This is a genomic window from Mesorhizobium sp. M0185 (assembly GCF_040322175.1).
In the GTDB taxonomy this organism is placed as follows: Bacteria; Pseudomonadota; Alphaproteobacteria; order Rhizobiales; family Rhizobiaceae; genus Mesorhizobium.
Window position 1 is genome coordinate 114,100 of record NZ_JAMYSY010000002.1, and the last position, 55,571, is coordinate 169,670.

A 55,571-nucleotide genomic window follows, 5' to 3' on the forward strand; every position below is an offset into this window, starting at 1 on the left:
TTCGGGGATCAATGACGCTACGAGGTTGTCATGAACCGCGCAGTTGGACGATGTCGACGGCCGGCCATGGACAAGAATGCCCTCATCCATTGCTGGGGTCTGGGTGCTCAAGCGACGGACTGTAAGCAGATCGCCTTCTGCAATAAGCTTGAACCCCTCTTTGAGAAGATCGGTCGACGAGAGACCCTCACCGGACCCAGCAAGCGACACTTCAGCGGAAGCCGCAAGGCATGCCGCGGCCAGAAACGCCTTTGACGGTCGAGCCATTCCCATCATCACCGATCGACCTCACCAAACACGATGTCGAGTGAACCCAACACGGCGGTGACGTCGGCCAACATGTGGCCGCGACACAAAAAGTCCATGGCCTGGAGATGCGCGAAGCCGGGCGCGCGCAGCTTGCAGCGATAGGGCTTGTTGGTGCCGTCGGAGACGAGATAGACGCCGAACTCGCCCTTCGGCGCCTCGACCGCCGCATAGACCTCGCCGGCCGGCACGCGGTAGCCTTCGGTGTAGAGCTTGAAATGATGGATCAGCGCTTCCATCGAGCGCTTCATCGCCGCGCGCTTCGGCGGCACCACCTTGCCGTCAAGGTTGGACACCGGCCCGCTGCCCTCCTTACCGAGCAACAGATCGACGCACTGGCGCATGATTTTCGCCGACTGCCGCATCTCTTCCATGCGCACCAGATAGCGGTCGAAACAGTCACCGTTCTTGCCGATCGGAATGTCGAAATCCATCTCGGCATAGCATTCGTAGGGCTGCGATTTGCGCAGGTCCCACGGCGCGCCCGAGCCGCGCACCATGACGCCGGAAAAACCCCAGGCCCAGGCGTCGGCCAGAGACACCGTCGCGATGTCGACATTGCGCTGCTTGAAGATGCGGTTGCCGGTCAAGAGTGAGTCGAGGTCGTCGACCGATTTCAGGAATGGGTCGATCCACTTGCCGATGTCCTCGATCAGCTTCTGCGGCAGATCCTGATGCACGCCGCCGGGGCGGAAATAGGCCGCGTGCATGCGCGAACCCGAGGCGCGCTCGTAGAACACCATCAGCTTTTCGCGCTCGACGAAGCCCCACAGCGGCGGCGTCAGCGCGCCGACATCCATCGCCTGCGTCGTCACATTGAGGATGTGCGACATGATGCGGCCGATTTCCGAATAGAGCACTCGGATCAACTGGCCGCGCTTTGGCACCTCGATGCCGAGCAGACGCTCGGCGGCAAGCGCAAAGGCATGCTCCTGGTTCATCGGCGCGCAATAATCGAGCCGGTCGAGATAGGGCACGGCCTGCAGATAAGTCTTGGCCTCGATCAGCTTTTCCGTGCCGCGGTGCAACAGCCCGATATGCGGGTCAACGCGATCGACGACTTCGCCGTCAAGCTCCAGCACCAGGCGCAAAACGCCGTGCGCCGCTGGATGTTGCGGGCCAAAATTGATGTTGAAGTTGCGAACGGAGGTTTCAGCCATTTACTGCTTTGCCTTTTCATCCCCCGGAAGCACGTAATCCGTACCTTCCCACGGAGACAGAAAATCGAAATTGCGGAATTCCTGCTTGAGCTCCACTGGCTCGTAGATGACGCGCTTGGCTTCGTCGTCGTAACGCACCTCGACGAAGCCGGTCAGCGGAAAGTCCTTGCGCAGCGGATGGCCTTCAAAGCCGTAATCGGTCAGAATCCGCCGCAGATCGGGATGGCCTGAAAACAGCACGCCATAGAGATCATAGGTCTCGCGCTCGAACCAGTCGGCGCCGGGATAAATCCCGGTGATTGACGGCACCAGCGTCTCTTCGTCGGCCTGGACCTTGATTCGGATGCGGATATTCTGTCTCGGCGACAGCAAATGATAGACGACGTCGAAGCGCTTCGCCCGCGATGGATAATCGGCGCCGCAGACGTCGATGATCGAAATGAACTGGCATTTCGGGTCGTCGCGCAGGAAGGTCACCACCTCGATCAGGTCGCGCGGCTCGACCGAGATGGTGAGTTCGCCATAGGCGAACACCGCCTCGCCGATCCGGCCGATCAGCTTCTCGCCGAGATAGGTCGAGAGGTCATTCAACGCCTGGGTCATGACAACCTCGCCAACCAGCCCAGAACCTTGCGCGAGTCTTCTGGATCTTTTTCACCAAACCAGCCGCTCTCCCTGGCGGCGTCAATAGTCAAAAAAACCTGGCATTCATCATCGTCACCCGGCTCGCCAAAAAACAGCTTTCCGACAAACTGCCGGGTTTCCAGATGCGCAGGGTCGCCATTTAGAGCAACGCATTCCACAAACAGCTTTTCGGTAGTTGCTCCCTGGCCCGACGCGGCAGAGGAAAGCTTGGCCGACATTTCACCAATCAGATTCTTGGTTCGATCGCCAAGCGAACGCAGTCTTACGTCGCCATGATAAAAGATAATTCGTGGGTCGCTTGTCGGCTCGGCTTCCCAATCATTCAATCGGATGTCGATACCGACACCAGCAGCACCAAATTTCGTGTCTGTTGAGAGCGCAGAAGAATAAAACGTCGAACCGGAGTCCGTTTTTACAAATCGCTGTTCAGACGTTCTGAACATCAAATCCAGCCAAGGTTCAGGGTTGCCATAAATGATCCGATCTTCATCCATGGCGATTTACCGCTCGATCGTGCCGGTGCGGCGGATCTTCTTCTGCAGCAGAAGGATGCCGTAAAGCAGCGCTTCAGCGCTCGGCGGGCAGCCGGGCACGTAGATGTCGACCGGCACGATGCGGTCGCAGCCGCGCACCACCGAATAGGAATAATGATAATAGCCGCCGCCATTGGCGCAGGAGCCCATCGAGATGACGTAGCGCGGCTCCGGCATCTGATCGTAGACCTTGCGCAGCGCCGGCGCCATCTTGTTGGTCAGCGTGCCGGCGACGATCATGATGTCGGACTGGCGCGGGGACGCGCGCGGCGCGACACCGAACCTCTCCGAGTCATAGCGCGGCATCGAAGTATGGATCATCTCGACGGCGCAGCAGGCGAGACCGAAGGTCATGAACATCAACGAGCCGCTGCGCGCCCAGGTGATCAGCGCCTCGGTCGAGGTGACGAGAAAGCCCTTGTCGGCGAGCTCGTTGTTGATCTCCAGGAAGAATGGATCGTCGGACCCGACCGTCCTGCCGGTGTTGGGGTCGATGAGGCCCTTGGGCTTCGGCGCGACGAGCGTGCCGGAACTGTCGTTCAATCCCATTCCAGCGCTCCTTTTTTCCATTCATAGGCAAAGCCGATGGTCAGCACCGCCAAAAACACCATCATCGACCAGAAACCGAGCATGCCGATCTGGCTGAACGACACCGCCCACGGAAACAGGAAGGCCACCTCCAGATCGAAGATGATGAACAGGATCGACACCAGGTAGAAGCGGATGTCGAATTTCATGCGGGCGTCGTCGAACGAGTTGAAGCCGCACTCATAGGCCGAAAGCTTTTCCGGATCGGGGTTGCGATAGGCCACCAGGAAGGGTGCGGCGAGCAGCGCCAGTCCGACGACCAGCGCCACGCCGATGAACAGGACGATGGGCAGGTACGAACTCAACAATGCGTTCATTCTGCAGCTTTCCGTTGCGGCCAATCCACTCTGATTACAGCACCGGACCCACTTGCGGAAGCGTGACAGTTTAACCACTGAACCGTTTTAAGGGGGCTCTATGCTGCAACGCGGCGAGGGTTAGCGCAGCGCTTTCGACGAAGCAAGTCAAACCTTGTTCAAATCGCGGTGCTGGACGGCATATCCGGGAAAACTGGTCCGATCCGCTCCTGTTTGATTTCCTTCACTTTTTACTCCACTTTTCTCTCCTGACATGGATGCCGCCAAAACCCTGCTAGCATGGCACGGAATCGCAGGTCATTTTCTCTGTCCAAAATCGTCCGGATGCCGCCTTCATGAAGGAAAAAATCTCGCTTGCCATGGCCCGCCGCATTGCGCTGGCGGCACAGGGATTCAATGACCCGCGCCCCACCGGCACGCCTGACCGCCGGCATCTGGCCCGCGTGCTTGCCCGTACCGGCCTGCTGCAGATCGATTCCGTCAGCGCCGTGGTGCGCGCCCACTATATGCCGCTTTATTCGCGGCTTGGCCCTTACAAGCTGGCGTTGCTCGACAACGCCGCCGTCACGCGCAAGCGCATGGTCTTCGAGTATTGGGCGCATGAAGCCTCGTTCTTGCCGGTCGAGACCTATCCGCTGATGCGCTGGCGCATGCAGCGGGCCGAACGCGGCGACGAAATGTACAGCGGACTGGCCAAATGGGGCCGCGAGCACGCCGCCTATATCGAAGACATCTATCGCGAGGTCGCCGAACGAGGCCCGATCGCGGCGTCGGCTTTCGAAGGCCAGAAGGGTTCGGGCGGCTGGTGGGGCTGGAGCCATGCCAAGCATGCCTTCGAGTGGCTGTTCTGGGCCGGCCGCATCACCACGGCGCATCGCCGCGGCTTCGAGCGGTTCTACGATCTGCCGGAGCGCGTGCTGCCGCCGGCGGTACTCGCGCTACCGGTTCCCTGTCCCGAGGATGCTCACCGCGAATTGCTGCGCATCTCGGCCCGCGCCCACGGCATCGCCACGGCAGGCGACCTGCGCGACTATTTCCGCCTCTCGCCCGCCGACATCAAGGGCCGCATCGAGGAGTTGGTCGAGGCCGGCGACCTGTTGCCGGTGAGCGTCGAAGGCTGGAGCAAAACAGCCTATCTCCACAACGACGCCCGTTTGCCGCGCAGGATCGAGGCGCGCGCCTTGCTCGCGCCGTTCGATCCCGTCGTCTTCGAGCGGTCGCGCACCGAGCGCTTGTTCGACTTCCACTACCGCATCGAGATCTACACGCCGGCCGAAAAGCGCCGGTATGGCTATTATGTGCTGCCATTCCTGCTCGGCGACAGCATCGTCGGGCGCGTCGACCTCAGGGCCGACCGTCCGGCCGGCGTATTGCGCGTCCATGCCGCCTATGCGGAGCCCGGCGCCCCGCCACAAACCGCTGCCGAGCTTTTCGAAGAATTGAAGCAGATGCAGGGCTGGCTCGGCCTGGAACGCATCGAGGTGACCGCTGCCGGCGACCTCGGCCGGCCGCTCGCGGATATCGCCGCGGCATAGACGTGCGTTGACACGACTGCCTCCACAAGCCTAAATCCGTTCCAGACGGTCCCCTGCCCGCAACGGCAGGGGCCAAGAGGGAATGCGGTGCGAAATCTCGATTTCAAATCCGCGGCTGTCCCCGCAACTGTAAGCGACGAGCCTCGGCCGAAAACCACTGGGATATTCCCGGGAAGGCGGCACCCAGGCGATGACCCGCGAGCCAGGAGACCTGCCGTCTAGGACATAAGAATCCGATCGCCTGGCGGGTTTTCCGGGCAAGGAGCCTGATTTGGAACGCGACAGCAGTTTTCCGGCTGAGACAGCGGATTTATTGTCCGGCCATGGTGATTCCCCGGCCGGCGTTACCGTCATCGTCTGCTCGTCCTGCCGTGACGAGACCGGTTCGGACGCTCATCCGCGCGCCGGCGAACTGCTCGCAGAGGACACGCGCCGCGCCGCTTCCAGCGAAAACATCAAAATCCGCACCGTCGAATGCCTCGGCAATTGCAAGCGCCGGCTCAGCGCGGCCATGCTGCGCGACGGCTGCTGGAGCTACGTCTTCGGTGATCTGACCACGACCAGCGGCGCCGATCTCGTCACCGGGGCAAAGCTGTTCGCCACCTCGACGGATGGGCTCATTCCATGGCGCGGCCGTCCCGATTGCCTAAAGCGCGGCCTCGTTGCCCGCATCCCTCCCCTTGACCTTCTGAAGGACTTGATATGACCGCTGCCTCCCTTTCGCGCGTTCCCTGCACCGTGGTCACCGGATTTCTCGGCGCCGGCAAGACGACATTGATCCGCCATTTGCTCGAAAACGCCAAAGGCAAGCGGCTGGCCATCATCGTCAACGAGTTCGGCGACATCGGCATCGACGGCGAGATCCTGAAGGGCTGCGCCATCGACACCTGCCCCGAGGAAAACATCGTCGAGCTGGCCAATGGTTGCATCTGCTGCACCGTCGCCGATGATTTCGTCCCGGCGCTGGACCAGATCCTGTCGCTGACGCCGAGGGTCGACCACATCCTGATCGAGACATCCGGCCTCGCTTTGCCCAAGCCGCTGGTCCAGGCCTTCCAGTGGCCGTCGGTGAAAAGCCGCGTGACGGTGGACGGCGTCATTGCCGTGGTCGACGGACCGGCGCTGGCTGATGGCCGCGTAGCCAACGACATGGACGCCCTGCAGGCGCAGCGCGCGCAGGACGAGACGCTCGACCATGACGATCCGGTCGAGGAAGTGTTCGAAGACCAGCTCGCCTGCGCCGACCTGATCATCCTGTCGAAGAGCGACCTGATGGACGCAGCCGGCGCGGCCCGTGCCAATGCCGTCATCGGCAAGCACGTTGCGCGGGCGGTGAAGATCGTACCGACTTCGCAAGGCAAGGTCGACCCGTCGGTGCTGCTCGGCCTCGGCCTCGCCGTCGAGGACGACATCGAGAACCGCAAGACCCACCACGACGACGAGCTCGACCACGAACATGACGATTTTGACTCGTTCGTCATCGACATCGCGTCCGTGTCCAACCCGGACGAGCTCGCACAACGGGTCGCCACGGCGGCGGAGGAAGAAAACGTGTTGCGCGTCAAGGGTTTCGTCGAAGTCGGCGGCAAGCCGATGCGGCTCCTGCTGCAGGCCGTCGGTCCGCGCGTCAACCACTATTACGACCGCGCCTGGACCGCTGAAGACGACCGCCGCTCGCGCCTAGTCGTCATCGGCCTGAAAGGGCTGAACCGCCCGGCCATCGAGCGTATCCTCGCCGGCTGACCCCAGGTACGAGCCGCGATGCACATCCTCACCACCACATCCGCCTCGCTCGACGATCTCGCCGAGCCTGTCGATCTCAGGCAAACGCCTGCGGATGTCGTGGCGCTGTCCTTCACCGACAGCGACCTGGCCGGGCTGGCGGCGGCGTGGAAGGCAGATGCGCACCGCCTGCCGTCGATGCGGCTCGCCGCCTTGCGCGACCTGCGCCATCCGATGTCCGTCGACCTGTGGATTGACAGTGTCGCCCGCCACGCCAAGGTCATTCTGGTCCGCATCCTCGGCGGCTACGAGTGGTGGCGCTATGGCTGCGACCAGCTCGCCGTTATCGCGCGAAATCGCGGTATCAAGCTGGCGCTGCTGCCGGGCGAGAGCCACGACGAGGATTTGCGGCTGATCGAAGGCTCGACGCTGCCGCGCGAGGAGTTGGACGGCCTGCTTGGCTATTTCCGCGAGGGTGGACCGGCGAATATGACGGCGCTGGTGCAGAGGCTGGCAAGTCTCGCTGGATCGGGTGCGGCGGTAGCCGAACCTGTTAGCGTGCCAAAGGCGGGATTTTACGAGCCGGGACTGGGGGTCGTAGAACGCGGCGTCCCCCTCCCCCTCGAGGGGAGGGTCCGGCCGCTGGCCGGGGGTGGGGTCCTCTCCGAAGCGCGCCTACACAAAACGTCGCGCACTGCCGTGACGACCCCACCCGGCCCTGCGGGCCACCCTCCCCTCGAGGGGGAGGGGGACGTCGTGCCAATTCTCTTCTACCGTTCGATGCTGCTCGCGGCCGATGTCGCGCCCATCGACGCGCTTTTCGAAGCCCTGCGCCACCGCGGCATGGCTCCCGTGCCTATGTTCGTCTCCAGCCTCAAGGACCCGGCGTCGCTCGCCTTTGTCGAAACCGCGCTCGCAACCCTGAAGCCTGCCGCCATCATCACTGCGACGGCTTTCGCCTCGGGTGCCGAGCCCGGTGTCGAAACCCTGTTCGACCGCGCCGGCGTGCCGGTGTTCCAGGTCATCGTCGCGACCACCCGCCGCGACATCTGGCAAACCAATCAGCGCGGCCTGGCGCCCGCCGACCTTGCCATGCATGTCGTCCTGCCCGAGCTCGACGGCCGCATCCTGGCCGGCGCCATTTCATTCAAGGGCGAAAGCGAAACCGACCCGGCGCTGGCCTTCCGCGCCTTCGCCAACCGGCCTGAGCCCGACCGCGTGGCGCAAGTGGCGAACCGTGTCGAGGCCTTCGTGCGCCTGCAGCGGACGCCGCGTGCGGAGCGCAAGCTCGCCATCCTGATCCCCGACTATCCGAGCGCCCCCGGTCGCACCGGCTACGCGGTTGGTCTCGACGTGCCGTCCAGCGTGCTGGCAATGCTGCACGACCTCAGCGAACAGGGCTACGCCGTTGAAAGGATTCCGCAAACGCCGCGCGAGTTGCTGGAGGTGCTGGAGCGTGGAGGTGAAGGGTTGGGGTTTGAGGACTATCTCGGGTACTCGGCGGAATTGCCTGCTGAAGCGATAGCTGCCGTGACGGCCGCATGGGGGAATGCGGCAGATGAGACAAGTTTGTGCGAGGCACCCCCCTCTGTCCTGGCGGAGTTGTGCGGGCGGGCAGAGGGGGGGGTTGAATCGCCTGCCGCCGCAAAATTCGCCTTCCGCGCAGCCACCTTCGGCAACGTCACCGTGGCACTCGCACCTGACCGCGGGCGCTCAGCCGACCGCCGCGCCGACTATCACGACCCGACGCTGCCGCCGCGCCATGCGCTGGTCGCCTTTGGCCTCTGGCTGCGCAAGTCGCTCGGCATCCATGCAATTGTCCATGTCGGCGCCCACGGCACGCTGGAGTGGCTGCCCGGCAAGACCGTGGCGCTCAGCGAAAACTGCTTTCCCGAGATAGTCACCGGTCTCCTGCCCGTAATCTATCCCTTCATCGTCTCCAACCCGGGAGAGGCAGCGCAGGCCAAGCGGCGCATTGCCGCCGTCACGCTCGGCCATCTGCCGCCGCCGCTGACCGGCGCCGGGCTGGACGAAAACCAGCACAGACTTGAACGACTGGTTGACGAATATGCCCAGGCCGACGGGCTCGACCGCCGCCGCCGCGACCGCCTGGCGAAGCTGATCGTCGAGACGGCGGAAAAGACCGGCCTCGCCTCAGAGGCAGGCGTCGCCAGGACCGACGCAGCCGACGAGGCTTTGCGCCGGATCGACGCCTGGCTCTGCGATCTCAAGGATTTCGCCATCAAGGACGGCCTGCACATTTACGGCCGCTCGCCGGAAGGCGAGGCTGATCCGGTACGGCGGCAAAGTGCGGCAGCTGAAAAAACCGCGCTGCTTGCCGCCCTCGACGGCCGCCACGTCGCTGCCGGTCCGGCCGGTGCGCCGGCGCGTGGCCGGAGCGATGTTCTGCCGACCGGCCGCAATTTGTTCACCGCCGACCCACGCACCATGCCGACGCCGACCGCCTATGATCTGGGCAAGGTGGCAGCGGAAGAAGTGGTCCGCAGCTACATGCAATCGCATGGCGACTGGCCGCGCTCGCTGGTCATCGACCTGTGGGGCTCGGCCTCGCTGCGCACCGGCGGTGAGGAGATCGCGCAAGGCCTGGCGCTGATGGGCTGCCGGCCGCAATGGGATTCCGCCACCGGCCGCATCACCGGCATAGACGTGCTGCCGCCGGCAACACTCGGCCGTCCGCGCATCGATGTCACCTGGCGCATATCGGGCCTGTTCCGCGACATGTTCCCGACCCAGATCGCGCTGATCGACGCCGCGGCCAACGCGGTGGCGACCCGCGATGAGGACGATTCGGAAAACCCGCTCGCCGCCAGGACCCGCATCGACGGCAAGATCAGCCCGCGCATTTTCGGCACCTCGCCGGGCACTTACGGCGCGGGCGTCGAGGACTTGTTGTCGAGCGGCGACTGGGCCGCGCGCGAAGAGATCGGCCGCACCTATCTCGCCGCCACCTCGCACGCCTATGGCGGCTCCGAGGGCAAAGGCATTTCGGCGCCCGGCGCGTTCGAGGATCGCCTCGCCGAGGCCGACCTTCTGGTTCATACCGGCGACGACCCCGGCCGCGACATCCTCGAAGGCTCGGCCGACGTCGCCTTCATCGGCGGCTTTTCGGCAGCACTTGCCGCGCTCGGCAAAAACGCCGACGTGATCGTGCTCGACACCACGGACCCGCAAAGACCGAAGCCGCGCTCGATCAGTGAGGCCGTGTCGCGCGTCGTGCGGGCACGCGCCGTCAATCCGCGCTTCATCGCCGGCCAGATGCGTCATGGCCCGCGCGGCGCCTCGGAATTCGCCGAGACGGTCGACCGGCTTGTCGGCTTTGCCGAGACTACCCATGCCATATCGGGCACGCTTATCGAGGCCGTGCACGACGCCTATCTCGGCGACCCCGTGGTCCGCGCCTTCATCCTGCGCGAAAACCCTTCAGCCGCAAAAGTCATCGCCGAGCGTTTTCTCTCGGCACGGCGGCGCGGGCTCTGGCATCCGCTGCGCAATTCCATCGATGACGATCTCGCCGCACTGATTGCCGAAGCGCAAGCTCTGGGAGTGGCGGCATGAACGCTTTCTCGCGCCGTGACGCCTGCCCTGCCTTGTCCGCGCCGATGCAGACCGGCGACGGGCTGCTGGTGCGGCTCAATCCGGTCGCTGGAGGACTGTTGCCGAAATCGTTGATCGGACTCTGCGAATCCGCCTTGCGCCATGGCAACGGCATCATGGAAGTGACCGCCCGCGGCAGCCTGCAGATCCGCGGCCTGACGCCGGCAAGCGCGCGGCTGCTGGCAATGGAGGTCGACGCGCTCGGCATCGCCGTGCGCACAGGCGTGCCGGTCGAGACTGGCCCGCTAGCGGGCATCGATCCGCAGGAGATCGCCGATCCGCGACCGCTGACAGAGCGGATCAGGGTGGCGATTGAAGAGGCTGGTCTAACGGCAAGGCTCGGTCCGAAGGTTTCGGTCGTTGTCGATGGCGGCGGGCAACTGACGATGGATGCGGTAGTGGCCGATGTACGACTGGCTGCGATCAGAACCGACGCGGGCGTCCGCTGGCGGATAGCTGTTGCTGGCGACGGGCAGAATGTCAGGCCTCTCGCCATGATCGAGAAAGATGCTGCCCGTGATATCGCCGTCGCGATTCTCAGGATGGTCGCCGAAAAAGGCCGCGAAGCTCATGCAAGGGATTTGACGGAACGGCAGCGTAGATCACTCGCAAGCTGGCATTCCTTCGCGCCCCCCTCTGTCCTGCCGGACATCTGCCCCTCTAGGGGGGAGATCGGCAGTTCCGCCGACGGCCGTCCTTCTGCTGCCTCGGTATTCGGCGCGACTTCGGCGATTAGCGAAGGCGGAGACCAAGGTGCAATCTCCCCCCTAGAGGGGGAGATGTCCGGCAGGACAGAGGGGGGCGCCGTAGAGCGCCATCGCCCGCCCATTGGTATCTTCAACCTGAGTAACGGCCACGCTCTCGGCATCGGCCTGCCCTACGGCAGCATGCCCGCAGATAAACTCACCGGCCTCGCGCAGAGTGCCCTCACTCTTGGCACAGTCGAAATCCGCCTGGCCCCGAGGCGGGGCCTGCTTCTCCTCGGTCAGCCGGCAGCCGCCAACCAGCCCCTTCAAAACACCGCCGCTACCCTCGGCTTTGTCACCGACGCAGCCGATCCGCGCACCAGGATCGCCACCTGCCCCGGCGCACCCGCCTGCGCCTCCGGCCGCATCGCCACCCGCGACATCGCCGAGATCATCGCTACAGAAAACCGCGACATCCTCGATTCCTCCTTAACGCTGCACATCTCCGGCTGCGCCAAGGGCTGCGCCCATCCCGGTCCGGCGGCGCTGACCCTGGTCGGTGGCGAAAACGGAGCCGGACTTGTCGTGGACGGGACGGCAAAGGCATTGCCCGCCGGATACAGGCCGGGCTACGACGCCGCGCACAGCATCGGCCGCATTGCAGCGGCGATCCGCAGCGCACGACATTCCGGCGAAACTGCTGTCGCCTGCCTGGCAAGGCTCGGCGCGCCCGGCATCACCGAAATCTATCGACAGGAATGAGCATGCCCGCCCAGAACGCCTACGACTACATCCATGATGGCACGGCGATCTACGAGCGCTCCTTCGCCATTATCCGCGCCGAGGCCGACCTGTCGCGCTTTTCCGAAGCCGAGGCCGAAATCGCTATCCGCATGATCCACGCCTGCGGCCAGGTCGAGGCAGCGCGACATTTCGTTTTCTCGAGCGATTTCGTCGCCGCTGCGCGCACGGCGCTGGGCGCCGGTGCGCCGATCTTCTGCGACGCGCAGATGGTCTCGCACGGCGTCACGCGCGCCCGGCTGCCGGCCGGCAACGAGGTGATCTGCACGCTGCGCGATCCGCGGACCGCCGACATCGCGAAAAAGATCGGCAACACCCGCTCGGCCGCGGCGATCGACCTGTGGGGCGAGCGCATGGCTGGTTCGGTCGTCGCCATCGGCAATGCGCCGACAGCCCTTTTCTATCTGCTGGAGAAGCTGCGCGACGGCGCCCCGAAGCCGGCGGCGATCATCGGCATGCCGGTCGGGTTTGTCGGTGCCGCCGAATCAAAGGATGCGCTGGCCGAAAATTCCTATGGCGTGCCTTACGCCATCGTGCGCGGCCGGCTGGGCGGCAGCGCCATGACCGCCGCCGCACTCAACGCTCTGGCGAGGCCGGGCCTATGAATGCGATCGCAAAAGGTCGGCTGGTCGGCGTCGGCACCGGTCCTGGCGACCCGGAACTTTTGACGCTGAAGGCAGTGCGTGCTCTGGCCGAGGCCGATGTCGTTGCGCATTTCGCCAAGCGCGGCAACAACAGCAATGCGCGCGCCATTGTCGGCGCGCATTTTCGCCCTGATCTGATCGAACTGCCGCTGCTCTACCCGGTGACGACCGAGATCGACAAGGACAACAGCGATTACCGGTCGCAGATAACGGATTTCTACGAGCAGTCGGCCGAAAAGCTCGCCGAGCACCTCAGCGCCGGCAGGATGGTCGCTGTGCTTTCGGAAGGCGACCCGCTTTTCTACGGCTCCTACATGCATCTTCATGTCCGGCTGGCGCACCGCTTTCCGAGCGAAGTCATTCCCGGCGTCACCGCCATGTCCGGCTGCTGGTCGGCGACCGGCCTGCCTATCGTCCAGGGCGACGACGTGCTGACGGTGCTGCCGGGCACCATGAGCGAATTCGAGCTGACGCGTCGCCTCGCCGATACCGACGCTGCGGTGATCATGAAGGTCGGCCGTAACCTGCCCAAGATCAGGCGCGCGCTGGAGGCAACCGACAAGCTGGCGCGGGCCATCTATGTCGAGCGCGGCACCATGCCGGGCGGCGTCTCGATGCGGCTGGCCGATAAAAAGGACGACCAGGCGCCTTATTTCGCCATCGTGCTGGTGGCCGGCTGGTCGGGCCGGCCAAGCGCATTGAAAGCCGAAGCATGAGCGGCCGCCTCACTGTCATCGGCCTCGGGCCAGGCAACGCCGACCAGGTGACGCCGGAGGCAAGCCGCGCCGTTGCCGAGGCAAAATTCTTCTACGGCTACAAGCCCTATCTCGACCGGCTCGATCTGCGCCCCGACCAGATTCGCGTCGCTTCCGACAATCGCGAGGAACTCGCGCGCTCCAGGGACGCGCTGCTCAAGGCTGCGGAAGGCCACGATGTCGCCGTCGTGTCGGGCGGCGATCCCGGCGTCTTCGCCATGGCCGCGGCCGTCTGCGAGGCGATAGAGGCGGGCCCACCCGAATGGCGCGCGGTCGACATCGCCATCGTGCCCGGTATCACCGCCATGCTTGCCGTCGCCGCCCGCATCGGCGCGCCGCTCGGCCATGATTTCTGCGCCATCTCGCTGTCCGACAATCTGAAGCCGTGGGACCTGATCGAGCTACGCCTGCTGGCCGCGGCCGGCGCCGGCTTCGTAATCGCGCTCTACAACCCGATCAGTAAGGCGCGCCCATGGCAGCTAGGCCGCGCCTTCGAATGCCTTGCTGCGATCCTGCCCGGCACCACGCCGGTGATCTTCGGCCGTGCCGCCGGCCGTCCCGACGAGCGCATCGAGGTTTTTCTGCTGGCCGACGCCGATGCCGCGAAGGCCGACATGTCGACCTGCATCATCATCGGCTCGCCGGAAACCAGGATCATCAAGCGGGGTGACAAGGCCGCGCTGGTCTACACGCCGCGTTCGGCAGCAGGCCCAAGAACATGACCGACCAGAAAATGATCGACCATCTCGGCAAGAGATTCGACGGTCTCAGCCGACGTGACGTCCGGCAGCGCCGGCCTGCGGATCATCACCACCTCGATTCCCAGCGCTCGCGCCGCCGCGATCTTGCCGTAGGTCGCCTCCCCGCCGCTGTTTTTGGAAACAACGACTTCGATGTGGTGTTGCAGAAGCAGTGCATGTTCGTCGACTTCCCGAAACGGCCCGCGCGCCAAGAGATAGGTCGCGTCGGGCACAGCGAGCCTGGGCTCGACCGGGTCGACACTGCGGATGAGATAATGATGCTGGGGAGCGGCCTTGAAGGCAGCGACCTCCTGTCGCCCGAGCGCCAGGAACACGCGGCGCGGCACCGATCCCAAAGCCGTCACCGCGCTGGCAACGGTGTCGACCAACATCCAGCGATCACCTTCGACCGCCTCCCATCCGGGACGCCTGAGCGCAACGATAGGCACGCCGGTCATGCGCGCTGCTTCCGCCGCATTGGCGGAGATTCGCGCCGCATAGGGATGCGTGGCGTCGATCAGCAGGTCGATCTTGTTCTGGCGGAGATACGCCGCCAGCCCGCCGGCACCGCCGAAGCCGCCGACCCGCACCGGCACCCCCTGCGCGGCCGGGTTTTCGGTGCGGCCGGCCAGCGACAGCATGACCGAAATATCCGCGCGCGCGGTCAGCTTTCCGGCCAATTGCCGGGCTTCGGTGGTTCCGCCGAGGATCAGAATGCGGTGGGTCATCATGCCTGCTGAAGCTCCGCGCGGCGCCAAGCTCACCTCAAAGTGGCTCACGATCATCGGCATCGGCGAGGACGGTGTAGCGGGTCTCGGCGACGAGGCCAAGCGGTTGATCGCGGAGGCCGAATTCGTCTTCGGCGGCAAGCGCCACCTTGCCCTCGTCGCGTCGCTCGCCAAAGGTGAAGCGCGCGCCTGGCCGACACCTTTCGATGCCGAGCTGCGCGACATGCTGGCGCTCTCCGGCCGACGCGTCTGCGTGCTGGCCTCCGGCGATCCCTTCTACCACGGTGTCGGCGTCACCCTCGCCCGCAAGGTCGCGGCGGAGGATATGCGGGTGATCCCCGCGCCCTCGGCCTTTTCGCTGGCCGCCTCACGCCTGGGTTGGACGCTGCAGGACGTCGAGACCATTTCGCTGCATGGCCGCTCGCTCGACCTGATCCGGCCGTTGCTGCATCCTTGCACCCGCATTCTCGCGCTGACCTCGGACAGCGATGCACCGGGAGCGATTGCCCGTCTCATGACCGAACTTGGCTTCGGCGCTTCGCGGTTGACGGTGCTGGAGGCGCTGGGTGGGCCGAACGAAAGGCTGCGCTCGGCGAGCGCCGGCACTTTCGATCTCGAAAAGATCAACCCGCTCAACGTGCTCGCGATCGAAGTTGAATCGACTTCGCAAGCACGCATCCTGCCGCTGACAGCGGGACTTGCCGATCATTTGTTCGAGCATGACGGCCAGATCACCAAGCGCGAAGTGCGCGCCGTCACCCTGTCCGCTCTCGCGCCAAGACGCGGCGAACTGCTGTGGGACATCGGCGCCGGATCGGGCTCCATCGGCATCGAATGGATGCTGGCCCATCCTTCCATGCGTGCGATCGCCGTTGAGGCCGATCCGGCCCGCGCCGCGCGCATCCGACGCAACGCCGCGGCTTGCGGCGTTCCCGGTCTCACCGTCGTCGAAGGTTCGGCACCGCAAGCTCTTGCCGGGCTGGAGACGCCCGCGGCGATCTTCATCGGCGGCGGCGGCAGCGATGCCGGCGTGCTGGAAAGAGCCATCGATGCCTTGCCTGCCGGCGGGCGCCTCGTCGCCAACGCAGTGACCCTGGAGATGGAGGCGCTGCTGCTTTCCCGTCACGCCGCGCTCGGAGGCGAGCTTACCCGGATCGCTATATCCCGTGCTTCGCCGGTCGGTTCGATGCAGGCGTGGCGGCCGGCTATGCCGGTCACTCAATGGAGCTGGGTGAAGCCATGATGGTCGCGGGCATCGGCAGCCGCAAAGGCGTCAGCGCGCGCGACGTGCTTGCCGCGGTAGAAACCGCCCTGGAAGCGCACGGGCTTGCCCTGCCCGCGCTTTCAGCCCTCGCGACCGCGTCTCTCAAGCAGGATGAAGCGGCAATCTTCGCCGCCGGACGCGAACTCCGCCTTCCGGTGATCGTCGTCGAGCAGGATGAACTCAAAGCCGCATCTACGACCAGCCGTTCCGACCTATCGCAGGAGCATGCCGGCACGCCGTCGGTTTCCGAAGCCTCGGCGCTTGCCGCCGCCGGCAAAGGCGCAAAACTGCTCGGGCCGCGCACCGTGCTCGGTGCTGTCACTTGCGCCATCGCCATCAGCGGAGATGCGGCATGACCGTTCACTTCATCGGTGCCGGCCCGGGTGCTGCCGACCTCATCACCTTGCGCGGCAGCCGCCTGCTCGGCAGTTGTCCCGTCTGCCTCTATGCCGGATCGATCGTCGCGCCGGAGCTGTTGCAGCACTGCGCGCCCGGAACGAGGTTGATCGACACCGCGCCGATGTCGCTCGACGAGATCGAGGCCGAATATCTGGCCGCCCACGCGGCCGGCAATGATGTCGCCCGCCTGCATTCCGGCGATCTTTCGGTGTGGAGCGCCGTTGCCGAGCAGATCCGCCGGCTGGAAAAGCACGGCATTCCTTACACGCTGACGCCGGGCGTGCCGTCCTTCGCCGCTGCGGCGGCAGCGCTGCGCCGCGAGCTGACCATTCCAGAAGTCGCGCAAAGCCTGGTGCTGACCCGCATCTCCGGCCGCGCCTCGAAAATGCCTCCCGGCGAAACGCTGGCCGGCTTCGGCCGCACCGGCGCCACGCTGGCCATCCACCTTGCCATCCACGCTATCGACCGGATCGTCGCCGAACTGACGCCGTTCTATGGCGCCGATTGCTCGGTGGCGGTCGTCTTCCGTGCTTCCTGGCCGGACGAGCGCGTGCTGACCGGCACGCTGGCCACCATCGAGGCGCAACTGGCCGCCGATCCGATGGAACGCACGGCAATCATCTTCGTCGGCCGCTCGCTGGCGGCGGAGGGCTTTGGCGAAAGTTCACTGTACGACGCGCACTACCAGCGACGCTTTCGCGGACGGGACGGATTGTGAGCGGCAGCAACAGAAACACTACGGTCGAGCAGGCGCTCACCCGGCTCAACTTCAAGCCGCGCCAGCTTGAGCCCGGGCATGTCTGGCTGGCCGGCGCCGGCCCTGGCGATCCCGGCTGCCTGACGCTGGAAGTGCTGGCCGCCCTCGGACAGTGCGACGCGCTGGTTTATGACGCGCTGGTCTCGCCAGAAGTCGTCGCTGTCGCCGAGGGCGCGGAACTGTTCTATGCCGGCAAACGCGGCGGCAAGCCGTCGATGAAGCAGGACGACATCACCGCTCTGCTGGTCCGGCTGGCGCGCGCGGGCCGGCGCGTCGTCAGGCTGAAGGGCGGCGACCCCTATATTTTCGGGCGTGGCGGCGAAGAGGCGCTGGCGCTGGCCGGGGAAACTATCCCGTTCCGCATCCTGCCTGGCCTGACGTCCGGCCTCAGCGCGCTGGCCGCGACCGGCATTCCCGGCACCATGCGCGGCATCAACAAGGCGCTGATCCTGGCGACCGGCCATGCCGCCGGCACCGATGACGATCTCGACTGGGCGGCAATCGCCCGCACCGGCCAGCCGGTGGTCATCTATATGGGTATGGCCAACCTGCCGCTGATCGCCGCTTCGCTGCTCGAGGGCGGCCTGCCATCTTCGACGCCCGCCGCGGTCATCGTTGCCGCGACGACGCCGCAGGAGCGTATCGTCGTCGCCACGCTCGCCACGATTGCCGAGGAAGCGGCCGCAGCCGGCTTGACCTCGCCGGCGCTGATCGTCGTCGGCGGCATCGTCGGGATGCGCGCGGCACTGGCGGGTGAGTCATGACCCGCGCCATCATCATCGGCGCGCCGCGCTCGGGCTCGGGCAAGACCAGCGTCACCATCGGCATTCTACGCGCCCTCGCCCGGCGCGGCCTGAAAGTGCGCGGCGCCAAATCCGGCCCGGACTATATCGATCCCGGCTTCCACACCGCAGCCACAGGCTTGTCCGGCATCAATCTCGACAGCTGGGCAATGCCGCCCGCCCTGCTCAACACACTGGCCGGCGAAGCGACCGAGGACGCCGACTTCATCTTTCTCGAAAGCGCCATGGGCCTGTTCGACGGGATCCCTGCTGCTCCAGGCCGCACCGGCTCGGCCGCCGACCTTGCCCGGCTCTACGGCCTGCCGGTGCTGCTGGTGCTCGACGTCTCCGGACAGTCGACCACGGCGGCGGCCGTCGCCAAGGGTTTTGCCACTTACGATCCGGATGTGCGCATGGCCGGGGTCGTGCTCAACCGGCTGGGCAGCGAGCGCCACCGCCGGCTATGCGGCGATGCCATCGAGGCACTCGGCCTGCCTGTCGTCGGCGCTATCCTGCGCGATCCCTCGCTCAACCTGCCCGAGCGCCATCTTGGCCTCGTCCAGGCCGGCGAATATGAGAATCTGATGGCGCATCTCGACCGGCTGGCCGACATGGTCGAGCGCTCGCTCGACCTCGACGCCATTATGGCGCTGGCGGCGCCATTCACGCCCGCGCCGGGCAATTTCGGCGACGCGCTGCCGCCGCCCGGCCAGCGCATCGCATTGGCCGAGGACGCCGCCTTCACCTTCCTCTATCCGCACGTTGCCGCGCATTGGCGCAAGGCCGGCGCCGAGATCGTTCCGTTCTCGCCGCTCACCGATGAGGCGCCAGGCGACGATTGCGATGTCTGCTGGCTGCCCGGCGGCTATCCCGAGCTTCACGCCGGCCGCCTCGCCGCCGCGGCGAATTTCAGGGCCGGCATGGCGAGGTTCGCCGCCACGCGGCCGGTGCACGGCGAGTGCGGCGGCTTCATGGTGTTGGGCGAAGCGCTCGAGGACGCGTCGGGCGAGACGCATCCGATGCTTGGCCTCCTCGGCCATTCGACCAGCTTCGCCAAGCGCAAGATGAATCTCGGCTACCGCGAGGCGCGGCTGCGGTCCGGCTGTCCGCTCGGCAGCCAAGGCACGCTGATCCGCGGCCATGAATTCCACTACGCGCAGATGGTTGCGACCGGCAATGACGAGCCGCTGGCCGACCTCGCCGACGGTCAAGGAAATCCGCTCGGCGCCTCGGGATACCGGCGCGGCAATGTCAGCGGCACGTTCTTCCATGCCATTGCGAGGGGCGGATGAAGGCCTCGCAACAGCAAATTCTCGATGATATCGTGCTTTGCCTCGTCTTCTTTACCCGGCTGCCGCTGCCCGGAACCGACTTCCGTGGCCGCAGCCTTGCCGCTGCGATCTGGGCTGCACCGCTTGCCGGTCTCGCCGTCGCTCTGGCCGGTGCGCTGGTCTACGCCGTCGGAACGAGGCTCGGCCTAGCCGAGGGTCCTGCTGCAGCGTTGACCCTTGCCGCGATCTTGCTCGCCACCGGCTGCCTGCATGAGGACGGCCTTTCGGACGTCGCCGACGGCTTTGGCGGCGGCAAGACGCGCGAAAGGAAATTGAAGATCATGCGTGACAGCCGCATCGGTGCCTACGGCGCCTGCGCGCTCGGCATCTCGCTGCTGATCCGCTGGAGCGTGCTCTCTGGATTCGCCGGCCCGGCTCATGTCCTTTGGGCCCTCATTGCCGCGCATGCGGCGTCGCGCGGCCTGCTCGGCGCCTTCATGCACCTGCTGCCGCCGGCCCGTAGCGACGGCCTCTCGGTTGATGCAGGCACAGTCACGGCCGAAACCGCTATAGCCGGTGCTGTGCTCGGTGCGGCCGCGCTGCTGGCGCTTGGGTTCAGCGCTGCCATCTTCGCGCTCATCCTGCTTGCGTTTCTGTTTGCCGCCTTCCGCGCGCTGTGTATCAACCAGATCGGCGGTCAGACCGGCGACACCGTCGGCGCCCTGCAGCAGCTGGGCGAGATCGCAATCCTGCTCGTCGCTTCCGTTTCCCTTTCTTGACTCTGTTTCGGAGATTTCGCCCCCATGCCTTTCAAATCGCTCGATGAACTGCGCGCCGCCTGCCTCGACCTGCCCAATGGCAGCGATGCCGCCGCCAATGCCGTCGCGCGCCGCCAGGACACGCTGACCAAGCCGCAAGGCAGCCTCGGCCGGCTGGAGACGATAGCCGCCTGGCTGGCGCGCTGGCAGGGCCGCGACATGCCAAAGCTCGACCGTGTCAAGGTCTTCGTCTTCGCCGGCAACCACGGCGTCACTGCGCAAGGGGTGTCGGCTTTCCCCTCGGAAGTCACCGTGCAGATGGTGGCGAACTTCGCCGGTGGGGGTGCTGCCATCAACCAGCTTGCCCGCATTGCCGGCGCCGAGCTCGACGTCATCCCGCTCGACCTCGACCGCCCGACCGGCGACTTCACGCAAGAGCCGGCGATGGACGACGAGGCCTTCCTCGCCGCCGTCTCCGCGGGCTACCACGCGATCAGCAAGGAACTCGACCTCGTCTGCTTCGGCGAAATGGGCATCGGCAACACCACGCCGGCGGCGGCCATCTCGACCGCGCTGTTCGGCGGCGGCGCGGAGCGATGGACAGGGCGTGGCACCGGCGTCGACGACGCCGGCCTCGTGCGCAAGATCGTCGCCATCGAGGCCGGCCTGAAGCGCCACGCCCCGGCGCTAGCCGACCCCCTGAAGGTAGCGGCAGCCCTCGGCGGCCGCGAGCTCGCGGCGATCCTTGGTGCGACGCTGGCAGCGCGTCATCTCGGCGTGCCGGTATTGCTCGACGGCTTCGTCGGCACCGCCGCCGCGGCACCATTGGCGAGATTGCATCCTGCCGGCCTCGCGCACACACTGGCAGCCCATGTCTCGGCCGAATCCGGCCACCGTCGTCTGTTGGAGGCGCTCGGCCTGCCGCCCTTGCTCGACCTCGGCATGCGGCTCGGCGAAGGCTCCGGCGCCTGCCTCGCAGTCAACATTGTTCGTTCAGCCCTAGAATGCCATACGCGCATGGCAAGCTTTGCCGAGGCTGGTGTTTCGGAGAAGTAAGGCGGAGCCAGGCGCGGATCGCGTTGATGAACAAACCCTCACAGATTTTCGGAGACCCCAAGCACGGGCTTCGCGATATTCTTGCTCGGATCATCACAGATTTCGACAGCAAGAGCGGCGCTTTTGCCGGGCTGAAATACAATTCGCCGTGGATACTCGCCACCGAGGATTGGGCAGAGCGATCGGTCCATACGGTCGAAGAGCTATGCGAGATGATTTCTCAATGCCGGATTTCGGTTCGCTCTGGGAATCCGACGAATCCGCCAATCATCCAAATTTTTGAAGATCTTCGCAGTGCTGCGGAAGAGTGGAGAACAGAGACAGGTTACAGTGATCCGCCCATCCATCTGACCCCGGAATTGACGAAATTCCCTAATCGCAAAGAACTGAAAGCCCATACCCTGAAGGTATGGAGTTCTTTGGGATTGGCGAGGCAATGGCATAGCTATGATGCCAAGGACCTTAGGTTCTGCGGAATTTTTGAGGACAGATTTGGTCACAATGTTACAGTCAGAATGACCTTTAAGCTTGGATATGGTGGGCCTATCCGGCTGGATTTTCACTTTCCTTACTACGCAGACGATGAACCTACATCCTTTGAACTGGGCGGTCTCTCGGGCGAGGCGCTATTCCATGCACTTCGACTGCCCAGGCATCCTGAACTCGAATGGATCGCAAGCAAGAGCAAAACAAACTTCGATGCCGTCGACGGCGTGATAGCCATAACGCGAGCAATCCTGACCTATCTGAAGCCCACTATCCAATAGTCGGGCGAGTCAGCTAGCCGCTTGCCGACATGTGCGACGGGCAAAAGCTGTCTCGCGCCGCGTTAAGGTCTTTCCACCAAATCCCGGAGATTTTTGGTGGGTGCGCACAGGATTGAACTGTGGACCCGCTGATTAAGAGTCAGCTGCTCTACCAACTGAGCTACGCACCCACTCGGCCGGAAAAACCGGCGTTGGCGGGCATATAGCCGCCGACATCCGCCATGTCCAGCCCCGTGGGATTCATTTCCCGACAAATCGCCGAAGTGCTGCGCCCGTCAAACAAAAAGCCTGCCTTCAGCCACCTTCACCGCATGGCCGCCGATGCGGGCGGCCGCCAGTTTGCCGCCTTCGACATTCAGTTCGAGGCGAATTCGCGAAGGCCGGCCCATCTCCAGCCCCTGCTCGATCCACAGTTGTGAAACGCCGTCCGTCGGGCCGTCGAAATGCATGATCGCGCCGGCGAAGGCGGCCGCCGCTGAGCCGGTCGCCGGGTCTTCGTAGGACGGATTGCCGGGCACCATCATGCGGACATGGAAGGCGCTGTCGTGATGCACCGTCTCGCGGCAATAGACATAGGGGCTGGCGAAGGCCCATTCGCTCTTGCGTGGTGCGAGCTCCGACCACGCCTGGTTGTCCAGCCTGATCCGGGCGGCCGCCTCCAGATTGGCGACGGGGATGGTCACGTAGGGCACGCCCGCCGACCAGAACGAAACGCGGTGGTTCTCGAAGCCGATCTCGTGCGGCCCAAGGCCTAGGGCCGCGCCGATCGCCTCCGGATCGGCCGACAATGCCAGCTGCGCCGGCAGTTTCGCCAGGTCGAACTCGGCAAAGGTCGAACCGTCGTGCTTGCTGACAGCGCAGCGCACCGGGCCGATATTCTCCTCGAGCACGAAGATGCCGGCGGCCTCTCCCGCCATTTCGGCGAGCGCTATCGCCGAGCCGACGGTTGGGTGGCCGGCGAACGGCATTTCATAGTCGGGCGTGAAGATACGGATGCGGGCCCGGTGCTTCGGGTTGTCCGGCGGCAGCACGAAGACGGTTTCGGACAGGTTGAACTCGCGCGCCACCGCCTGCATCGCCGCAACGTCGAGCCCGTCACAGTCGAGCACCACGGCCAGCGGATTGCCGGCCAGCCGGTTGGTGGTGAATACGTCGTAAAGCAAGTAATTCCGCGGCTGCATCTCAGTAAGTCCTCTGCCTCATTCCCAACATGAGCGAAATTTAATTTGAATTTTGAACCATAAGGCCTGATTTGTGCACCGATGGGATATCACTGAACATAGGGGTCCGGCGTGGACCAGATTGTCAATCTGCCAAAGACGGAATCCGCTTCCGCCATCGAGACGGCGCTCGGGCTCGACCACCAGGGCCTGAAGACAAAACGCCGTCGCGGTTGGCGTTACGCAGTGTTCGCACTGCTTGCCGTCGCCGCGGGTGTCGTCGGCTACCAGTGGTATGCGGGCTCGCCCGCCAAGATCGAGTATACCATGACACTGGCCGCCATGGCCGACCTTACCGTCGCGGTTTCGGCTACCGGCACGCTGCAGCCTCTCACCCAGGTCGATATTTCCAGCGAACTCTCCGGCGTCGTCCGCTCGGTTTCAGTCAACGAGAACCAGCTGGTGAAGAAGGGCGATGTGCTGGCCGCGCTCGACACCGCCAAGCTGGAGGTGCAGATCGAGCGCGCCCAGGCCTCGGCCAAGGCAGCCGCGGCGAGCGTCGAGGACGCCACCGTGACGCTAGCTGAAAACGAAAAGGCGCTGGTGCGCGCGGCACAATTGACCAAGCGCGGCATGGCGACGGACCAGTCGCTTGAAGCGGCAACCGCCACCCGCGACCGCTCGAAGGCGGCGCTTGATATCGCCAAAGCCAACCTCGCCATGGCCAATGCCGATCTCAAGGCGCAGCAGACGGATCTTGCCAAGAGTACCATCTACGCTCCGATCGATGGCATCATATTGACGCGCTCGGTCGACCCCGGCCAGACGGTCGCCTCGTCGCTGCAGGCGCCGGTGCTGTTCGTCATCGCCGCGGATTTGAAGAACATGGAATTGAAGGCTGCGGTCGACGAGGCCGATATCGGCGCCGTCAGGCCCGGCCAGCATGCGCGCTTCACCGTCGACGCGTTCCCCGAACGGCCATTCGACGCCGAAATCCGCGACATTTCCTATGCCTCGGTCACCACCGACGGCATCGTCACTTACGATGCAAGGCTGGATGTCGACAATAGCGAGCTTCTGTTACGGCCCGGCATGACTGCCACCGTCTCGGTCGTCACCAAGCAGGCCAAAAACGTGCTCACCGTGCCATCGATCGCCTTCCGCTACCGGCCGGCGCAGACGGCGGAGCGCGGCTGGAGCCTCACCGACGTGTTCACCGGCCGCATGGGACGCCCCGGCGGCAACCGCCAGCGCCAGGCGGCGACGAAGCCCACCGACGGCTCGCGCACGCTCTACGTGCTGGAAAATGGGCGGCCGCATCCGGTCAACGTCAGGGTCGGCTCGACAGATGGCGAACTGACCGAGATCGTCTCCGGCCTGGAGGAAGGCGCGCAAGTCATTACCGCCTCGCAGCAGCGGAGCTGATCGTGGCATCGGGCGCGACCACCCTCATAGGCTTCGACAAGGTCTGGAAAAGCTATGGCCAGGGCGAAGCCCGGGTGCATGCGCTGGCCGGCGTCGACCTCGCCATCAGGCGCGGCGAATTCGTCGCCATCATGGGCCCGTCCGGTTCGGGCAAATCGACGGCCATGAACATCATTGGCTGCCTCGACACGCCGACCGCTGGGACCTACAGCTTCGAAGGCATCGACGCCGGCCGTCTCGATCGCAACCGCCGCGCTCAGCTGCGCAACCTCTATGTCGGCTTCGTCTTCCAGGGCTATAATCTGTTGCCGCGCACCACGGCCGCCGAGAATGTCGAACTGCCGCTGATCTATCGCGGCGTCGGTGCCCGCGAGCGCCGCGGCCTTGCCATGCAGGCACTTGCCGAGGTCGGCCTTGTCGGCCGCGAGCATCATACGCCGGCCGAGCTGTCCGGCGGCCAGCAGCAGCGCGTGGCGATCGCCCGCGCCATCGTCACCAGGCCGACGCTGCTCGTTGCCGACGAGCCGACCGGCAATCTCGACACCGCCCGCACGCACGAGATCATGGAACTCCTGACGCAGCTGAACAGCGAGCTCGGGCTGACTATCGCCATGGTCACGCACGAAGCCGATGTTGCCGGCTATGCGCAGCGCACGATCCGTTTCCTCGATGGCCATGTTGCCTTGGACACAGCCAATCTCGAGATGGCCTAGCCATGATCTGGGAAACCGTTCGCCTCTCGCTCCGCTCCATCCGCCGCAACGTGCTGCGCTCGTTCCTGACGCTGCTCGGCATCGTCATCGGCGTTGCCGCCGTCATCGCCATGCTGACCATCGGCTCGGGCACCACCGAAAAGGTCAAGTCCGACATTTCCAAGCTCGGCAGCAACCTGCTTGTCATTCGTTCCGGCCGACCGGCCGGGCCCGGCGGCCCGGGAGGGCTCGACCAGGTGGTCCGGCCTCTTGCCTACAAGGACCTCACAGCGCTTGCCGCGCATCTGGACGGCTCGCGTGCCATCTCGCCGGCGTCGCAAAAGCAGGTGCGCGTCATTTTCGGCACCGAAAGCCTGACCTCGGGCGTCACCGGCACCGACAGCGCCTATCTCGATGCCCGCGACTGGAAGCTGGTTTCGGGCCGCCCGTTCAGCGATTCGGAAACCCGCTCGGGGACCGGCGTCTGCCTCATCGGCGAGACGGTGCGCCAGCAGTTCTTCGGCGCCGGCGACCCTGAAGGCGAGATCATCCGCGTCAACCGCACCTCCTGCAAGATCATCGGCTTGCTCGAACCGAAGGGCTATACCGGTTTCGGCCAGGACCAGGACAATGTCGTGCTGATGCCGCTCGCCGCCTATCAGCGTCGCATTGCCGGCAATCGCGACATCGACTCGATCTATGTCGCCGCCGACGATCGTACGCCAACCACGGTGCTGCAGCAGCGCGTCGAGGACATCTTGCGCGACACACGCCGCATCACGGCCGACCGCGACGATGATTTCTCGATCCGCGACATGACCCAAATCGCCGATGCCATGGCCAGCGCGACCACCACCATGACTGGTATGCTCGGTGCCGTCGCCGGCGTCAGCCTGCTCGTCGGCGGCATCGGCATTATGAACATCATGCTGGTGTCGGTAACCGAACGCACGCGCGAGATCGGCATCAGGCTCGCTATCGGCGCCCATGAAAAGCATATCCTCATCCAGTTCCTGGTCGAGGCAACCGTGCTGTCGCTGCTTGGCGGCATCATCGGCATCCTGATCGGCCTGGCCCTTGCCGGCCTCGCCTCGGTGACGCTGACGATCCCGTTTGCGCCAAGCCCGGAGGTCATCCTGCTTGCGGTCGGCTTCTCTGCGCTGATGGGCATGGTGTTCGGCTTCTTCCCGGCGCTGCGCGGCGCGCGGCTTAACCCGATCGACGCGCTGAGGCATGAATAGGCATTGCAGCAAGTGTCGCCTCCAGACGCTGCCAATTTTTTATGCAACCTGCCCTTGTCGCAGCACATTCTGCAATGATAACAATGCTGTTGGGGACTAAGGGGGGAACAATGGATGAGCAAGAAAGCGCGACTGGCTCTGGCGATTGTAATCGTCGAAGCCGCCTTGGCAGGGCTTTGGTGGAATTTGATCCTTTATGGGATGGAGAATCCCGATCGCGTCACCGCTGACTTCCAGCAGGTAATTGGGCAGACGATGGGAACGGCGATGGGCGCGCTCCTGGGTCTCGGCGTGCTGTTGTATTTTGTTGCCGCCCGCAACGACCGCAAGGCTATTGAAGGTAGGCTACGACGTTAGAGTTGGAAACCTTGCTCGCTCGCAAAGTGCCATTCGATCAGCGGTCTCATATGCGGCATCAGCCCGTCCGGCAGGTCGGCTGCATTGCGGATGATGACGGGGCCTTCGATTTCAGGCTCTGACTCGGCCGCGACGAAAGCGCTGATCCGCTGTGCCAGGTCGTCGGCGGACGCCGTCTCGCGGTAGCGGCGAAAGATCACCGTGCCGCTTGCCGTCGACAGGGCGTAATGGCGCCTGCCGCGTGTCGCGCCGGATAGATCGAGGCCGGTCTCTTCCCGCACCTCGCGGATCATGTTGAAGTCCACGTCGACAAGGCCGTCGCGGAAATCGGTTGGCTCGAACGAGCCGGCGGCGAAGTAGATGCGCCCGGCGTTGACCGTATGCGGCGCCATGCGGATCGCCACCAGCGCATTGTCGGCAGCGACCAGCATGGCGTGCGCGTAGGCATGTTCGGCGCCAGGCACCTGTCGATTGCTGCGCCAAAGCATGAAGGTCGAATAACGCACTGCATGGCAACGGCCGACTAGGCGATTGTCGCGATAGCTGAGAGCGGAAAGCAGCACCACGGTGCCGTCGAAAAGCGCCGGCTTGGCCGCGGTCTCACGCCGCCAGTTTGCGGCGATCGCCTCGGCATTATCGCGCTCGAACGGATGCAGGCCGGAATCGAGCCTGACGTCGATGGCATCGACCGGCAGGATGACGTTGCGCGGCAGATCGAAACTCACGCCTGTCTCACACCATGTCGAGGGCAATTGCTACCGGGCAATGGTCGGATGCCTTCGGCCGGTCCCACCCGGCACGTGGGAAGCGCTCGACCTCCTGGCCCGCTGGAAATATGGTGCGCCAAGGCTGGCCGCTGCGGATGATATCGGGAACCGCGGTGGCGTTCTGCCTTGCCCGCGCGCTCGACAAAAGGATGTAGTCGAGCTGGCAGAGATGCCGCTCTTCCGGTCCGCGTGTGTGGTAGAAAGTCCAGCGGTCCATTTCCGGCCGCCGCTCGACCGCGTTTTCACAAAAGCCGCCGGCAGTGAGCACATCGATGCAGGACCGGCTCTCGTCGATGACCTCGAAACGGTAGCCGTCGACGGCATCGCCGGTAATCTTCACGCGCTGCCGGTAGTCGTTCATATCGCCGCAGATTGCCCAGCGCTTGTCGGCGGCATGGTCCTTGCCGAAGCGCTCCTCGATGATCCGGCGCACTGCTTGAGCTTCGGCGATGCGCAGCGGCATGGTCGCCTCGCGGCCGTCGAGGCCGTTGCGGGGCGAGCCCATCGACTTGAAATGCACGAGATACAGCGTCAACGGCGCGCCAGCCACCGTCAGATCGATTTCCAGGCAGTCGCGCCGGAAGATGCGCTCATTGGCCTGATGCCCAAGCGCTGCCAATTCCGGCGTGTGCAGGCCGAATTGCTCGAACGTGACATAGGCGTAGCTGGTCATGCGCACGAATTCGATTGGCTGGCCCTGCGCGGTCTCGTTGCGCATCATCACGGCGACGTCGATGCCGCGCGAATCATTGCCGGCGGTGGTGTATTTCTGCCGGTAGCCTTGCCCCACCATCTTGAACAGATAGCCATATTCGAAGGCCCTCAGCGTCTCGATATTGTCGACCTCCTGCATGCAGATGATGTCGGCGCGGGTGGCCGCGATCGCCAGCGCCGTCAACTGCCGCGTGTCGTCGGACTGGGCGATGGCCCGCGCCTGCTCGAGCATCTTGTATTCGGCCTCGCTCTGGATGTCGAAAAGCGCCAGCGTGCGATCTTCGTTGAGCTGATTGCGGTATCCGGAATAATCAAACCTGTTCATCAGGTTTTCGACGTTGAAGGTGGCAAGGCGCAGCGACATGGCTTTGACCTTTGCCCGCAAGCGCGCCCGAAAACAAGGGCGCAGAAACCAGGCGGCTCTGATTGATCGCGCGCGCCCTATGGTTGACGGAACCTTTTTGTTCATCTTCCGTTCAGATGGAAAGTTCCATCAATAGGCCCTTCCCCGGGGTATTCTGGGCGTGGGGCCTGAATCTTCGGAGAGTGCGATGAAACCGCTCTTTTTATCTTCCGCCAGATCCGGGCTGATGGCCCTCGGTCTGATCGCCGGCCTCTCGGCCCCGTCGCTTGCCGGGCCGATGCCCAAACCTCTGCTGCCGGTGGCGGGCAATGCCGCCGACATCGTGCAAATTCGTGAAGATTGGGCCGGCGGCAACGACAGGCAGATATGGCGTTGGCGCAACCACGGCTTTCGGCAATGGCACGGCGGCGACGATTGGAGATGGCGGTCCCACAATTTCCGCGGCCGTCATTTTTCGAGACACTGGGACAATGGCGGCTGGGACGACAGCTGGCGCTGGCGCCACCATCGCCGCCATTACCGCGGCGGCTACTATGATGATGGTGCGGGTGCCGCGATTCTTGGCTTGGGCCTGGGGCTCGGCCTTGGCAGCCTGTACAACAGCTACAACTACTACGACGCGCCGCCACCGCGCCGCTATTATCGCGCAGGGCGGCTTTCCAGTGCACATGTCCAATGGTGTTACAATCGCTACCGGTCGTACCGCGCCTGGGACAACACCTTCCAGCCCTATTACGGGCCGCGCCAGCAATGCTACTCGCCCTATAGGTAAGCAGGCTGACAACAAGCATCATTCGGCGCCGTGCTTCGCGGCGCCTTTTTCTTCCAGCCAGGAACCGCGAACATCGCCCAGTCCCGACTGCTGATAACGCTATTTTTATCAGGCAGGTCTAATAATCCTCCCGATCAGAACGCCCGAGACGCGAAGATGGCTGGATTGCGTGCGATGGCCGAGGACGAACAGAGGGACAAACACCGGCAGCGCGTCTTGAAGGGCGCGACGATCCTGACCGGCGTGAGCAATTCCGAGGTCACATGCACGCTGCGCAACATGCACGCCGGCGGCGCCGAATTGAAGGTCTCGATCGACGCGCGCGTGCCCGATGAGTTCCTGCTCTATGTTCCGACCGACGGCATTGCCTACAAGGCCGTAGTCCGCTGGCGCCGCGAAGATCGTATCGGCGTGATGTTCACCGGTACCGAACCAAAGCCCAGTTGGCACTACGGCTGAGATCCCGGCGCTATCCGGGTGGCAGGACTCGCAGTGTCTGCTCGTCAAACAGCGGCTCATCCTGGCCGACGCGAACGAATAGAAGCTTTCGCAGTTCGGGTGATTGCACCTCGAAATACTGAATACCGTCCGGGGCTTCGCCCCATTCGCCGCAAGGCGGTACGCCGACCTCGTCAGGGTTGGCGACGGTCTTCAATTCCTCACGATAGGCGGCATTGGGACTGAAAACATACCGGAGGATGCGCGCGGGCGTCGCCCCTTCGGTGGAAGGCATGAGCACGCAACGTGTGCTGATGGCTTTCTCGGTCTTCTCCGTAAAAATGCGCTGCAACGCAGAATCGGCGGCCTCGCCAGGCAGCATATCGAAGACTTCGACGACAGGATCGGCCGGCCCGCCGTCGCTGTATTTGATGGCAAGAGCATTGTCGCCAAGCTCGAAATGAATCCGGCGAAAACCGAAATCGCAACGCTGCACCCAGGCAGCCAGCCCGACATCCCTGTCCGCCAGCCGTTCCCAAGCGCATTTGTCGACAGGCGGACGCGACGGCTTGCTTTGGTCGGCACGAGCGCCGGTTGCCATGGCAATAAGGACCGACAGGGCGAACATGCAGGTCGGCAGTCTCTTGCTATTCATCGCTACAACCCGTCAAACTAAAGGCGTCCCAGGCTGAACCGTCGGGATTGGCTTTGGCGAAATCGGGCCATTCGGTAAAAATCGCGCCGAAGTCAGGCAACAGCAACCCTGCCGGTGCCGGCGAGGCTTCACGGGAACTCAACTGCTCGGCACCGCCTGCATTGAACGCATAGACCTGCCCATCCCACACTCTGCACAGCCCGTTGCCGTCCTCGAGACCAGCCTCACGATCGTCGTCGGTGCAGGTGTGCCGGATCGTGCCCACAGGAAACGAGTACTTGCCATTGGTCCAGGTAATGTCCGACGGCAGACGAATGTCGGTGTTGGGAACGATCAACGAAAAGACCTCGGTCGTCAGCGCGGCCGGCTCGTTGTTGGTTGGCCGGAACTGTATCGTCGCTCCCGAACGCGGCTCGCGATAGGTCGCATGGCTGAGCGAACATTCTGTTGCGTTCGCTGCTTGCAACAGGCTCAGCATGCTCAGAAAAATAGCTGCTGCTTTGTGGATGATCATTTAAGTCCCTTGGAGCAGCATCATTGTGAAGTCTGAGCATCGATGCTTTAGCATGGCCCAAGGCCACGTCGAAAAGAAGAATCGATGATGCGAAATCTCTTGATGCTCATTTCGATCTTAACATTTTCGTGCGGCAGCGCCTTTGCCACGGAACCCTATGTGGGCACATGGTCCGGGGACAGATCGAACTGTACCGCCGTTGCGGATGTTCAACGCCAGACTGTCTACACATTGTACCGCGACGCGCTGTCGGTCCCTGCTCTCGGCTGCGAACACGCATCGTTTCTCAAGACGCCTACGGGCTGGGTGGCTCGGGCCAGCCAATGCTACGGATCCCACCCGTCGGCCGAAGAGCCGTTCTCCCGTGTCATCCATATTGTGGTCGACGGGGCGACGGTGAGATTGACATGGCCTGGCTTCGACAGCGGAGTTCTTGTCAGATGCTGAAGACAGGCGTCTTTTTCCGCTGGATATGCAGCCTAGGACAGCAGCTTCAGATGACGCCTACCAGCAGCGCGGCTCCACCGAGGAGGCCAACTGCGCAGACCCACAGGAGCCAAAGCCCGCTCACCCTGCATTCGAGAACCGCTGCAACCGGGTTGTCGGGATCGTAGTGGACCTCGACCTTGTCGCCCTGGAGGTAGCGCTGTGATTGACCGCTGACGAGGCTCGGCAGCGAAGCCGTCACGTTTGCGCCGAAAGCGATGCGATCGGCGGCGTAGCGCTGGCCGGCGACGCTATAGCTGTAGACGATGCGGGATTTGAAGACTGTTCGCCAGGGCCGATAGCCGCCTCCGGACCTGTCGCGGGTCTCGAATTTCTGCAGGCCTGAAGCATCGATGCGTCCTGCCGTGATCGGCCATTTGGCCGCCTGTTCCGCAAGTGACTTCTGGGCAAAGCCCATGCGCAAGACAAACAATCCCATGAAAAGCAGCAGGGCCGCGGCGCCGAGGTTCTGCGGCCTGGGCAAAAACGGCCGGATCGCTTCGAGGACGCCGCCGACGGAGAAGACCAATACAAGCGCGCCGACCACCAGCCCGGCCGAAAGCTGGACCATGAACTTGAAGGAGCCGTCGGGCATGGTGCGTTCGATCACGGCCTTGGCTGGATCGGCCGGATTGTAGAAGACGGTTACACCGGCCCCGTTTGGAAATTTCGCAAGGGTTTCCGCCACGGCAAAGTTTCCAAGGTTCTCCTGCACGCTGTAGTGCGAACTGCGAAATGTCTTGCCGTTCACTTTGTATTCGAAGGTGATTGCCGGGAAGTTGCGGATTTCGGTCGACCCTCTGCTGTCCGAACCGGATCCCGAACTGGTCACCTCGCGAGCCTCGACCCGCGACGAGATGATCTTTCCCGGCGTCGGAGACCAGCGGCTGACCGCCCTCACCTCCCACCACTTCAGCAAGGTGACGAGGGAGAGCATGCCGGCAACCGCGCAGGCAAACCCGACCAACAGAAATTTGAGTTCCAACTCTCACCCCCTTGGCACTTTTGTGCCATGCCCCGCACAGGCATATCACGGTGATGAGGATAGTGCGCCTGTCCAGAAGCCTGGAAACCACACAATCTTGATGCGAAAAGGCCGGCGGATCGCTCCGCCGGCCTTTCTTGATCGGCAATGAAATTGCGATCGGTTCTTGGCCTTGTCGACCAGCTTGTTCATGGAAATTCCCACGCGCCCGCAGCGCGAAGCCCGAGGACGGGTAACGAAACGAACGTGGATGTCCTTCAGTTCTTGGCCTTGTCAACCAGCTTGTTCTTCGAAATCCACGGCATCATCGCGCGCAGCTTGGCGCCGACTTCCTCGATCTGGTGGCTGTCGTTGTTGCGGCGGATGCCCTTGAAGCGCGACATGCCGGCGCGGTATTCCTGCATCCATTCCGAGGTGAACTTGCCGGTCTGGATATCCTTCAGCACGCGCTTCATCTCAGCCTTGGTCTCGGCGGTGATGATGCGCGGGCCCGAGACATATTCGCCCCATTCGGCGGTGTTCGAGATCGAGTAGTTCATGTTGGAAATGCCGCCTTCATAGATCAGGTCGACGATCAATTTGACCTCGTGCAGGCACTCGAAATAGGCCATTTCCGGCGCGTATCCGGCTTCCACCAGTGTCTCGAAGCCGGCGCGGATCAATTCGACCAGGCCGCCGCACAGCACCACCTGCTCGCCGAACAGGTCGGTCTCGCACTCCTCGCGGAAATTGGTCTCGATAATGCCCGAGCGGCCGCCGCCAACGCCGCAGGCGTAGGAGAGCGCCAGGTCGAGCGCATTGCCCGAAGCGTCCTGGTTGACCGCGACTAGGCACGGCACGCCACCGCCCTTCTGGTATTCGCCGCGCACCGTATGGCCAGGCCCCTTCGGCGCGATCATCACGACGTCGACCGAAGCTTTAGGCTCGATCAGGCCAAAATGCACGTTGAGGCCGTGGGCAAAGGCGATCGCTGCGCCATCGCGGATGTTCGGCGCGATCTCGGATTTGTAGATGTCGGCCTGCAGCTCATCCGGCGTCGCCATCATCATCAGGTCGGCCCACTTAGCGGCATCGGCTACGCTCATCACCTTGAGCCCGTCGGCCTCGACCTTCTTGGCGGTCGCCGAGCCAGCCTTGAGGCCGATGGCGATGTCCTTGACGCCGGAATCCTTGAGGTTGAGCGCATGCGCCCTGCCCTGGCTGCCATAGCCGATGATAGCGACCTTCTTGCCCTTGATCAGGTTGAGATCGGCGTCGCGATCGTAATAGACACGCATTTTTCTTCCTTCCCGTTTTGAACCAGAGCATGATGCCGAAAGTGTGAAGCGGTTTTCGGACGACATCATGCTCCATCTTTTAGCGTAGAGCCGGATTCAGATTTCAGGTCGATTTGACCTGAAATCATCCGGCTCTATGGGCCCTGCGGCCCGGTTTTTGCCCCGAAAAGAGCGAGAAACTGCTGCGTCGCCCGGACGGCATCGCCGCCGATCGCCACATCAGTCAATTCCAGCCGGTCGCCAAGCAGCAAGCGGATCTGCACGTCACGGGCGACCAGCCCGAAAAAGGTGCGGAACGCCGTCTCCGCGTCCGAAAATTCAAGGAACCCGGCCTGTCTCCCGGCCTCCAGCACCGGCTTGAGGCGCTTGGCCAGCGCAAATCGACCGTTCTCCAGCACGATGGCGCCGAGATCGTCCTTCCCCGAACTAGCATGGCCGACCGCCACCCTGTTCAGCGCGATCGAGGTGTCGCTCGAAATTACCTTGAGCCAGTCCGAAGCGAAGCGTTCGAGGCTCGCCGTCAGCGAAGGGAGGTCGAGCCCCTTGCGGTCGACCGGCACTACCCGCACCTTGGACGCCTGCCATTGTACCGTTGCCGTCAACAGCCCGTCGCGATCGCCGAACCATTTGTAGAGCGTCTCCTTCGAGCAGCTCGCCCGCCGCGCCACGGCGGTCATGGTCAACTGATCGCCCTCTTCGACCAGCAGGCGAAGGGCGGCGTCGAGCACGTCCTTCTGCCGCTCCGTCAGCGCCTCGCTGGTGTCGATGTCGGTCACAGCGTGCAACACAGTTTTTCCTCAGGAGGCAAACTCACCCGCAGTTCAGATACGAGCTCGATGGCGTACCGTACGTTACGGTTCGGCTTTATGGCGTATTGCCCGACCCGACGCAAGCCTTTATTTCTGTTTGCTCCATGCGGGGCATCACGGGAGACACGGATCATGCTCGCCGGATTGCTTGCCTTGACCGTTGCCGCAGTGTTCGCTTGGCGCGGCTATCTACGTCAGCGTCGCCGAGCAGCCGGCGCGGATTCGCCTCGATGACAAGGCATTGCTGCAGGAATGGCAGCCTTCGTACAAGCGCGGCGCCGCCATGCAGGCCTCGATCGCCGTCATCGCCTGTATTCTGGGCCTCGTCGCCTGGTGGCTGACCGGCAATCTCGCTTATCTGGTCGGCGCCTTGCTGATCATCCTGCCTTGGCCATGGACGCTGCTGGTGATGATGCCGGCAAATAGGTTGCTGGAGGCGATGGACGCGAACTCCGTCAATCCTGAAGCTCGGACATTGATCGCCAAATGGGGCAATCTGCATCTGGTCCGCGTCGGGCTTGGCGTTCTGGCGACGTTGGCATTCCTCTTGGGCAGTGCCTGACCTCGCCAATCGGTGCCATCTTCGTCATGAAGGCGTGTCACTCCAGGGCGGGCGGACCTCGCAGGCGCCCAAGCAGAGCTGACAGCGCGTCGAGCTCATCATTGGAAAGCCGGGAGCCGACCAACTCCGCGATCGACCGGCCGTAGACAGCCCACATGCGGCGGCGCGTCTCGCGTCCCTTTTCTGTGACGCGGACTGTTTGCCCGCGGCCGTCATCGGCAACTGGAAGCTTCTCGACCTGCCCGTCGGCTTCGAGCCGCGCCAGCAGCCGGGAGATGTTGTACTGCGCAAACAGAGTGCGCTCGGTGAGTTGGAACGGCCGCAATCCGCCCTCGCCCGCCTCGGCAAGCTCATGCAGGACGTCGTACCAGGCAAGCGGCGGCAGGCCACTGTCCTTCAGCGCGTCCTCGGCTCGTTCCAACAACTGGCGCGAAACCCGCATCAGGCGGGCCCAGGCCTTGATGGCTGGAGGTGAAGGAATCCCGGTCATGATTGCATCGTAGGCGATAGATGCAATTGCATCAAGCTTGACGATCGATGCAAATGCATCTATATAAATGCAATCGCATCAATCATGAGAGGCAATTCCGATGAAGCATGAAATCTGCAGGATTGCCGACATTCCGGAAACAGGCAGCCTGATCGCTCCGTTCTTCGGCCGCGAGGTCCATGTCTACCGCAGCGGCGAGCGTATCCGCGCCGCCGCCAACGTCTGCCTGCATTTCGGTGGCCCGCTCGGCTGCAAGGACGGCAAGCTCGTCTGCCAGTGGCACGGCGCCTCGTTCGACATGGCCAACGGTGATCGCCTCGAAGGCCCGGCGCCGAAGGGCTCCCGCCTGATGTTCCTCTCCACCCGCGTCGAGGACGGCGCTTTGAACTATGTCTGGGGAGAGTGAGATGATCGACAAGCTCATCCTCGTCAGCCACCATCTTTGTCCCTATGTGCAGCGCGCGGCGATTTCACTTCGCGAAAAGGACGTGCCATTCGAGCGCATCACGGTCGATCTCGCTAACAAGCCTGCCTGGTTCAAGGCGATATCGCCGCTCGGCAAGGTGCCGCTGCTCCGCGTTGAGCATGACGGCCAGGAAACGGTGATCTTCGAATCGCTCGTCATCCTCGAATTCCTCGAGGAAACCCAGCCCAATCCGCTGCATCCCACCGACCCCTATGCCCGTGCCCGGCATCGCGCCTGGATCGAGTTCGGCTCGGCAATCCTCAATGCCATCGGCCGCTTCTATTCAGCACTCACCGAAGCCGCCTTCATCGCCGAACGCGGGGCTCTGGCAGCAATGTTCGATCGCCTGGACGTGGAACTGGCGAACGGCGCGGCTGGGCCACGGTTCGACGGCGAGCGCTTTTCACTGCTCGACGCGGTCTACGGGCCGATTTTCCGTTATTTCGAGGTCTTTGACCGGATCGGCGATTTCGGCATCCTGGACGGAAAACCGCATATCCAGGCCTGGCGCAAGGCATTGCACGAACGCCCATCCGTGAAGGACGCGGTCGCTCCCGATTATCCGGAACGCCTCCACGCATTCTTGCAGGCTAAGGGTTCGCACCTTTCGGAAATCATCCGCCAAAACGATCCGGCCACAGCGCTTCCGCAAGCCCGATCGGCTTGAATGGATTGAGCACCGTTCCTGTAACCATGGAAGCCGCTGGGCCTTGAGGCTCAGCCCTCGGCAGCATCGAAAATCTTCCGCGCCTCGCGTACAGCGCCGTGATTGAGCTCGGCCCATTGGATCAGCTGATGCAAGGGTCCAAACATCGAGCGCCCGAGATCGGTGAGGCTGTATTCGACGCTCGGCGGTTTGGTCGGAAACACCTGGCGATGCACATAGCCGTCGCGCTGCAGATCGTGCAGCGTCTGGGTGAGCATTCGCTGTGAAATATCGGGCACCAGCCGCCGCAATTCGCCGAACCGGTACGGCTTCTCGGCCAAGGCCTCCATCAGCAGTGAACTCCATTTATTGCTTATGCCCTGGATCACGTCGCGAACCGGGCAATCCGCAAGGTTTCCGCCACCGCTGCCTGCTTTGTATATCTCGAGCTTCGATCTCAGATTGACGATCTTGCCGTCCATGGCTGGTTCCCTGGATGTGCCTACCTCCCGCAAAACTGCCTTCTTTACGAGGATGGGTCAATTCCTATTTTAGTGCTGGTCTCTTTTTGAGACTAACATATGCACCCGCCGCTCCGGCGCAACGTCAGGACATCTCATGACCGACACCCTTCTCGTCACCGGCGCCTCCGGCCAGCTTGGCCGCGGCGTCATCAATCATCTGCTTGACACGCTCAAGGTCTCCCCTCAGCGCATCATCGCCGCCACCCGCAATCCGGAAAATCTGGCCGATCTGGCAGCCCGAGGCGTCACCATCCGGGCAGTCGACTTCGACGACACCGCGTCGTTGGCCAGTGCATTCACCGGCGCCGACAGGGTTCTGATCATTTCGACAAACGAGCTCGCCGTTCCGGGCAAGCGCCTGAAGCAACATGAGACCGCGGTCGCCGCCGCAAAAAGCGCCGGCGTTTCGCATCTGCTCTACACATCGATGCCCAATCCGGAGCCAGGATCGCCGGTGCTGTTTGCGCCCGATCACCACGGCACGGAGCAGGCGATCAAGGCGAGCGGTATTCCCTACACCATCTTCCGCAACGGCTGGTACCAGGAGAACCTGTTCATGGCGCTGCCGCACGCCATCGCCTCGGGGCACTGGTACACATCCGCTGGAGACGGCCGCATTGCCCATGGCGCGCGCGATGATATGGCAGTCGCGATCGCCGCCAGCCTTGCTTCGAGCGCAACCGAAAGCACGACATACACGCTGACCGGCCCCAAGGCCCACACGATGGCCGAGATTGCAGCCCTCGTCACCGAGGTCACCGGCAAGCCGATCGAAGTTATCCAGCTTTCGGATGAAGCGCTGACCGAGGGATTGAAGGCAGCCGGCGTTCCCGAAGCTTTTGCGCCTGTCATCGTTTCCTTCGACACCAACACCCGCTCCGGCCGGATCGGCATGGTGACCGACGCGGTCGAGACGCTGTCCGGCAGGAAGCCGCAGCCGCTGAAGCAATTTCTTGAAGCAAACAAGGCGGCTCTGGTGAGCTGAGCCTCACAATGGCCGTGCCCTCAAAGGGCACGGCCATTTGTTCAGATAGCCACCTGCGTCCCGATCTCGACCACCCGTCCGGTCGGGATCTGGAAATATTCCGTCGCATCGGCCGCCGTGCGCGCCAACCCGATGAATAGCTTGTCCTGCCAGACCGGCATGCCGGAATTGGGCGAGGCCTTGAGAGAGCGCCGCGACAGGAAGAAGGACGTCGTCATGATGTCGAACTTCCAGCCCTGTTTGCGGCAGATCGCCAGCGCACGCGGGATGTTGGGCTGCTCCATGTAGCCGAAGGTCAGCGTCACCCGCATGAACAGCTCGTTGACCATTTCCATCTTGACGCGCTCGCTGTCGGGCACGACCGGCTGCGGTGCCGTCACCACCGAAAGGATGACGTTCTGCTCGTGCAGCACCTTGTAGTGCTTCAGGCTGTGCATCAGCGCGGTCGGCGCGCTCAGCGGATCGCTGGTCAGGAACACCGCGGTGCCCGACACCAGATGCGGTTTCTTCTTCAGCAGATTGCCGGCAAGGAAATCGAGCGGGATCTCGTTCCGGCGCGTCTTGTCGAACAAATAGCGGCTGCCGCGGATCCAGGTCCACATAGTCATCACGATAACTGCGGCGATGGCAAGCGATGCCCAGCCACCTTCAAACACCTTGACTATGTTGGCGGCAAAGAAGCCGGTATCGACGAAGGCGAACACGGCCATCAAGGCGATCGCGACGCCGAGCGGCCATTTCCAGATGCGCGTCATCACAACAAAAAGCAGTACATTCGTCACCAGCATGTTGCCGGTCACCGAAATACCGTAGGCCGAGGCCAGGCGGCTGGATTCGCCGAAGCCGACCACCAGCAACATCACCACCAGCGCCAGCATCAGGTTGATGCGCGGCAGATAGATCTGGCCCGACTGTTTTTCCGACGTATGCTGGATAACGAAACGCGGCAGCATATTGAGCTGCACCGCCTGTCTGGTCAGCGAAAAAGCGCCGGAGATCACCGCCTGGCTGGCGATGACGGTCGCCGCCGTCGCCAGCACGACCATCGGAATAAGCGTCCAGCCCTGGTTCATCTCGAAGAATGGATGACCGACAACGCCGCCATTTGCCAGCACGAAGGCGCCTTGCCCGACATAGTTGAGCAACAGACAAGGGAACACGATTGCCAGCCAGGCGAGTACGATCGGCTTGCGGCCGAAATGGCCGAGGTCGGCATAGAGCGCCTCGGCGCCGGTGACGGCGAGGAAGACCGCACCAACCGTGACGAAGGCGACATCGGGCGAGTTGACCAGGAACGACACGATGTAATGCGGGCTGATCGCCAGCAGGATTTCCGGATCGGCGATGATGTGGTTAATGCCGGAAAGGCCGATGGCCAGGAACCACAGAGCCGTGACTGGCCCGAACACCAAACCTACGCCGCCGGTGCCGAATCGCTGTACCGCAAACAGGATCGCCAGGATGGCCAGTGTCAGCGGCACCACATAGGGCTGGAATGTCGGCGTGACGACATTCATACCTTCGACCGCCGATAGCACCGAGATCGCCGGCGTAATGACTGCGTCGCCGAAAAAAAGCGCCGCGCCGACGATGCCGATGCCGAGGATCACCGCCGAGCGCGTCGGGAAACTGTTGCGCGCCAGCGCCATCAGCGACAGCACCCCGCCCTCGCCTCGATTGTCGGCGCGGAGCACGAACATGATGTATTTGATGGTGACGGTGATCGTCAGGGACCAGATGATCAGCGACAACACGCCGAGGATGTCGCCACGGTTGGCGACGTTGCCACCGGCCGATGCATGCAACGCCTCGCGAAATGCATAGATCGGGCTGGTACCGATATCGCCGTAAACCACGCCGAGCGCGCCCAGCATCAGCACCTTGGTGCTGTGCTGCTCGACCTCAGAATGGCTGGATTGTTCGACAGGTTCTGCCTCGTTACCAGCATTGGTAAGGGCCATGGACGACACTCCGGTAAGCGGGCGGTGCTCTACGCTTGCTGCGCTGCAATATCAAGTGCCGTCACGTAATGGCTCCGTCCCGATATTGCGAGTCCTCCACGACTTGGCAGACTCAGTCCGATCGGCAGACCACCTGGAATGTCGCAACGGACACGTTTTTAAATAGCCACCTGCGTCCCGATCTCGACTACCCGTCCGGTCGGGATCTGGAAATATTCCGTCGCATCGGCCGCCGAGCGCGCCAGCCCGATGAACAGCTTGTCCTGCCAGACTGGCATGCCGGAATTGGGCGACGCCTTGAGTGAGCGCCGCGACAGGAAGAAGGACGTCGTCATGATGTCGAACTTCCAGCCCTGCTTGCGGCAGATCGCCAGCGCACGCGGGATATTGGGCTGCTCCATATAGCCGAAGGTCAGCGTCACCCGCATGAACAGCTCGTTGACGGTCTCCATCTTGACGCGCTCGCTGTCGGGCACGACAGGCTGCGGCGCCGTCACCACCGAAAGGATGACGTTCTGCTCGTGCAGCACCTTGTAGTGCTTGAGGCTGTGCATCAGCGCCGTCGGCGCGCTCAGCGGGTCGCTGGTCAGGAACACCGCGGTGCCCGACACCAGATGCGGCTTCTTCTTCAGCAGATTGCCGGCGAGGAAATCCAGCGGGATCTCGTTCCGGCGCGTCTTGTCGAACAAATAGCGGGTGCCGCGTATCCATGTGGACATGATCAGCCCCATGCCGCAGGCGACCGTGATCGACACCCACCCGCCTTCGAGGATCTTGACGACGTTTGCGAGGAAAAATCCAGTATCGATCGTGCCGAACAGCAGTGTGAGCGCGGCTGCCAGTGCAAGCTGCCATTTCCACCGGAACCGCATCACCACAAACAACAGGATGGTTGTCATCAGCATTTCGCCAGTCACCGAAATGCCATAAGCGGAAGCCAGCGAACTCGAGCTGCCAAAGCCGACCACCAGCAACATCACGCCCAGCGCAACCACCAGATTGACCCGCGGCATGTAGATCTGGCCGGACTGCATCTCGGAAGTATGCTGCACCTCGATACGTGGCAGCAGATTGAGCTGCACCGCCTGCCGCGTCAGCGAGAAAGCGCCGGAGATCACCGCCTGACTGGCGATCACCGTCGCTGCCGTGGCCAGCCCAACCATGGGCATTAGCGCCCAATCCGGCAGCATCTGGAAGAATGGATTGGTGGGTTTGCCGCCGTTGGCCAGAACGAACGCGCCTTGTCCGAAATAGTTGAGGAGCAGACAAGGGAACACCACGGAGAACCACGCCAGCACGATCGGCCTGCGGCCGAAATGGCCGAGATCGACATAAAGGGCTTCGGCCCCGGTGACCGCCAGGAACACCGCCCCGACCGTGACGAACGCACCGGTGGGCGTATTGGCCAGATAAGCGACCGCGTAATAGGGATTGATCGCCAGCAGGACCGACGGGTCGTCCAGCAGATGGTAGACCCCGGCGGCGCCGATCGCCAGGAACCACGCTGCCGTCACCGGTCCGAACACGGCCGCCACCCTGCCGGTGCCAAAGCGTTGCACAGCAAAAAGCATTGCCAGGATGATCAGCGTGATCGGAACAACATAAGTTTCCAGCGTCGGGGTCACCACTTCCAGGCCCTCGACCGCCGAAAGCACGGAGATGGCCGGCGTTATGATGGCGTCGCCGAAAAACAGCGCCGCGCCGCAAAGTCCGATCCCCAGAATGAACCGGGCTCCCTTTGGATAAGCGTTGCGCGCAAGCGCCATCAGCGACAGCGTGCCGCCCTCACCCTTGTTGTCGGCTCTGAGCACGAAAGCGACGTATTTTATCGTGACGATGATCGTCAGCGCCCAGACGATAAGCGACAGCACGCCAAGGACGTCGTTGCGCGCTACCGGTCCCGACGATGCGTGCAGCGCTTCCCGAAACGCGTAGATTGGGCTCGTGCCGATATCGCCGTAAACCACGCCCAACGCGCCCAGCATCAAAACTCTGGTGCTGTGCTGCTCGGCCTTGGAGTGGCTGGATTGTTCGATGGGTTCTGCCTCGCTACCAGCGTGGGCAAGGGCCATGGACGACACTCCCATAGACGTGCGGCGCTCGATGCTGCGGGATGGAAAGGACGCGCTGCCGTGCCGGGAACGCATGGCCTATCGGCTCGCCTTTCTCTACCAGCCACAAGCCTTCAGAAACCGCCTGACCGTTGCGGCCATGCCATACTCCAACGCATCGGCTGTCAACCCATGTCCGATCGACACTTCGGCCAATGCCGGGATGCGCCTGGCCAGCGCCGACAAATTGCTCACCACAAGGTCGTGCCCGGCATTGACCTGGAGCCCTGCAGCCAGTGCGGCATCCGCCGTTTTTCCCAATTTCTCCAATTCCTTCGCCGCTTTTGCCGAATCGGAATGATAGCTGCCATATGGACCCGTATAGAGTTCGATCCGGTCGGCGCCGGTGTCGCGAGCGGCTTTCACGCCAGCGGGATCCGGATCGGAAAACAGCGATACGCGAAAGCCTCCCTTCTTCAGGCGCTTGACGACCGGTGTCAGAAACGCAGCCTCGGCGGCGAAGTTCCAGCCATGGTCGGAAGTCGCCTGCGCCGGGTCGTCGGGCACCAGCGTCACCTGCTCGGGCTGATGCTTTTCCACAAGCGCCAGGAACTCCTCGGTCGGATAGCCCTCGATGTTGAATTCCGCATTCGGGAACTCGTCGTCGATCAGCGCCCTGATCTCAGGCAGATCGGAATGCCTGGTGTGCCGCTCGTCGGGTCGCGGGTGCACCGTCAGCCCATGCGCGCCGGCAGCAAGCGCGATGCGTCCAAGCCCGGTCACGCTTGGCCACGGCAGGTCGCGTCGGTTGCGCAGCATGGCGATCGCATTAAGGTTGACGGAAAGCTTTGCAGGCATTTGCACGGCTCCAGGCTGATCTTGGCGCGCATCTATACCGCCTTTAACGGGAACAGACAGAGGGTTTCAGGTGTTCCAAGGTGTGCGAAGAAAATCGAGCGCAAGGAGTTCCCTGTTGAATTTTCTCGAGGCCGTGCCGGCGGTTCGCCGCATCGACACCGATCGCGAAGATCTTTTCGCCATCGATGTCGTCGGCCATGTCGCAGCGGCTGACGCCGAAAACCTGTTCGGATTGCTGGAGGCGGCCTATGCGCTGCATCCGAAGATCGACGTGCTGGTGCGCCTGATCGACCATGAGGGTGTCGACTGGGCCGACGTATCGGACGAGACGATCGAACAGGGCATAGCTCATGCCGTGGAGCATATCGGCCGCTGCGCGGCGATCGGTGAGCCGAACTGGATACCGGAGGCAAGAGCCTTTTTGCCTGCCTCTTTGCCTATCGAACTCCGGCATTTCGAGGCCAAGGACGAAGCCGCCGCCTGGGAATGGCTTGACGCCAGACCGATCGCCCAGCGCTGATACGACGGGCCTGACAGCCCTATCGGACGATCGTCAACCGTTCGGCCGCGCGCGTGATCGCGGTGTAGAGCCAACGCTGGCGAGTTTCCTTGAATGCCCAGCTTTCGTCGAAAAGCACGATCTCGTTCCACTGCGACCCTTGCGCCTTGTGCACGGTCAGCGCGTAACCGTAATCGAAATCGTCGAAGCGCTTCTTCTGCTGCCAGGGAATGTCGGCGTCGGGATCCTCGAATGCGGCCTTGAGCAGCTTGATCTTGGCGACGCCGCGATCCGGGTCATCTTCCTCCGGTGAGACCAGCAGATTGATGCCGGGCTTGACCGTCTCGCGCGACGAGGTCATCACCTTCCACAGCGAGCCGTTGAGCAGTCCCTTGGCCGGATCGTTGCGCAGACAGACCAGCTTGTCGCCGGCTTGCGGATAATCGGCGTTGAACCCCTTCAGCTCGCGCAGCCGCTGGTTATAACGGCGGCGCGTGCGGTTGGTACCGACCAGCACCTGGTCCGCCTTCAGCACCAGTTCCTGGGTGACGTCTTCCTTGCCGATCACCTGCGCCGCGCCATAGTCGCCGCGCATGAACTCGCGGCCCTCGCGCACGTCAAGCGCAAGCCGGATGATCGGGTTGTCTCGCGCCTGGCGATGGATTTCGGTGAGCAGAATGTCCGGCTCGTGGTCGGTGAAGAAGCCGCCGCCGGAGATTGGCGGCAACTGGCCGGGATCGCCGAGCACCAGGATCGGCGTGCCGAAGCTCATCAGGTCACGGCCGAGTTGCTCGTCGACCATTGAGCATTCGTCGATGACGACGAGCTTGGCGCGCGAGATCGGGCTCTGCCGGTTGAGCGAAAATGTCGGCGACATCGATGTTTTGCCGGTCACCTCGTCCGCTACCGATTCTTCGCCCTTCGGCCGGTAGATCAGCGAATGGATGGTGCGGGCATTGACCGCGCCCTTGGAACGCAGCACCTGCGCCGCCTTACCCGTAAACGCGGCGAACTGCACCTGGCCGTCGACATGCTCGGCGAAATAGCGCGCCAGCGTCGTCTTACCGGTGCCGGCATAGCCGAACAGCCGGAACAGCTGCGGCTTGCCGGCTTTCAGCCAGCCGGCCACCGCCTTCAGCGCCTCGTCCTGTTGAGGAGAGAATTCCATCAGCGCGACAGACCGGATTCGCGAGGGAAAGACAAGGTGACTGCCGTCACCATCAATTTTCATCGCCGGCAATCACGCCGCTGCGACGGGGTCAGGCTATCAGTGACGAACAGGAACGTAAAGAGAACAAGGTCAGGCGACCGCAGCTTACCCGGCCCGCTGTGGATCGTTCTCCAGCTGGATCGGCTTGCCATGCGGCGTTGCGTGCGCGGCGCGTTCCCAGGCAGCGGCGAGCGCATCGACGTCGCGCTTTCCGGCAACGCCCTTGGCCAAAAGCAGCTTTTCCAGCGCGGCCAGCCAGTGCTCGTAGTAATCGTGACCGTCGCGCGCGGCGCCCGGCCGCTTCACCTCTGCGGACAAAGCATCCGCCCATTCGCTCCACGAAAACAGCCCGTTGTCGTGCAGTGCTACCGTCATGGCAAAGGCCTCTGCTTGCCACGGCTCGGCAAACACAGGCGCCTCGACACCGGCGGGCAGCATGGCGGCGACTGAGCCCGTCTCACGCCGGCTCAAGGTAGCTCTCCCAGGCATCGATCGACACGACGAGTGTCGGATCGGCGCCCTCGCCCCAGATTTCGCCGCCGGTGAAGGCCACCGTATAGACCCATTGCGGGTTTTCGCCCTGGCCGTGCGCATTGGTGTCGGGAAAGACAAAGCCGTCGCGCACAGCCTCGACGACACCTCGCTTGCCGCGTGCATAGCGCGGCAGTCTGGTGTGGCCGGTCGGATGAAAGTTCCTGGTTCGCACGGGGTCGCCCGCCTTGAACCGCGCAGGCACGGCGACAGGCCGGTCGCAGTGCCCGCCCTTGGCCAGCACCGCCGGAACGTCCTTAGCCTTCAGCACCCGTTTGGGTGTCGCTGCCGGGTCGACTGCGTCGCCCGTAGCCAGGTCGCGGTCGCTGACGAAACCATGGCGTTTGAGCAGCACCTCCAGCGCCTTGATCCATATCTGGTAGTAGCTGGAGGCATAATAATCCGCTGGATGCAGCGATTCCCGCGCGTGCCGACTCTCGTCGATGGTCCAGGCGCCCATGGCGCCGGCGCACAACGTCACGCCCAGCGCCCGCCTTTCCCAATCGGCATGGAAATAGGGTTCGTCCGGTTCGGGCGCGACCGGCCCGAAACCCATCTGGCCGCCGAGATCCTGCGGCCCGTTCATGCCGGCTCCCGCGCCAACGCGGTGCCGATCATGGCATCGCGCGTCACCAGATCGGCGAGCCGTGCCTCATCCCAGCCCTCGGTGCCCCTTGGCTGCATAGGCACCACCAGATAGCGCAGCTCGGCGGTCGAATCCCACACCCGGATTGTCGTCCTCGCCGGCAAGGTCAGACCGAATTCCTCGAGCACGCCGCGCGGATCGATCACTGCGCGCGAACGGTACGGCGGCGCCTTGTACCAGACCGGCGGCAAGCCGAGCACCGACCACGGATAGCAGGAACATAGCGTGCAGACGACGAGGTTGTGCGTGTCGGCCGTATTGAAGACCGCCTGCATGTGCTCGCCTTGCCGGCCGGTGTAGCCGAGCGATTCGATGGCCGCCGTCGCATCACGCTTCAGCCATGCGGCAAACGCGGGATCAACCCAGGCTTTCGCCACCACCTTTGCGCCGTTGCGCGGCCCGATCTTGGTCTCATAGGTGTCGACAATGACATCGATCGCCGCCGGATCGATCAGGCCTTTGCGGGTGAGAATCGTCTCCAGCGCGCGCACCCGCGCCGCAAAAGGATCAAGCTCGTTGTCGTGGTCGTGATTGTGCGGCATGGCGTCAAATTACGATCGCGGACCTCCGGCCGCAAGCACCACGGCTTGGGCCAGCGCTATTCGGCTGCCGCCTTCTGCGGCACTGGTTCTTCCTCCTCGTCGAACAGTGACGGCTGGTCGACCGCTTCGACCGGCCTCGGCTCGCCCCGGCGCCGCGCCCACAGCCTGACCAGCCAGCCGGAAAAATGCTCCATGTAGACGTAGATGACGGGCGTGACGAACAGCGTCAGTGCCTGCGAGGCGACAAGACCGCCGACCACGGCCACGCCGAGAGGCTGGCGCAGTTCCGCGCTGGCGCCGGTGCCGAGCGCGATCGGGATGGTACCCATCAGCGCGGCAAGCGTGGTCATCATGATCGGCCGGAAGCGCATCAGGCAGGCCTTGTGGATGGATTCGACGGGCGACATCCCCTCGCGCCTGAGTTCCAGCGCCACGTCGATCATCATGATGCCGTTCTTCTTGACGATGCCGATCAGCATCAGGATGCCGATCACCGCGATCACCGACAGATCCATCCCCGCCAGCCGCAGTGCCACCAGCGCGCCCAGCACCGCCGACGGAAGCCCGGTCAGGATGGTAAGCGGATGGATGAAGCTCTCATAAAGCATGCCGAGCACGATATAGATGGTCAGGATCGCGCCGCCGATCAGCAGCCCCTGGTTGGAAAGCGAATCCTGGAACGTCTTGGCCGTGCCCGAGAAGGCGGTCGAGATCGTCGGCGGCATGCCGATCTTGTCCTTCAGCGCGTTGATGTGGCTCACGCTGTCGCCGAGGGCCACGCCTTGCGGCAGATTGTAGGAGATGGTCACTGCCGGAAGCTGGCCGAGCTGGTTGACGGTCAAAGCACCGGCGGTCCGATCGACGCGGGCGAACGCACCGAGCGGCACCAGGCTGCCGCTCGCCGTTCTCACCTTGATGGCCAGCATCCGCTCGGGCGACCACTCGATCTTCGGATCGAGCTCCATGATCACGTCGTAGCTGTCGGCCGAACCGAAGATGGTCGACACCTGCTGGGTGCCGAAACCGCCATAGAGGCTGGAGCGCAACGTGTCGGTATCGACACCGAGGTTCGCCGCGTTGTCGCGGTCGATCACCAGCGTCGCCTGTAGCGCGTTGTTCTGCAGGTCATTGGTGACGTCGGTGAAGGCGGCATGATCGGCAGCCATCGCGTCCGTCAGCCTTTGCGCCCAGACGTTCGTCAGGCCGGTATCGAGGCCCTGCACGGCAAGCTGGTAGGCACTCGCCGAAGAACGCGCGCCGAGCCGCAGGTTCTGCACCGGTTGCATGTAGGTTTCGATGCCGGGCACATTGGCAAGCTGGCGCCGTAGATCCGAAAGCACCTTGTCGATGTTCGGTCGGTGGTCCTTGTCTTTCAGCTGCACAAACAGCTGGCCCTGGTTGAGCGCATTGTTTCCACTGCCCGCCGACCAGCCGACATGCGCCACGTAGGGCGAATGGGTGAAGACATCCGCCACTTGCCCCTGCAGCTTCACCATCGCGTCAAACGAAATGTCCTGGCGCGCGATGGTCGTCACCGAGACCTGGCCGATATCCTCCTGCGGGAAGAAGCCCTTCGGCGAGATCTGGATCAGCCACGCCGACAGCCCGGCGGTCACGAGGAAGACAAGGCAGACCAGGAAATTGTGGCGCAGACAGAATGTCAGCAACCAGTCATAGCCCCGCATGAAGACGTTTTGTCTATGGTCCTCGCCGTGCGCTGCCTTCTGCTCGGCTTTCGATAATGACAACAGCCGCGAACACAGCATCGGCGTCAGTGTCAGCGAGACGAACATCGACGCCAGGATGGCGACCGTCACCACCACCGCGAATTCGTTGAAGATGCGCCCGATCACGCCGCCCATCAAAAGCACCGGAATGAACACGGCGACCAGCGAGATCGAGATCGAGATGATGGTGAAGCCGATCTCGCGCGCGCCCTTGAGCGACGCCTCGAGGGCCGAGAGCCCGTCCTCCTCCATATGGCGGAAAATATTTTCCAGCATGACGATGGCATCGTCGACGACAAGGCCGACCGCCAATGTCAGCCCCATCAATGAGACGTTGTCGATGGAAAAGCCGAACAGGTACATCACGCCTAGCGTGGCGATGAGCGAAATCGGCACCGCCACAGCCGGGATGACCGTCGCCGTTACCCGGCGCAGGAACAGGAAGATCACCATCACCACCAGCGCGATGGTGAGCAGCAGCGTGAACTGCACGTCATCGACCGCCTCGCGGATCGATGTCGAGCGGTCGTTGAGCAACTGGATGCTCGCCGCTGCCGGCATCTGATCGTCGAAGGAAGGTAGCATCGCCTTGACGCGGTCGACGACGTCGACGGTATTGGCATCCGGCTGGCGCTGCACCGCCATGATGATGGCGCGCGTGCCGTCATACCAGCTTGCCGTCGTCGTGGTCTCGACCGAATCGATGACGCGGGTCACCTCGCCGAGCCGCACCGGATGGCCGTTCTTGGTGGCGATGATGATGTTGGAGAATCCCGCCGCATCGGTCAGCTGCGTGTTCGCGGTGATCGTCAGCTGCTGTTTGTTGTTCTTGAGCACGCCGAGCGGCGTGTTGCTGTTGGCCGAGGCAATGGCCGTCTGCAGCTGGTCGATCGAGATGCCCCGTGCGGCGAGCGCCGTCGGATCGATCTGGACGCGCACGGCATATTTCTGCTGACCGTAGATCGAAACCTGCGCAACGCCATCGATCGTCGACAGCGATGGCGAAATCACATTCTCGGCAAAGGCATCGAGATCGGTCAGCGGAATGGTGTCGCTGACCAGCGACATCAGCAGGATCGGCGCGTCGGCTGGATTGACCTTGCGATAGCTCGGCGGGCTGGTCATCTCCGGCGGCAATTGTCGTTGCGTGCGTGCGATCGCTGCTTGCACGTCGGCCGCGGCGGCGTCTATGTCGCGGTTGAGCACGAACTGAATGGCGATCGAGGTCGAGCCGAGCGAGTTGGTCGTCGAAATCGAATCGATGCCGGCGATGGTGGCAAACTGCTTGATGAGCGGCGTTGCCACCGAGGTCGCCATGGTTTCCGGCGAGGCCCCGGGCAGCGAGGCCGAGACGTTGACCACCGGAAATTCGGCGCTTGGCAGTGCCGCCACCGGCAGGAATTTGTAAGCAAATAGCCCGCCCAGAACCAGAGCGAACGACATGAGCAGCGTGGCGACGGGCCTGCGGATGCAGAATTCGGAAATCATGGCTGTGTTCCGGCTGTCCGGTCAGCCTCGGCAACCTTCGGAGCCGCCTGATCGCCGGTGCCGGTCGAAGCCTTGCCTTCGCGCACCGCCGCGCCGTTCTTCAGTTTGGTCTGACCCTCGACGACGACACGCTCGCCGCTTTTCAATCCTTGGCTAATTGCGGTGTTGGTGCCTTCTGTCAGCGCGACCTGCACGGGCCGCATTTCAACGGTGTTGTCCGGCTTGATCACATAGACGAACGGGCCCTTCTGGCTGGGCTGGACGGCGACCGTCGGAACGGAGGTCATTTGTGGCATGATGCCGGCATCGAGCACGACGTTGACGTATTGGCCCGGCCATAGCGAAAGATCGGCGTTGGGCACACTGGCCCGCGTTGCGATCGTGCCGGACGCCGTGTCTACGCTGGAATCGACGAAATCCAGCGTTCCCTTGCCGATCTGCTTCGGGTCGCCGTCCTTGGTCAGCGTCACCGCACCTTGCTGCGGCGCTGCCAGCGCCTTGTGCAGCAAGGCAAGATCGCTTTCGGGGAGATTGAAGTTCACCTGCAGCGGGTCGACCTGCGTGATCGTCACCAGTGGAGTCGACGTGCTGCTGCCGTTGCTGGTGGTGACGAGATCGCCGACGGCGACGCTGACTGCGCCAAGCCTGCCGGAGATCGGCGCCCTGATCGTGGCGAAGCCAAGCTGGATTTGGTCCGCATCGATCGTTGCCTTGTCGGCGTCGACGGTGGCCGCGGCGGATTTCTGCGCCGCGACGGCCTGATCGTAGGTCTGCTGTGTTCCGGCCTGCCTGGCGACGAGATTTTTGGCGCGCTGAAGATCGGCCGTGGCGCTGGCAAGCAGCGCCTGGTCTTTCGCGAGCGTCGCCTGATCGCGTGCCAGTTGCGCCTTCAACGAGCGATCGTCCAGCGAGAACAGAAGGTCGCCTGCCTTCACCATCTGTCCGTCCTTGACCGCGATTGCGACGATCTGGCTCGAGACCCGTGCGTTGATGCTGACCACGGCAGGAGAGGACACGAAGCCGATGGCATAGCGCCGGACCGGGAAATCGGCCGTCGTAGCGGTGGCGGCAACCACCGAAGTCGTACGCGCGGCATTTGCCGCTGCAGCGGGCTTGTCCGCCGTCGCCGTCTGCTTCGCCGACAGCATCTGCTGAAGACCGCTCATTGCGCTGGGCGAAAGATAGAGCCACGCCGCGGCAACGCAGGCTGCAGCGATCACCGCTAATACGATCTTTCCGCGCATCGACAAAAGACCTCTCGATCCGACACGCCGCTATCCGGTGGCCGTAGTCTAGCTCAACTCGCAGCCTCTTGCCGCGCTTTTGCCAAATAATAGAGGATGCCGAAGGCGAAAAAGGGCCAAAACCCGTCATTACGAAGATTTAATGTGCAGTGCACAATAGAACGGCAGCTAACGCAGCATCGGCCACAGCGTCGCCGCAAGCATCACACCCATGGCGATGTTGAACCATTTGAGCCGCACCGCATCCGCCAGAAAGCCGCGCAGCGCCATGCCGAAACCGGCCCAGGTCGAAATGCTCGGCAGCATGACGACGGCGAACGCGGCCGCGATCAGCACCACCGACACAAACGGGCGTTCCGGATTGGTATAGACGGCCATGGCTGTAATCGCCATCACCCAGGCCTTGGGATTGACCCACTGGAAGACCGCAGCCTCGATGAAGCGCATCGGCTGGCCCTTCGCCTCGCCTTCGCCGCCGAGCGAGCGCGACATGGCGATCTTCCAGGCGAGATAAAGCAAGTAGAGGCCGCCGGCGATCTTCAACCCGGTATGCAGGACCGGAAAGGCCGTCAACACGGCGCCAAGCCCGAAGCCTACGGCAAGCAACAGCACGAGGAAGCCGATGCCGATGCCGAGCATGTGTGGCACGGTTTTGACCAAGCCGAAATTCACGCCCGAGGCCAAAAGCATGAAATTGTTCGGACCCGGCGTGATCGAGGTCACAAAGGCATAGACCATAAGCGCAAGGAATGCGTCGAATGTCATGCCGTTCCCCTAATCAATGCGATCGGTGGCAAAGCGACGAGATAGAGCCAAGCTGGATGACTACATCCCTTGCGGGCCACGGTTCATGGCCGCCACGCCGGTACGGCAGATTTCGACCAGCCCGAGCGGTTTCATGATGGCGATGAACTGATCGAGCTTGGAGCCCTTGCCGGTGATCTCGAAGATGAAATGCTCGGTGTTGGCATCGATGACGCTGGCGCGGAATGCATCGGCGAGCCGGAGCGCCTCGACGCGGGCTTCGCCGGTGCCGGCCACCTTGACCAGCGCGAGTTCCCGCTCCAATGGCCGCTCCTGTCCGAATTCCTGCGACCGCACGGTGAGATCGACGACGCGGTGCACCGGCACGATGCGCTCGAGCTGGTGCTTGATCTGCTCCAGCACGTGCGGCGTGCCGCGCGTCACGATGGTGATGCGCGACAGGTGCTTTTCGTGCTCGGTTTCCGAGACCGTCAGGCTCTCGATGTTGTAGCCGCGTCCGGAAAACAGGCCGATGACCCGCGCAAGCACGCCCGGCTCGTTGTCGACCAGGACCGAAAGCGTGTGGTTCTCTGGTTTTTCCGTCTCCTTGGCGATGAAATAGGCGGAGCCGGTCGGTTGCAACTGTGCGTTCATGACATAAATCTCGATTTCAAACTTTTGCGCTAATCTGCTGTTTCCGCACAGCTTCCTCCAACCAGACTACACCAGTTCCCTGCCCTTGGCGTCGATCGCGTTGGCCACAGCTTCGTCCGTCGCCTCGTCCGGCAACAGCATCTCGTTATGCGCCTTGCCGGACGGGATCATCGGGAAGCAGTTGGCGAGCGTCGCCACGCGGCAGTCGAACAGGACGGGCTTCTTGACCGCTATCATCTCCTTGATGGCGTCGTCGAGCTCGTCCGGCTTGTCGCAGCGAATGCCGTGGCCGCCATAGGCTTCGGCGAGCTTGACGAAATCCGGCATCGCCTCGGTATAGGAGTGCGACAGCCGGTTGCCGTGCAGCAGCTGCTGCCACTGCCGCACCATGCCCATATATTGGTTGTTGAGGATGAAGATCTTGATCGGCGCCTCGTGCTGCACCGCGGCGCTCATCTCCTGCATCGTCATCTGCACCGAGGCGTCGCCGGCGATATCGATGACCAGCGCATCCGGGTGCGCGATCTGCACGCCGAGCGCGGCCGGCAGGCCGTAGCCCATCGTGCCCAGTCCGCCGGAGGTCATCCAGCGGTTCGGCTTCTCGAAATGATAGTGCTGTGCCGCCCACATCTGATGCTGGCCGACCTCGGTGGTGATGTAGGTGTCGAGGTCCTTGGTCAGCGCATAGAGCCGCTGGACGGCATATTGCGGCATGATCACCTCGTGGTTCATCTTGTAGGCGAGCGAATCGCGCGCGCGCCATTTGGCAATCTGCTCCCACCACGGGTGAAGCGCTTTCTTGTCGGCCTTGGCGGTTGCCCGCCACAGCCGCACCAGATCCTCCAGCACACGCCCGACATCGCCGATGATCGGCACGTCGGTGTGGACGTTCTTGTTGATCGACGACGGGTCGATGTCGATGTGGATCTTCTTCGAATTCGGCGAAAACGCCGTCAGCCGCCCGGTGATGCGGTCGTCGAAGCGCGCGCCGATGCAGAGCATGACGTCGCAATCGTGCATCGCCATGTTCGCTTCATACGTGCCGTGCATGCCGAGCATGCCCATCCAGTTCTTGCCCGACGCCGGATAGGCGCCGAGGCCCATCAGCGTCGAGGTGATGGGAAAGCCGGTGAGGTCGACCAGCTCGCGCAGCAAATGGCTCGCCTCCGGGCCGGAATTGATGACGCCGCCGCCCGAATAGATGATCGGCTTCCTGGCGCCGGCCATCAGCTCGACCGCCGCCTTGATCTTTTCCAGATCGCCCTGGACCTTCGGTTGGTAGCTGGTGCGCGGCGCCGTCTGCGGCGGGACATAGATACCCTTGGCGAACTGCACGTCCTTCGGAATGTCGACGACGACCGGACCGGGGCGCCCTGTGGTTGCCACATGGAAGGCCTCGTGGATCGTTGCCGCGAGCTCGTTGACGTCCTTCACCAGCCAGTTGTGCTTGGTGCAGGGCCGCGTGATGCCGACCGTGTCGCACTCCTGGAACGCATCCGAGCCGATCAGCGAAGTCGGCACCTGGCCGGTCAGGCAGACCAGCGGGATCGAATCCATCAGCGCGTCCTGCAATGGCGTCACCGCATTGGTGGCGCCCGGCCCTGAGGTCACCAGCATGACGCCGGCCTTGCCGGTCGAGCGCGCATAGCCTTCCGCCGCATGGCCCGCGCCCTGCTCATGGCGGACGAGGATGTGCTCGACCTCGTCCTGCTGGAAGATTTCATCGTAGATTGGCAGAACCGCGCCGCCCGGATAGCCGAAAACATGCTTGACGCCGTTGTCCTTCAGCGCCTGCACCACCATTTCGGCGCCCGTCATTTCGCTCCTTGGCATTTCAGTTCTTGGCATTTCGCGCCGCTCATTCTGTCCACTGCTCATCGGTCTGGTCCCGTACTGTTCGCCATCTGGCGATTGCTGGTCGTTTAGTCGTATTTCGGGCAATAAAAAAGGCCCCCGAGGGAGCCTGTGTCTTGCGCATGGGAGGTCATCGCCCGGCGGTTACACCGCCTTGCCCACGCGCTTTCCTACGAGAATGAGTGCCTTTTTCATGGTGGCGGACAATAGAATTGGTTTGACGCCGCTGTCAACGGCGAATGTGCACTTGGCCTGACGTCGGCACATCCGCCCATTGTGCACCCGCGCGGCCTTTCCGCCGCGCGGGTCTTCCGTTTCAGGCGCAGAGCACCACACCCCTCGCCTTGGCCCAGCGCTCGATGATCTTGCGCTCCTCGAGCGAGGCGAGACGGTTGCCGAAACCGCGCACCTGCACCGCACGGTTTTGCGGGTCGAGTTCGATCGTCAGCAACCGCTCGATCTTGCCGAGCGCCGAGCGCCGCAGCACCCAGATCGAGGCATTGCCGGCGATGCATTTGGCCGCGTATATCGAGACGCAATGATGCATCGCCCGGCTCTCGGCGACCAGATCCTCGGCTGTCTTCAACTGACGGATGAAGAAACGCTCGCCATGCGCCCTTGCCTCTTTGGTCGACGGCTGCCAGTCCCAGTCGTCGAGGCGCGAGCCGTCCCAGGCGCGACCCTGCGACTGCGTCCCGGCAGTACGCGTGGCCCGCCCGGCAGCGCGGCGGCGCATTGCCTCGATGCGTTCGATCGCGGCAATGTCTCGATGCCATTCCAGCATCTGCCGACGCAGCGAGGCGAGCGTGCGACCCTTCAGGCTGTACGCCGCATCGCGCTGGTGCACGGCGCCGATATAGTCGCATAGATCGTCGATCTCCTCCTTCGACGCGGGCTGCCCGCAGAAGAACCGTGTCACCTCGCGCCAGAAGGCCAGATCGTTACGTGGCGTGCGCGCGATTTTCGACTTGGCAAGTCGGGCCGCCAACCCGGAATCATCCGTGTAGGACCGGGCGATCGCCACCCAAAACGCCTCGTCGAACGTGAAATCGCCGGGCAAGTTCAAGAAGCAATGCACCTCCTTGCGAGACAGCCACGCACAGGCGCCCGCCTTGTAGAGCGAGTCACCACGCGCCACTGCGATATACCAAGCCTTGCGAAGCGCAATCTCGCCGGCATTCAACCCCGAGCTGTCCAGCCAGATCCCCTCGAGCGCGGCTGTAACCGGGTAGCGCGCATAGAGATGACGCGCCGCGGCCAGCCGCAGCCGCGCGGGGTCGCGCGTCTTCAGCTTTGGACGCCACAGCGCGCCGTCGCGGATCGCCATGCCGGCAAAGCCCCGACGTGCCTCGTCGAGCGCCCGCTCGAAATCCGGAGCGGGACGCGGGACGGGAAAAACCCGCC

Annotated in this window: 55 protein-coding genes, 1 tRNA gene, 1 pseudogene and 1 riboswitch (1 of these 58 running past the window's edge); of the genes and pseudogenes, 27 read left to right on the forward strand and 30 right to left on the reverse strand. The window is 63.4% G+C overall.

The window, feature by feature from the left end; translation table 11 throughout:
- Positions 1-275: 275 nt before the first annotated feature.
- Genes NKJ20_RS02315 through NKJ20_RS02335 form a run of 5 tightly spaced genes read right to left on the reverse strand, consistent with a single transcriptional unit; the run spans position 276 to position 3,549 of the window.
- Complete coding sequence (locus NKJ20_RS02315) at positions 276-1,466, reverse strand: NADH-quinone oxidoreductase subunit D (protein WP_352450015.1); 1,191 nt, start codon at positions 1,464-1,466, stop codon at positions 276-278.
- Positions 1,467-2,069, reverse strand: a complete 603-nt coding sequence (locus NKJ20_RS02320; protein ID WP_352617419.1) for an NADH-quinone oxidoreductase subunit C — start codon at positions 2,067-2,069, stop codon at positions 1,467-1,469. It lies immediately after the preceding gene.
- Entirely contained in the window at positions 2,066-2,605 is a 540-nt protein-coding gene (locus tag NKJ20_RS02325) for a hypothetical protein (protein WP_352450017.1), read from the reverse strand. Before NKJ20_RS02325 ends, NKJ20_RS02320 begins: the two co-directional genes overlap by 4 nt.
- A gap of 6 nt (positions 2,606-2,611) precedes the next feature.
- Positions 2,612-3,193: a NuoB/complex I 20 kDa subunit family protein gene (locus NKJ20_RS02330; protein ID WP_352742348.1), complete on the reverse strand. Its 582-nt coding sequence runs from the start codon at positions 3,191-3,193 to the stop codon at positions 2,612-2,614.
- The gene (locus NKJ20_RS02335) at positions 3,184-3,549 is read right to left on the reverse strand and encodes an NADH-quinone oxidoreductase subunit A (protein WP_023798850.1); all 366 of its coding nucleotides are present in this window, start codon (positions 3,547-3,549) and stop codon (positions 3,184-3,186) included. Before NKJ20_RS02335 ends, NKJ20_RS02330 begins: the two co-directional genes overlap by 10 nt.
- Positions 3,550-3,884: 335 nt before the next feature.
- Between NKJ20_RS02335 and NKJ20_RS02340 the strand changes: the two genes are divergently transcribed.
- From NKJ20_RS02340 to NKJ20_RS02375, 8 genes are all read left to right on the forward strand, one after another.
- Positions 3,885-5,084 (forward strand): winged helix-turn-helix domain-containing protein, encoded by a 1,200-nt coding sequence (locus NKJ20_RS02340; protein ID WP_352450018.1) that lies wholly within the window; start codon positions 3,885-3,887, stop codon positions 5,082-5,084.
- Positions 5,085-5,113: 29 nt separating this feature from the next.
- Positions 5,114-5,317: riboswitch (cobalamin riboswitch) on the forward strand.
- Positions 5,318-5,355: 38 nt separating this feature from the next.
- Entirely contained in the window at positions 5,356-5,790 is a 435-nt protein-coding gene (locus tag NKJ20_RS02345; protein WP_352699360.1) for a DUF1636 family protein, read from the forward strand.
- Entirely contained in the window at positions 5,787-6,827 is a 1,041-nt protein-coding gene (gene cobW, locus NKJ20_RS02350; RefSeq protein ID WP_352742351.1) for a cobalamin biosynthesis protein CobW, read from the forward strand. Before NKJ20_RS02345 ends, cobW begins: the two co-directional genes overlap by 4 nt.
- A gap of 18 nt (positions 6,828-6,845) precedes the next feature.
- Positions 6,846-10,382 (forward strand): cobaltochelatase subunit CobN, encoded by a 3,537-nt coding sequence (gene cobN, locus NKJ20_RS02355; protein ID WP_352742353.1) that lies wholly within the window; start codon positions 6,846-6,848, stop codon positions 10,380-10,382.
- Entirely contained in the window at positions 10,379-11,869 is a 1,491-nt protein-coding gene (gene cobG / locus NKJ20_RS02360) for a precorrin-3B synthase (protein ID WP_352742355.1), read from the forward strand. The genes cobN and cobG overlap by 4 nt, the downstream gene beginning before the upstream one ends.
- Positions 11,866-12,513, forward strand: coding sequence for a precorrin-8X methylmutase (locus NKJ20_RS02365; protein WP_502894830.1), 648 nt, complete (start codon positions 11,866-11,868; stop codon positions 12,511-12,513). Before cobG ends, NKJ20_RS02365 begins: the two co-directional genes overlap by 4 nt.
- Positions 12,510-13,268, forward strand: a complete 759-nt coding sequence (locus NKJ20_RS02370; RefSeq protein WP_352742357.1) for a precorrin-2 C(20)-methyltransferase — start codon at positions 12,510-12,512, stop codon at positions 13,266-13,268. Before NKJ20_RS02365 ends, NKJ20_RS02370 begins: the two co-directional genes overlap by 4 nt.
- Entirely contained in the window at positions 13,265-14,029 is a 765-nt protein-coding gene (locus NKJ20_RS02375; RefSeq protein WP_352742359.1) for a precorrin-3B C(17)-methyltransferase, read from the forward strand. The genes NKJ20_RS02370 and NKJ20_RS02375 overlap by 4 nt, the downstream gene beginning before the upstream one ends.
- Here NKJ20_RS02375 and NKJ20_RS02380 read toward each other — a convergent pair.
- Positions 13,993-14,775 carry a cobalt-precorrin-6A reductase gene (locus NKJ20_RS02380; protein WP_352742361.1) on the reverse strand — a complete coding sequence of 261 codons (783 nt, stop codon included), beginning with the start codon at positions 14,773-14,775 and terminating at the stop codon, positions 13,993-13,995. The genes NKJ20_RS02375 and NKJ20_RS02380 overlap by 37 nt on opposite strands.
- A 1-nt stretch (position 14,776) precedes the next feature.
- Between NKJ20_RS02380 and cbiE the strand changes: the two genes are divergently transcribed.
- From cbiE to NKJ20_RS02420, 8 genes are read left to right on the forward strand one after another with little or no spacing between them, the layout of a single operon-like run.
- A complete protein-coding gene (cbiE, locus tag NKJ20_RS02385; RefSeq protein WP_352742363.1) occupies positions 14,777-16,018 on the forward strand; it encodes a precorrin-6y C5,15-methyltransferase (decarboxylating) subunit CbiE in 1,242 nt (413 codons plus the stop codon).
- Positions 16,015-16,395: a cobalamin biosynthesis protein gene (locus NKJ20_RS02390; protein ID WP_023676642.1), complete on the forward strand. Its 381-nt coding sequence runs from the start codon at positions 16,015-16,017 to the stop codon at positions 16,393-16,395. The genes cbiE and NKJ20_RS02390 overlap by 4 nt, the downstream gene beginning before the upstream one ends.
- Entirely contained in the window at positions 16,392-17,156 is a 765-nt protein-coding gene (cobM, locus tag NKJ20_RS02395; RefSeq protein ID WP_352742365.1) for a precorrin-4 C(11)-methyltransferase, read from the forward strand. Before NKJ20_RS02390 ends, cobM begins: the two co-directional genes overlap by 4 nt.
- A complete protein-coding gene (cobA, locus tag NKJ20_RS02400; RefSeq protein ID WP_352742367.1) occupies positions 17,153-17,959 on the forward strand; it encodes a uroporphyrinogen-III C-methyltransferase in 807 nt (268 codons plus the stop codon). Before cobM ends, cobA begins: the two co-directional genes overlap by 4 nt.
- Positions 17,956-19,269: a cobyrinic acid a,c-diamide synthase CobB gene (locus NKJ20_RS02405; protein WP_352742369.1), complete on the forward strand. Its 1,314-nt coding sequence runs from the start codon at positions 17,956-17,958 to the stop codon at positions 19,267-19,269. The genes cobA and NKJ20_RS02405 overlap by 4 nt, the downstream gene beginning before the upstream one ends.
- Complete coding sequence (locus tag NKJ20_RS02410; protein ID WP_352742371.1) at positions 19,266-20,027, forward strand: adenosylcobinamide-GDP ribazoletransferase; 762 nt, start codon at positions 19,266-19,268, stop codon at positions 20,025-20,027. The genes NKJ20_RS02405 and NKJ20_RS02410 overlap by 4 nt, the downstream gene beginning before the upstream one ends.
- 24 nt (positions 20,028-20,051) lie before the next feature.
- Positions 20,052-21,062: a nicotinate-nucleotide--dimethylbenzimidazole phosphoribosyltransferase gene (gene cobT / locus NKJ20_RS02415; RefSeq protein ID WP_352742372.1), complete on the forward strand. Its 1,011-nt coding sequence runs from the start codon at positions 20,052-20,054 to the stop codon at positions 21,060-21,062.
- 26 nt (positions 21,063-21,088) lie between these two features.
- Positions 21,089-21,829, forward strand: a complete 741-nt coding sequence (locus NKJ20_RS02420) for a hypothetical protein (RefSeq protein WP_352450032.1) — start codon at positions 21,089-21,091, stop codon at positions 21,827-21,829.
- A 94-nt stretch (positions 21,830-21,923) separates the two neighbouring features.
- On the opposite strand, the gene NKJ20_RS02425 is transcribed toward NKJ20_RS02420, so the two are convergent.
- Together NKJ20_RS02425 and NKJ20_RS02430 are read right to left on the reverse strand one after the other, a co-directional pair.
- Positions 21,924-21,999, reverse strand: a tRNA-Lys gene (locus tag NKJ20_RS02425).
- Between the two features lie 105 nt (positions 22,000-22,104).
- A complete protein-coding gene (locus NKJ20_RS02430; protein WP_352742374.1) occupies positions 22,105-23,010 on the reverse strand; it encodes a PhzF family phenazine biosynthesis protein in 906 nt (301 codons plus the stop codon).
- A gap of 111 nt (positions 23,011-23,121) precedes the next feature.
- Here NKJ20_RS02430 and NKJ20_RS02435 point away from each other — a divergent pair, with 111 nt between their 5' ends.
- The 4 genes from NKJ20_RS02435 (at position 23,122) to NKJ20_RS02450 (ending at position 26,704) form a co-directional block, all read left to right on the forward strand.
- On the forward strand, positions 23,122-24,414 hold the full coding sequence (locus tag NKJ20_RS02435; protein WP_352742376.1) for an efflux RND transporter periplasmic adaptor subunit: 1,293 nt from the start codon (positions 23,122-23,124) through the stop codon (positions 24,412-24,414).
- A 2-nt stretch (positions 24,415-24,416) separates the two neighbouring features.
- Positions 24,417-25,127, forward strand: a complete 711-nt coding sequence (locus NKJ20_RS02440; RefSeq protein ID WP_352742378.1) for an ABC transporter ATP-binding protein — start codon at positions 24,417-24,419, stop codon at positions 25,125-25,127.
- Positions 25,128-25,129: 2 nt separating this feature from the next.
- Complete coding sequence (locus NKJ20_RS02445) at positions 25,130-26,347, forward strand: ABC transporter permease (RefSeq protein WP_352742380.1); 1,218 nt, start codon at positions 25,130-25,132, stop codon at positions 26,345-26,347.
- Between the two features lie 114 nt (positions 26,348-26,461).
- The gene (locus NKJ20_RS02450; protein WP_023720771.1) at positions 26,462-26,704 is read left to right on the forward strand and encodes a hypothetical protein; all 243 of its coding nucleotides are present in this window, start codon (positions 26,462-26,464) and stop codon (positions 26,702-26,704) included.
- On the opposite strand, the gene NKJ20_RS02455 is transcribed toward NKJ20_RS02450, so the two are convergent.
- Positions 26,701-27,429, reverse strand: coding sequence for a hypothetical protein (locus tag NKJ20_RS02455; protein WP_352742382.1), 729 nt, complete (start codon positions 27,427-27,429; stop codon positions 26,701-26,703). The two genes, NKJ20_RS02450 and NKJ20_RS02455, sit on opposite strands and share 4 nt — an antisense overlap.
- Before the next feature lie 7 nt (positions 27,430-27,436).
- Entirely contained in the window at positions 27,437-28,549 is a 1,113-nt protein-coding gene (locus NKJ20_RS02460) for an endonuclease/exonuclease/phosphatase family protein (protein ID WP_352742384.1), read from the reverse strand.
- Positions 28,550-28,736: 187 nt separating this feature from the next.
- Between NKJ20_RS02460 and NKJ20_RS02465 the strand changes: the two genes are divergently transcribed.
- Entirely contained in the window at positions 28,737-29,321 is a 585-nt protein-coding gene (locus NKJ20_RS02465) for a BA14K family protein (protein ID WP_352450039.1), read from the forward strand.
- A gap of 174 nt (positions 29,322-29,495) precedes the next feature.
- Positions 29,496-29,780 (forward strand): PilZ domain-containing protein, encoded by a 285-nt coding sequence (locus NKJ20_RS02470; RefSeq protein ID WP_352470452.1) that lies wholly within the window; start codon positions 29,496-29,498, stop codon positions 29,778-29,780.
- Between the two features lie 10 nt (positions 29,781-29,790).
- Here the strand turns inward: NKJ20_RS02470 and NKJ20_RS02475 are convergent, their stop codons facing one another.
- The 5 genes from NKJ20_RS02475 to NKJ20_RS02495 all read right to left on the reverse strand — a co-directional run bounded on the left by NKJ20_RS02475 (position 29,791) and on the right by NKJ20_RS02495 (position 34,464).
- Positions 29,791-30,414 (reverse strand): hypothetical protein, encoded by a 624-nt coding sequence (locus NKJ20_RS02475; protein WP_352742386.1) that lies wholly within the window; start codon positions 30,412-30,414, stop codon positions 29,791-29,793.
- Positions 30,407-30,928 (reverse strand): hypothetical protein, encoded by a 522-nt coding sequence (locus tag NKJ20_RS02480; RefSeq protein WP_352742387.1) that lies wholly within the window; start codon positions 30,926-30,928, stop codon positions 30,407-30,409. The genes NKJ20_RS02475 and NKJ20_RS02480 overlap by 8 nt, the downstream gene beginning before the upstream one ends.
- Positions 30,929-31,421: 493 nt before the next feature.
- Positions 31,422-32,399 (reverse strand): DUF3592 domain-containing protein, encoded by a 978-nt coding sequence (locus NKJ20_RS02485; RefSeq protein WP_352742389.1) that lies wholly within the window; start codon positions 32,397-32,399, stop codon positions 31,422-31,424.
- Positions 32,400-32,656: 257 nt separating this feature from the next.
- Positions 32,657-33,676 (reverse strand): ketol-acid reductoisomerase, encoded by a 1,020-nt coding sequence (ilvC, locus tag NKJ20_RS02490; protein ID WP_352450043.1) that lies wholly within the window; start codon positions 33,674-33,676, stop codon positions 32,657-32,659.
- 134 nt (positions 33,677-33,810) lie between these two features.
- The gene (locus tag NKJ20_RS02495; protein WP_352456491.1) at positions 33,811-34,464 is read right to left on the reverse strand and encodes a TetR/AcrR family transcriptional regulator; all 654 of its coding nucleotides are present in this window, start codon (positions 34,462-34,464) and stop codon (positions 33,811-33,813) included.
- A 153-nt stretch (positions 34,465-34,617) separates the two neighbouring features.
- On the opposite strand from NKJ20_RS02495, the pseudogene NKJ20_RS02500 reads away from it, so the two are divergent.
- Positions 34,618-35,047: pseudogene (locus tag NKJ20_RS02500) on the forward strand (anthrone oxygenase family protein).
- 37 nt (positions 35,048-35,084) lie between these two features.
- Here the strand turns inward: NKJ20_RS02500 and NKJ20_RS02505 are convergent.
- Complete coding sequence (locus NKJ20_RS02505) at positions 35,085-35,537, reverse strand: MarR family winged helix-turn-helix transcriptional regulator (RefSeq protein ID WP_352742391.1); 453 nt, start codon at positions 35,535-35,537, stop codon at positions 35,085-35,087.
- 100 nt (positions 35,538-35,637) lie between these two features.
- On the opposite strand from NKJ20_RS02505, the gene NKJ20_RS02510 reads away from it, so the two are divergent.
- Both NKJ20_RS02510 and NKJ20_RS02515 read left to right on the forward strand, forming a co-directional pair.
- Positions 35,638-35,943 carry a Rieske (2Fe-2S) protein gene (locus tag NKJ20_RS02510; protein ID WP_352742393.1) on the forward strand — a complete coding sequence of 102 codons (306 nt, stop codon included), beginning with the start codon at positions 35,638-35,640 and terminating at the stop codon, positions 35,941-35,943.
- 1 nt (position 35,944) lies between these two features.
- The gene (locus NKJ20_RS02515; RefSeq protein WP_352450132.1) at positions 35,945-36,670 is read left to right on the forward strand and encodes a glutathione S-transferase family protein; all 726 of its coding nucleotides are present in this window, start codon (positions 35,945-35,947) and stop codon (positions 36,668-36,670) included.
- Between the two features lie 50 nt (positions 36,671-36,720).
- On the opposite strand, the gene NKJ20_RS02520 is transcribed toward NKJ20_RS02515, so the two are convergent.
- Entirely contained in the window at positions 36,721-37,131 is a 411-nt protein-coding gene (locus tag NKJ20_RS02520; protein ID WP_352450047.1) for a winged helix-turn-helix transcriptional regulator, read from the reverse strand.
- 136 nt (positions 37,132-37,267) lie between these two features.
- On the opposite strand from NKJ20_RS02520, the gene NKJ20_RS02525 reads away from it, so the two are divergent.
- The gene (locus NKJ20_RS02525) at positions 37,268-38,158 is read left to right on the forward strand and encodes an SDR family oxidoreductase (RefSeq protein ID WP_352742394.1); all 891 of its coding nucleotides are present in this window, start codon (positions 37,268-37,270) and stop codon (positions 38,156-38,158) included.
- Positions 38,159-38,199: 41 nt separating this feature from the next.
- Here NKJ20_RS02525 and NKJ20_RS02530 read toward each other — a convergent pair whose 3' ends face one another.
- From NKJ20_RS02530 to NKJ20_RS02540, 3 genes are all read right to left on the reverse strand, one after another.
- Complete coding sequence (locus NKJ20_RS02530; RefSeq protein WP_352450049.1) at positions 38,200-40,119, reverse strand: potassium transporter Kup; 1,920 nt, start codon at positions 40,117-40,119, stop codon at positions 38,200-38,202.
- Between the two features lie 158 nt (positions 40,120-40,277).
- A complete protein-coding gene (locus NKJ20_RS02535; RefSeq protein ID WP_352742395.1) occupies positions 40,278-42,191 on the reverse strand; it encodes a potassium transporter Kup in 1,914 nt (637 codons plus the stop codon).
- Between the two features lie 96 nt (positions 42,192-42,287).
- A complete protein-coding gene (locus NKJ20_RS02540) occupies positions 42,288-43,028 on the reverse strand; it encodes a pyridoxine 5'-phosphate synthase (protein ID WP_352742396.1) in 741 nt (246 codons plus the stop codon).
- A 115-nt stretch (positions 43,029-43,143) separates the two neighbouring features.
- Here NKJ20_RS02540 and NKJ20_RS02545 point away from each other — a divergent pair, with 115 nt between their 5' ends.
- Positions 43,144-43,548, forward strand: coding sequence for a SpoIIAA family protein (locus NKJ20_RS02545; RefSeq protein WP_352450052.1), 405 nt, complete (start codon positions 43,144-43,146; stop codon positions 43,546-43,548).
- Positions 43,549-43,567: 19 nt separating this feature from the next.
- Here NKJ20_RS02545 and NKJ20_RS02550 read toward each other — a convergent pair whose 3' ends face one another.
- From NKJ20_RS02550 to NKJ20_RS02595, 10 genes are all read right to left on the reverse strand, one after another.
- Positions 43,568-44,695 (reverse strand): ATP-dependent DNA helicase, encoded by a 1,128-nt coding sequence (locus tag NKJ20_RS02550; RefSeq protein ID WP_023720791.1) that lies wholly within the window; start codon positions 44,693-44,695, stop codon positions 43,568-43,570.
- Positions 44,696-44,842: 147 nt separating this feature from the next.
- Positions 44,843-45,175, reverse strand: a complete 333-nt coding sequence (locus NKJ20_RS02555) for a nitrile hydratase accessory protein (protein ID WP_156937343.1) — start codon at positions 45,173-45,175, stop codon at positions 44,843-44,845.
- Positions 45,176-45,194: 19 nt separating this feature from the next.
- On the reverse strand, positions 45,195-45,854 hold the full coding sequence (gene nthB / locus NKJ20_RS02560) for a nitrile hydratase subunit beta (RefSeq protein ID WP_352680213.1): 660 nt from the start codon (positions 45,852-45,854) through the stop codon (positions 45,195-45,197).
- Positions 45,851-46,456 carry a nitrile hydratase subunit alpha gene (gene nthA, locus NKJ20_RS02565; protein ID WP_352705103.1) on the reverse strand — a complete coding sequence of 202 codons (606 nt, stop codon included), beginning with the start codon at positions 46,454-46,456 and terminating at the stop codon, positions 45,851-45,853. Before nthA ends, nthB begins: the two co-directional genes overlap by 4 nt.
- A gap of 56 nt (positions 46,457-46,512) precedes the next feature.
- Positions 46,513-49,671 (reverse strand): efflux RND transporter permease subunit, encoded by a 3,159-nt coding sequence (locus NKJ20_RS02570; protein WP_352742398.1) that lies wholly within the window; start codon positions 49,669-49,671, stop codon positions 46,513-46,515.
- Positions 49,668-50,915: an efflux RND transporter periplasmic adaptor subunit gene (locus tag NKJ20_RS02575; RefSeq protein ID WP_352450056.1), complete on the reverse strand. Its 1,248-nt coding sequence runs from the start codon at positions 50,913-50,915 to the stop codon at positions 49,668-49,670. Before NKJ20_RS02575 ends, NKJ20_RS02570 begins: the two co-directional genes overlap by 4 nt.
- Positions 50,916-51,083: 168 nt before the next feature.
- Positions 51,084-51,680, reverse strand: a complete 597-nt coding sequence (locus NKJ20_RS02580; RefSeq protein ID WP_352742400.1) for a LysE family translocator — start codon at positions 51,678-51,680, stop codon at positions 51,084-51,086.
- Positions 51,681-51,740: 60 nt separating this feature from the next.
- Positions 51,741-52,313, reverse strand: a complete 573-nt coding sequence (ilvN, locus tag NKJ20_RS02585) for an acetolactate synthase small subunit (protein ID WP_023676680.1) — start codon at positions 52,311-52,313, stop codon at positions 51,741-51,743.
- A 66-nt stretch (positions 52,314-52,379) separates the two neighbouring features.
- Positions 52,380-54,131, reverse strand: coding sequence for an acetolactate synthase 3 large subunit (locus tag NKJ20_RS02590; protein WP_352644617.1), 1,752 nt, complete (start codon positions 54,129-54,131; stop codon positions 52,380-52,382).
- A 352-nt stretch (positions 54,132-54,483) separates the two neighbouring features.
- A protein-coding gene (locus NKJ20_RS02595) for a PcfJ domain-containing protein (protein ID WP_352680218.1) crosses the window boundary here: on the reverse strand, positions 54,484-55,571 show its 3' portion. It continues 73 nt past the right edge of the window; 1,088 of the gene's 1,161 nt are visible here — the last part of the coding sequence; the start codon falls outside the window, past its right edge — the gene reads right to left on this strand; it ends in the stop codon at positions 54,484-54,486.

Bases quoted from the DNA above. Each gene is read 5' to 3' on its own strand.
- NKJ20_RS02315 (WP_352450015.1), bottom strand. From the start codon at position 1,466: ATGGCTGAAACCTCCGTTCGCAACTTCAACATCAATTTTGGCCCGCAA.
- NKJ20_RS02320 (WP_352617419.1), bottom strand. From the start codon at position 2,069: ATGACCCAGGCGTTGAATGACCTCTCGACCTATCTCGGCGAGAAGCTG.
- NKJ20_RS02325 (WP_352450017.1), bottom strand. From the start codon at position 2,605: ATGGATGAAGATCGGATCATTTATGGCAACCCTGAACCTTGGCTGGAT.
- NKJ20_RS02330 (WP_352742348.1), bottom strand. From the start codon at position 3,193: ATGGGATTGAACGACAGTTCCGGCACGCTCGTCGCGCCGAAGCCCAAG.
- NKJ20_RS02335 (WP_023798850.1), bottom strand. From the start codon at position 3,549: ATGAACGCATTGTTGAGTTCGTACCTGCCCATCGTCCTGTTCATCGGC.
- NKJ20_RS02340 (WP_352450018.1), top strand. From the start codon at position 3,885: ATGAAGGAAAAAATCTCGCTTGCCATGGCCCGCCGCATTGCGCTGGCG.
- cobW (WP_352742351.1), top strand. From the start codon at position 5,787: ATGACCGCTGCCTCCCTTTCGCGCGTTCCCTGCACCGTGGTCACCGGA.
- cobN (WP_352742353.1), top strand. From the start codon at position 6,846: ATGCACATCCTCACCACCACATCCGCCTCGCTCGACGATCTCGCCGAG.
- cobG (WP_352742355.1), top strand. From the start codon at position 10,379: ATGAACGCTTTCTCGCGCCGTGACGCCTGCCCTGCCTTGTCCGCGCCG.
- NKJ20_RS02365 (WP_502894830.1), top strand. From the start codon at position 11,866: ATGAGCATGCCCGCCCAGAACGCCTACGACTACATCCATGATGGCACG.
- NKJ20_RS02370 (WP_352742357.1), top strand. From the start codon at position 12,510: ATGAATGCGATCGCAAAAGGTCGGCTGGTCGGCGTCGGCACCGGTCCT.
- NKJ20_RS02375 (WP_352742359.1), top strand. From the start codon at position 13,265: ATGAGCGGCCGCCTCACTGTCATCGGCCTCGGGCCAGGCAACGCCGAC.
- NKJ20_RS02380 (WP_352742361.1), bottom strand. From the start codon at position 14,775: ATGACCCACCGCATTCTGATCCTCGGCGGAACCACCGAAGCCCGGCAA.
- cbiE (WP_352742363.1), top strand. From the start codon at position 14,777: ATGCCTGCTGAAGCTCCGCGCGGCGCCAAGCTCACCTCAAAGTGGCTC.
- NKJ20_RS02390 (WP_023676642.1), top strand. From the start codon at position 16,015: ATGATGGTCGCGGGCATCGGCAGCCGCAAAGGCGTCAGCGCGCGCGAC.
- cobM (WP_352742365.1), top strand. From the start codon at position 16,392: ATGACCGTTCACTTCATCGGTGCCGGCCCGGGTGCTGCCGACCTCATC.
- NKJ20_RS02405 (WP_352742369.1), top strand. From the start codon at position 17,956: ATGACCCGCGCCATCATCATCGGCGCGCCGCGCTCGGGCTCGGGCAAG.
- NKJ20_RS02410 (WP_352742371.1), top strand. From the start codon at position 19,266: ATGAAGGCCTCGCAACAGCAAATTCTCGATGATATCGTGCTTTGCCTC.
- cobT (WP_352742372.1), top strand. From the start codon at position 20,052: ATGCCTTTCAAATCGCTCGATGAACTGCGCGCCGCCTGCCTCGACCTG.
- NKJ20_RS02420 (WP_352450032.1), top strand. From the start codon at position 21,089: ATGAACAAACCCTCACAGATTTTCGGAGACCCCAAGCACGGGCTTCGC.
- NKJ20_RS02430 (WP_352742374.1), bottom strand. From the start codon at position 23,010: ATGCAGCCGCGGAATTACTTGCTTTACGACGTATTCACCACCAACCGG.
- NKJ20_RS02445 (WP_352742380.1), top strand. From the start codon at position 25,130: ATGATCTGGGAAACCGTTCGCCTCTCGCTCCGCTCCATCCGCCGCAAC.
- NKJ20_RS02450 (WP_023720771.1), top strand. From the start codon at position 26,462: ATGAGCAAGAAAGCGCGACTGGCTCTGGCGATTGTAATCGTCGAAGCC.
- NKJ20_RS02460 (WP_352742384.1), bottom strand. From the start codon at position 28,549: ATGTCGCTGCGCCTTGCCACCTTCAACGTCGAAAACCTGATGAACAGG.
- NKJ20_RS02465 (WP_352450039.1), top strand. From the start codon at position 28,737: ATGAAACCGCTCTTTTTATCTTCCGCCAGATCCGGGCTGATGGCCCTC.
- NKJ20_RS02470 (WP_352470452.1), top strand. From the start codon at position 29,496: ATGGCCGAGGACGAACAGAGGGACAAACACCGGCAGCGCGTCTTGAAG.
- NKJ20_RS02475 (WP_352742386.1), bottom strand. From the start codon at position 30,414: ATGAATAGCAAGAGACTGCCGACCTGCATGTTCGCCCTGTCGGTCCTT.
- NKJ20_RS02480 (WP_352742387.1), bottom strand. From the start codon at position 30,928: ATGATCATCCACAAAGCAGCAGCTATTTTTCTGAGCATGCTGAGCCTG.
- ilvC (WP_352450043.1), bottom strand. From the start codon at position 33,676: ATGCGTGTCTATTACGATCGCGACGCCGATCTCAACCTGATCAAGGGC.
- NKJ20_RS02505 (WP_352742391.1), bottom strand. From the start codon at position 35,537: ATGACCGGGATTCCTTCACCTCCAGCCATCAAGGCCTGGGCCCGCCTG.
- NKJ20_RS02510 (WP_352742393.1), top strand. From the start codon at position 35,638: ATGAAGCATGAAATCTGCAGGATTGCCGACATTCCGGAAACAGGCAGC.
- NKJ20_RS02515 (WP_352450132.1), top strand. From the start codon at position 35,945: ATGATCGACAAGCTCATCCTCGTCAGCCACCATCTTTGTCCCTATGTG.
- NKJ20_RS02520 (WP_352450047.1), bottom strand. From the start codon at position 37,131: ATGGACGGCAAGATCGTCAATCTGAGATCGAAGCTCGAGATATACAAA.
- NKJ20_RS02525 (WP_352742394.1), top strand. From the start codon at position 37,268: ATGACCGACACCCTTCTCGTCACCGGCGCCTCCGGCCAGCTTGGCCGC.
- NKJ20_RS02530 (WP_352450049.1), bottom strand. From the start codon at position 40,119: ATGGCCCTTACCAATGCTGGTAACGAGGCAGAACCTGTCGAACAATCC.
- NKJ20_RS02535 (WP_352742395.1), bottom strand. From the start codon at position 42,191: ATGGCCCTTGCCCACGCTGGTAGCGAGGCAGAACCCATCGAACAATCC.
- NKJ20_RS02540 (WP_352742396.1), bottom strand. From the start codon at position 43,028: ATGCCTGCAAAGCTTTCCGTCAACCTTAATGCGATCGCCATGCTGCGC.
- NKJ20_RS02550 (WP_023720791.1), bottom strand. From the start codon at position 44,695: ATGGAATTCTCTCCTCAACAGGACGAGGCGCTGAAGGCGGTGGCCGGC.
- NKJ20_RS02555 (WP_156937343.1), bottom strand. From the start codon at position 45,175: ATGCTGCCCGCCGGTGTCGAGGCGCCTGTGTTTGCCGAGCCGTGGCAA.
- nthB (WP_352680213.1), bottom strand. From the start codon at position 45,854: ATGAACGGGCCGCAGGATCTCGGCGGCCAGATGGGTTTCGGGCCGGTC.
- nthA (WP_352705103.1), bottom strand. From the start codon at position 46,456: ATGCCGCACAATCACGACCACGACAACGAGCTTGATCCTTTTGCGGCG.
- NKJ20_RS02570 (WP_352742398.1), bottom strand. From the start codon at position 49,671: ATGATTTCCGAATTCTGCATCCGCAGGCCCGTCGCCACGCTGCTCATG.
- NKJ20_RS02575 (WP_352450056.1), bottom strand. From the start codon at position 50,915: ATGCGCGGAAAGATCGTATTAGCGGTGATCGCTGCAGCCTGCGTTGCC.
- NKJ20_RS02580 (WP_352742400.1), bottom strand. From the start codon at position 51,680: ATGACATTCGACGCATTCCTTGCGCTTATGGTCTATGCCTTTGTGACC.
- ilvN (WP_023676680.1), bottom strand. From the start codon at position 52,313: ATGAACGCACAGTTGCAACCGACCGGCTCCGCCTATTTCATCGCCAAG.
- NKJ20_RS02590 (WP_352644617.1), bottom strand. From the start codon at position 54,131: ATGACGGGCGCCGAAATGGTGGTGCAGGCGCTGAAGGACAACGGCGTC.